The 57,671-nt window shown below is 73.6% G+C and carries 34 protein-coding genes (1 of these 34 running past the window's edge); 17 read left to right on the forward strand and 17 right to left on the reverse strand.

Annotated elements, in window-relative coordinates:
• The coding region (locus IE178_RS32860; protein ID WP_193514785.1) for a type I polyketide synthase at nucleotides 1–6,498 on the forward strand (6,498 nt) is incomplete at its 5' end.
• An 875-nt stretch (nucleotides 6,499–7,373) separates the two neighbouring features.
• Here IE178_RS32860 and IE178_RS32865 read toward each other — a convergent pair.
• The 9 genes from IE178_RS32865 to IE178_RS32905 form a co-directional block, all read right to left on the reverse strand.
• Entirely contained in the window at nucleotides 7,374–8,222 is an 849-nt protein-coding gene (locus tag IE178_RS32865) for an ABC transporter permease (RefSeq protein ID WP_229875912.1), read from the reverse strand.
• Between the two features lie 31 nt (nucleotides 8,223–8,253).
• Nucleotides 8,254–9,276, reverse strand: a complete 1,023-nt coding sequence (locus IE178_RS32870) for an ATP-binding cassette domain-containing protein (RefSeq protein ID WP_438874434.1) — start codon at nucleotides 9,274–9,276, stop codon at nucleotides 8,254–8,256.
• A gap of 113 nt (nucleotides 9,277–9,389) precedes the next feature.
• Complete coding sequence (locus IE178_RS32875; protein WP_193514786.1) at nucleotides 9,390–14,729, reverse strand: type I polyketide synthase; 5,340 nt, start codon at nucleotides 14,727–14,729, stop codon at nucleotides 9,390–9,392.
• Between the two features lie 154 nt (nucleotides 14,730–14,883).
• Nucleotides 14,884–17,067, reverse strand: a complete 2,184-nt coding sequence (pabB, locus tag IE178_RS32880; RefSeq protein ID WP_193514787.1) for an aminodeoxychorismate synthase component I — start codon at nucleotides 17,065–17,067, stop codon at nucleotides 14,884–14,886.
• A gap of 160 nt (nucleotides 17,068–17,227) precedes the next feature.
• Nucleotides 17,228–17,998: a thioesterase II family protein gene (locus IE178_RS32885; protein ID WP_184764884.1), complete on the reverse strand. Its 771-nt coding sequence runs from the start codon at nucleotides 17,996–17,998 to the stop codon at nucleotides 17,228–17,230.
• 300 nt (nucleotides 17,999–18,298) lie between these two features.
• A complete protein-coding gene (locus tag IE178_RS32890) occupies nucleotides 18,299–18,493 on the reverse strand; it encodes a ferredoxin (RefSeq protein WP_193514788.1) in 195 nt (64 codons plus the stop codon).
• Between the two features lie 113 nt (nucleotides 18,494–18,606).
• A complete protein-coding gene (locus tag IE178_RS32895; RefSeq protein WP_193514789.1) occupies nucleotides 18,607–19,788 on the reverse strand; it encodes a cytochrome P450 in 1,182 nt (393 codons plus the stop codon).
• Nucleotides 19,789–19,858: 70 nt separating this feature from the next.
• Nucleotides 19,859–20,917 (reverse strand): DegT/DnrJ/EryC1/StrS family aminotransferase, encoded by a 1,059-nt coding sequence (locus IE178_RS32900; RefSeq protein ID WP_184764881.1) that lies wholly within the window; start codon nucleotides 20,915–20,917, stop codon nucleotides 19,859–19,861.
• 66 nt (nucleotides 20,918–20,983) lie between these two features.
• Nucleotides 20,984–22,360: a glycosyltransferase gene (locus IE178_RS32905; RefSeq protein ID WP_193514790.1), complete on the reverse strand. Its 1,377-nt coding sequence runs from the start codon at nucleotides 22,358–22,360 to the stop codon at nucleotides 20,984–20,986.
• 333 nt (nucleotides 22,361–22,693) lie between these two features.
• Between IE178_RS32905 and IE178_RS32910 the strand changes: the two genes are divergently transcribed.
• From IE178_RS32910 to IE178_RS32935, 6 genes are all read left to right on the forward strand, one after another.
• Entirely contained in the window at nucleotides 22,694–25,774 is a 3,081-nt protein-coding gene (locus IE178_RS32910) for an ATP-binding protein (protein WP_318280378.1), read from the forward strand.
• A 5-nt stretch (nucleotides 25,775–25,779) separates the two neighbouring features.
• Nucleotides 25,780–28,650, forward strand: a complete 2,871-nt coding sequence (locus tag IE178_RS32915; protein ID WP_318280379.1) for an AAA family ATPase — start codon at nucleotides 25,780–25,782, stop codon at nucleotides 28,648–28,650.
• A gap of 4 nt (nucleotides 28,651–28,654) precedes the next feature.
• The gene (locus tag IE178_RS32920; protein WP_184764878.1) at nucleotides 28,655–31,462 is read left to right on the forward strand and encodes an ATP-binding protein; all 2,808 of its coding nucleotides are present in this window, start codon (nucleotides 28,655–28,657) and stop codon (nucleotides 31,460–31,462) included.
• Nucleotides 31,463–31,968: 506 nt separating this feature from the next.
• Nucleotides 31,969–32,640: a PAS domain-containing protein gene (locus tag IE178_RS32925; RefSeq protein ID WP_229875905.1), complete on the forward strand. Its 672-nt coding sequence runs from the start codon at nucleotides 31,969–31,971 to the stop codon at nucleotides 32,638–32,640.
• Between the two features lie 205 nt (nucleotides 32,641–32,845).
• Complete coding sequence (locus tag IE178_RS32930) at nucleotides 32,846–33,619, forward strand: aminotransferase class IV (protein ID WP_193514812.1); 774 nt, start codon at nucleotides 32,846–32,848, stop codon at nucleotides 33,617–33,619.
• A 188-nt stretch (nucleotides 33,620–33,807) separates the two neighbouring features.
• The gene (locus tag IE178_RS32935; protein ID WP_193514792.1) at nucleotides 33,808–35,022 is read left to right on the forward strand and encodes a glycoside hydrolase family 64 protein; all 1,215 of its coding nucleotides are present in this window, start codon (nucleotides 33,808–33,810) and stop codon (nucleotides 35,020–35,022) included.
• A 175-nt stretch (nucleotides 35,023–35,197) separates the two neighbouring features.
• On the opposite strand, the gene IE178_RS32940 is transcribed toward IE178_RS32935, so the two are convergent.
• Nucleotides 35,198–36,151: an endonuclease/exonuclease/phosphatase family protein gene (locus IE178_RS32940; protein ID WP_193514813.1), complete on the reverse strand. Its 954-nt coding sequence runs from the start codon at nucleotides 36,149–36,151 to the stop codon at nucleotides 35,198–35,200.
• Between the two features lie 73 nt (nucleotides 36,152–36,224).
• Entirely contained in the window at nucleotides 36,225–38,855 is a 2,631-nt protein-coding gene (locus IE178_RS32945) for a SpoIIE family protein phosphatase (protein WP_193514793.1), read from the reverse strand.
• Between the two features lie 123 nt (nucleotides 38,856–38,978).
• On the opposite strand from IE178_RS32945, the gene IE178_RS32950 reads away from it, so the two are divergent.
• Nucleotides 38,979–40,076, forward strand: a complete 1,098-nt coding sequence (locus IE178_RS32950; protein ID WP_193514794.1) for an AI-2E family transporter — start codon at nucleotides 38,979–38,981, stop codon at nucleotides 40,074–40,076.
• A 53-nt stretch (nucleotides 40,077–40,129) separates the two neighbouring features.
• Entirely contained in the window at nucleotides 40,130–41,359 is a 1,230-nt protein-coding gene (locus IE178_RS32955) for a cysteine desulfurase-like protein (protein WP_184764873.1), read from the forward strand.
• On the opposite strand, the gene IE178_RS32960 is transcribed toward IE178_RS32955, so the two are convergent.
• From IE178_RS32960 to IE178_RS32970, 3 genes are all read right to left on the reverse strand, one after another.
• Nucleotides 41,340–43,256: an AMP-dependent synthetase/ligase gene (locus IE178_RS32960; RefSeq protein WP_193514795.1), complete on the reverse strand. Its 1,917-nt coding sequence runs from the start codon at nucleotides 43,254–43,256 to the stop codon at nucleotides 41,340–41,342. The two genes, IE178_RS32955 and IE178_RS32960, sit on opposite strands and share 20 nt — an antisense overlap.
• 51 nt (nucleotides 43,257–43,307) lie before the next feature.
• Nucleotides 43,308–43,517, reverse strand: coding sequence for a hypothetical protein (locus IE178_RS32965; protein ID WP_193514796.1), 210 nt, complete (start codon nucleotides 43,515–43,517; stop codon nucleotides 43,308–43,310).
• Between the two features lie 143 nt (nucleotides 43,518–43,660).
• Complete coding sequence (locus IE178_RS32970) at nucleotides 43,661–44,311, reverse strand: FMN-dependent NADH-azoreductase (protein WP_193514797.1); 651 nt, start codon at nucleotides 44,309–44,311, stop codon at nucleotides 43,661–43,663.
• A gap of 129 nt (nucleotides 44,312–44,440) precedes the next feature.
• On the opposite strand from IE178_RS32970, the gene IE178_RS32975 reads away from it, so the two are divergent.
• The gene (locus tag IE178_RS32975; protein WP_184764869.1) at nucleotides 44,441–44,812 is read left to right on the forward strand and encodes a winged helix-turn-helix transcriptional regulator; all 372 of its coding nucleotides are present in this window, start codon (nucleotides 44,441–44,443) and stop codon (nucleotides 44,810–44,812) included.
• A gap of 85 nt (nucleotides 44,813–44,897) precedes the next feature.
• Here IE178_RS32975 and IE178_RS32980 read toward each other — a convergent pair whose 3' ends face one another.
• A complete protein-coding gene (locus IE178_RS32980; RefSeq protein ID WP_184764868.1) occupies nucleotides 44,898–45,260 on the reverse strand; it encodes a MazG-like family protein in 363 nt (120 codons plus the stop codon).
• Between the two features lie 79 nt (nucleotides 45,261–45,339).
• Nucleotides 45,340–45,888 (reverse strand): DoxX family protein, encoded by a 549-nt coding sequence (locus IE178_RS32985; RefSeq protein WP_184764867.1) that lies wholly within the window; start codon nucleotides 45,886–45,888, stop codon nucleotides 45,340–45,342.
• A gap of 127 nt (nucleotides 45,889–46,015) precedes the next feature.
• Between IE178_RS32985 and IE178_RS32990 the strand changes: the two genes are divergently transcribed.
• The 6 genes from IE178_RS32990 to IE178_RS33015 all read left to right on the forward strand — a co-directional run bounded on the left by IE178_RS32990 (nucleotide 46,016) and on the right by IE178_RS33015 (nucleotide 56,733).
• The gene (locus tag IE178_RS32990) at nucleotides 46,016–46,342 is read left to right on the forward strand and encodes a nuclear transport factor 2 family protein (RefSeq protein WP_184764866.1); all 327 of its coding nucleotides are present in this window, start codon (nucleotides 46,016–46,018) and stop codon (nucleotides 46,340–46,342) included.
• A gap of 700 nt (nucleotides 46,343–47,042) precedes the next feature.
• Nucleotides 47,043–48,251 (forward strand): S8 family peptidase, encoded by a 1,209-nt coding sequence (locus IE178_RS32995; protein ID WP_193514798.1) that lies wholly within the window; start codon nucleotides 47,043–47,045, stop codon nucleotides 48,249–48,251.
• Nucleotides 48,252–48,419: 168 nt separating this feature from the next.
• Nucleotides 48,420–51,794: a pyruvate carboxylase gene (locus IE178_RS33000; protein ID WP_193514799.1), complete on the forward strand. Its 3,375-nt coding sequence runs from the start codon at nucleotides 48,420–48,422 to the stop codon at nucleotides 51,792–51,794.
• A 69-nt stretch (nucleotides 51,795–51,863) separates the two neighbouring features.
• Complete coding sequence (locus IE178_RS33005) at nucleotides 51,864–52,550, forward strand: hypothetical protein (RefSeq protein WP_193514800.1); 687 nt, start codon at nucleotides 51,864–51,866, stop codon at nucleotides 52,548–52,550.
• A gap of 115 nt (nucleotides 52,551–52,665) precedes the next feature.
• Entirely contained in the window at nucleotides 52,666–53,421 is a 756-nt protein-coding gene (locus IE178_RS33010; RefSeq protein WP_193514801.1) for a class I SAM-dependent DNA methyltransferase, read from the forward strand.
• Between the two features lie 300 nt (nucleotides 53,422–53,721).
• On the forward strand, nucleotides 53,722–56,733 hold the full coding sequence (locus IE178_RS33015) for a 3-keto-alpha-glucoside-1,2-lyase-like domain-containing protein (protein WP_193514802.1): 3,012 nt from the start codon (nucleotides 53,722–53,724) through the stop codon (nucleotides 56,731–56,733).
• On the opposite strand, the gene IE178_RS33020 is transcribed toward IE178_RS33015, so the two are convergent.
• Nucleotides 56,700–57,158 carry a hypothetical protein gene (locus tag IE178_RS33020; protein WP_193514803.1) on the reverse strand — a complete coding sequence of 153 codons (459 nt, stop codon included), beginning with the start codon at nucleotides 57,156–57,158 and terminating at the stop codon, nucleotides 56,700–56,702. The genes IE178_RS33015 and IE178_RS33020 overlap by 34 nt on opposite strands.
• Before the next feature lie 237 nt (nucleotides 57,159–57,395).
• On the opposite strand from IE178_RS33020, the gene IE178_RS33025 reads away from it, so the two are divergent.
• On the forward strand, nucleotides 57,396–57,671 hold the beginning of the coding sequence (locus tag IE178_RS33025; RefSeq protein ID WP_184764859.1) for a VOC family protein. It continues 522 nt past the right edge of the window; the window shows 276 of its 798 coding nt (coding positions 1–276); its start codon is at nucleotides 57,396–57,398; the stop codon falls past the right edge of the window.

Raw genomic sequence — 57,671 nt, forward strand, 5'->3', positions numbered from 1 at the left:
CTGACGGCTGGTCAGGGCAATTACGCCGCGGCGAATGTGTTCCTGGACGCGTTGGCGGCGCGTCGGCGGGCGGAGGGTCTGCCGGCGACGTCGATGGGGTACGGGTTCTGGGATGTGGGTGCGGGGCTCGGCCAGTACCTGGGCGAGGTGGACCGTCGGCGGATGGCGTCGCAGGGTCTGCCGGTGCTCTCCCACGAGGCCGGGCTGGAGCTGTTCGCGGCCGGACTCGACTGCCGTGAGGCGACGGTCGTTCCGCTGCGGGTCGACACCGCCGCCCTGCGCACCCGCACCGACGAAGTCCCCGCCCTCCTGCGCGCCCTCGCCCCGGCCACACGCCGCGCCGCCGCTGCCGCGACCGCCGGAGCGGCAGGGGAGGAGCCCCCCGCCCAGCGGCTGGCGGCCCTCCCGGCCGCCGAACGGCACCGCACCGTGCTGCGGTTGGTGCGCTCGCAGGTGGCGGCCGTGCTGGGACATGGTTCGGCCGAGGCGATCGGACCCGACCGGGCTTTCCAGGAGCTGGGCTTCGACTCGCTCGCCGCGACCGAACTGCGCAACCAGCTCAACAACCTCACCGGACTCCGACTCCCCGCGACCCTGGTCTTCGACCACCCCAACGCCCTCGCCGTCACCGAGTTCGTGGAGGCCGAACTGGCCGCCGCGTACCCGGCGTCCGGCGATGACGCGGACGGCGACGCCGGAGAGGACGGCATCCGCCGCGCACTGCGGTCGATCCCGACCAGGCGCCTGCGGGACGCCGGTCTGATGGACGTCCTCCTCGAACTCGCCGACGACGACGGAGCGTCGGCGCACGCGGAGGCCGTCGCAGACGGGGAGGAGTACGACACCGACCCGGACGACGACACGGACGGCACCGCCGACGCCGTCCCGGACGCCCAGGACGTCCCCCTCCCCGAGCCCTCCAAGGCCCCCGCGGCCCCCGACGCCCTGCGCGCCGCACGCGCGGAGACCGCGCGGCTGCGCCGGGACAACAGGCGGCTCACCGCCGCCCAGCACGAGCCGATCGCCATCGTCGGCATGGCCTGCCGCTACCCGGGCGGAGTGACCTCCCCCGAGGAGCTGTGGCGGCTGGTCACGGACGGCGCGGACGCCATCACCCCGTTCCCCGAGGACCGGGGATGGGACCTGTCGATGCTGCGTGACCCGGAGGCCAAGCACCCCGACGGCTACTACGCACGCGAGGGCGGCTTCCTCGACGGGGCGGCCGACTTCGACCCCGGGTTCTTCGGCATCTCGCCCCGCGAGGCCCTCGCGATGGACCCGCAGCAGCGGCTCGCGCTGGAGCTGTCCTGGGAGGCGCTGGAGCGCGCGGGCATCGACCCCGCCTCGCTCAAGGGCAGCCGCACCGGTGTCTTCGCCGGCGTGATGTACCACGACTACCCCGGCAGCGACGGCAACGGCAGCGTCGTCACCGGCCGCATCTCCTACAAGCTCGGCCTGGAGGGCCCGGCGGTCTCCGTCGACACCGCCTGCTCGTCCTCCCTGGTCGCGCTGCACCTCGCGGTGCAGGCGCTGCGGCAGGGCGACTGCTCGCTCGCCGTCACCGGCGGTGTCACCGTGCTCGCCACACCCGGTGTGTTCGTCGAGTTCGGCCGGCAGGGCGGGCTCGCACCCGACGGACGGTGCAAGTCGTTCGCCGCGGCGGCCGACGGCACCGGCTTCTCCGAAGGCGCGGGCTTCCTGGTCGTCGAGCGGCTGTCCGACGCACTGCGCAACGGGCACGAGGTGCTGGCCGTGGTCCGGGGCTCCGCCGTCAACCAGGACGGCGCCAGCAACGGGCTCACCGCCCCCAACGGGCCCTCCCAGCGCCGCGTGATCCGGCAGGCCCTCGCCAACGCGCGGCTCGCCGCCGACCAGATCGACGCGGTCGAGGCGCACGGCACGGGCACCACGCTCGGCGACCCGATCGAGGCCCAGGCGCTGCTCGCCACCTACGGCCAGGACCGGCCCGAGGAGCGCCCCCTGTGGCTCGGCTCGGTGAAGTCCAACATCGGCCACACGCAGGCCGCCGCCGGCGTCGCGGGCGTCATCAAAATGGTGATGGCGATGCGGCACGGTGTGCTGCCCGCCACCCTCAACGTGGACGCGCCCAGCGACCAGGTCGACTGGACCACCGGCTCCGTCGCGCTGCTGACCGAGCAGCGGGAATGGACCGGCACCGGCCGCCCGCGCCGCGCCGGTGTCTCCTCCTTCGGCATCAGCGGAACCAACGCCCACGTCATCGTCGAGCAGGCACCCGCCGCCGCGCCCACGGCCCCCGCCGTCCCCGGTGAGGCGCCCGCCGCGGTCGTACCGTGGCTGCTGTCGGCGCGCGACCAGGACGCCCTGCGCGCCCAGGCCGAACGCCTGCTGGCGCACGTCGAGGAGGCCGGTGCGGACGCGCCGCGCCCCCTCGACGTCGCCTACTCGCTGGCGACCACCCGCGCGGCGTTCGAACACCGCGTCGCGGTCGTCGGCGCGGACCGCGACGGGCTGCTGGCCGCCCTGGGCGCGGTCGCACGCGGCGAGGAGCCGGCCACCACGGCCCGCGAGGGACTGCTCGCCGTCCTCTTCCCCGGCCAGGGCTCGCAGCGGCTCGGCATGGGACGCGACCTGTACGAGCGGTTCCCGGTGTTCGCCGAGGCCTTCGACGCGGCCTGCGCCGGGCTGGACGAGCACCTGGAACGGCCCCTGCGCGACGTCGTCTGGGGCGACGACGAGGACGCCCTGAACGGCACCGCCTACACCCAGGCCGCCCTCTTCGCCCTCGGAACGGCGCTGTACCGGCTCGCCGAGTCGTTCGGTGTCGTCCCCGAATACGTGGCGGGACACTCCATCGGAGAGATCACCGCGGCCCATGTCGCCGGGGTCTTCACCCTGGAGGAGGCCTGCGCGCTGGTCGCCGCCCGCGGCAGCCTGATGCAGGCGCTGCCCGCCGGCGGTGCCATGGCGGCGGTCCAGGCCACCGAGGCCGAGGTGCTGCCCCACCTCACCGACGGCGTCGGCGTCGCGGCCGTCAACGGCCCGGCCTCCGTCGTGGTGTCCGGCGCCGGGGCGGACGTCGAGAAGGTGACCGCGGTCTTCCGCGAGCAGGGCCGCCGTACCACCGCCCTGCGGGTGTCGCACGCCTTCCACTCCCCGCTGATGGAACCGATGCTGGAGGACTTCCGCGCCGTGCTGGAGCGTCTGTCGCCCCGGCCGCCCGCCCTGCCCGTGGTCTCCAACCTCACCGGGGCCCTCGCCACCGCGGAGGAACTGTGCTCCGCCGACTACTGGGTACGGCACGTCCGCGAGGCCGTGCGCTTCTCCGACGGGGTGAACACCCTGCACGAGCAGGGCGTCACCACGTTCCTCGAGCTCGGACCCGACGGTGTCGCCTCCGCCATGGCCCGCGAGACCCTGCCCGACACCGCCGTGACCGTCGCCGCCCAGCGGCGCACCACCCCCGGCGAGACCGCCCTGGTCGACGCCCTCGCCCGGCTCCACGGACACGGCGTGCCCGTCGACTGGCCCCGGTTCTTCGCCGGTCTCGGCGCCCGCCGGGTCGCCCTGCCCACGTACGCCTTCCAGCGGCGCCGCTTCTGGCCCACGGAGATGCACATGGGCGCCGGGGCGGAAGCCGCCGGACTGACGCCCGCCGACCACCCGCTGCTCGGCGGGGCCGTGGAACTCGCCGGATCCGACGGCCACCTGTTCACCGGACGGCTGTCGGTCGGCACCCACGGCTGGCTCGCCGACCACGTCGTCATGGGCGCCGTCCTCGTCCCCGGCACCGCCCTGCTGGAGCTGGCGGTGCACGCCGGCACCTCCCTGGGCTGCGCGCTGGTGGAGGAACTCACCCTCGCCGCACCGCTGGTCCTGCCCGCCCGGGGCACGGTCCAGCTCCAGGTCGGCGTCGGCGCCCCCGACGACACGGGCCGCCGCCCGCTCGGCATCCACTCCCGGCCCGCCGACGACCCCGCCGCCACCTGGACGACCCACGCCGAGGGCGTCCTCGCGACCGGTCCCGCGGCCTCGGCCGCCACGGACTTCGACGCGTCCGTCTGGCCGCCCGAGAAGGCCGAACCGCTCGACACGGAAGGCCTGTACGAGCGCTTCGAGGACGCCGGGTTCGTCTACGGACCGGTGTTCCAGGGACTGCGGGCCGCCTGGCGGCGCGACGGCGAGGTATTCGCCGAGGTCGCCCTGCCCGACGGCACCGACGGCGAGGCGTACGGCCTGCACCCGGCGCTGTTCGACGCCGCCCTGCACGCCACCGCGCTGGCCGGCACGGCCGCCGACGGTGACGCGCCGCAGGGCGGCGACTCACCGCAGGGCGGCGGGACGTCACAGGGCGGCGGGGTCCCGTTCGCCTGGAACGGCGTGTCCCTGCACGCCGTCGGCGCGTCCGCCGTCCGCATCCGGCTCTCCCGCGCCGACGACGGCACCCTCGCGATCGCCGTCGCCGACACCGCCGGCGCACCCGTGGCCACCGTCGACTCCCTGGTCACCCGCCCCATCTCGGCGGAACAGCTCGGGGCTGGGACGGGCGCCGAACGGGACTCCCTGTTCGCCCTGGACTGGATCCCGGCACCGGAGCAGGAAGCCACAAGGGCTCCGAACGCCGCCGGCACGCAGGCCGTACGGGTCGCCCTGATCGGCGGCCCGGACGACGGCGCCCTCGACGCGGCCGTCCGCGCCGCCGGAGCCGCCGCCGACCGGTACGCGGACCTGACGGCACTGGCCGACGCGGCGGCCGACGGCCCGGTACCGCCGGTCGTCCTCCTGCCCGTCCACACCGGCACCGGACCGGCCGGCGCCGCCCCGGCCGACATGGCGGGCGCCGCGCACACCGCGACCACCCGGGTCCTCGGAACGCTCGGCACCTGGCTCGCCGACGAGAGGTTCACCGCCTCCCGCCTGGTCGTCGTCACCCGGGGCGCGACCGACGGCACCGACCCGGCCGCCGCCGCCGTATGGGGCCTCACGCGCGCGGCCCAGGCGGAACACCCCGGCCGGTTCACCCTGCTCGACCTGGAGGACACCGACGCGGGCACGGACCTTCCGCCCGCCGTCCTCGCACCCGCCTCCGACGAGCCGCAGCTCGCGGTCCGCGAGGGCCGGGTGCTCGTGCCCCGGCTGGTCCGGGCCACCACGCCCGACCAGCGGGGCACGGCCGACTGGGACCCCGAGGGAACCGTCCTCGTCACCGGAGGGACCGGCGGCCTCGGCGCCGCCGTCGCCCGCCACCTGGTGACCGAGCACGGCGCGCGGAGCCTGCTGCTGGTCAGCCGGCGCGGCCCCGCCGCCGACGGCGCCGCCGAACTCGCCGCCGCGCTCGAGGCGGAGGGAGCCCGCGTCACCGTCGCCGCCTGCGACGTGACCGACCGCGCCGCGGTCGGCCGGCTGCTCGCCGAGGTGCCCGCCGACCGGCCGCTGCGCGCCGTGATCCACGCGGCGGGCGTCCTGGACGACGGCATGATCGACACCCTCACGCCCGAACGGCTCGCCGCCGTCCTGCGGCCCAAGGCGGACGCCGCCTGGCACCTGCACGAGGCCACCCGCGGTCTTCCGCTCGACGCCTTCGTGCTGTTCTCCTCCGTCGCCGGCACGCTCGGCAACGCCGGCCAGGCCAACTACGCGGCCGGCAACGCCTTCCTGGACGCCCTCGCCCGGCACCGCCGCGACCAGGGCCTGCCCGCCCTGTCCCTCGGCTGGGGCCCCTGGACCCGGGGCAGCGGCATGACCGGCGAACTCGGTGAGGCCGACATCGCCCGGATGACCAGGGCGGGCATGCCGCCGATGGAGCCGGAGCAGGGGCTGGCCCTGTTCGACACCCTTCGCACCGCCGACGCCGGGGCCGCGGTCCTGCCCGTACGGCTGGACCTCGGTGCCCTGCGGTCCCTCGGCGAGATCCCGCCGCTGTTCCGCTCGCTGATCCGGGTGGCGTCCCGCCGCGCGGCCCCGGCGGCGGGAACGGCGGCCGCTGGGGACCTCACCCAGCGGCTGTCCGGACTCACGCCGGCGGAAGGCCGCGAGGCACTGCTGGAACTGGTACGAGGTCAGATCGCCACCGTCCTCGGTCACGTGGACCTGGCCGACGTCGAACCGACCCGTCCCTTCCAGGACCTCGGCTTCGACTCGCTGACCTCCGTCGAACTGCGCAACCGGCTCGGCGCGCTCACCGGCACCCGCCTGCCCGCCACCCTCCTGTTCGACTACCCCACGCCCAGCGAACTCGTCGCCCACCTGTACGCGCGCGTCGCACCGGCACCGGCCGACGGGCCGGAGGCGGTCCTGGCCGAACTGGACCGGCTGGAGAAGAGCATCACGGGCATCGAAGTGGGTGCCGAACTCTTCGAACAGGTCGCGGGCCGCCTGGAGGTGCTGCGCAGCAAGTGGCAGTCGCTGCGCACGGAGGCGTCCGCCGCGTCCGCGGAGGAGGACGACGCGTTCGACTTCGACTCCGCGACGGACGAGGAGGTCTTCGACATGCTCGACAACGAACTCGGCCTCTCCTAGCCACGGTGCCGGGCCGGGACGATCCCCGGCCCGGCCCGCCATCCCCAGGGCCCGGACCGGCCTTCACGACGGCCATCACCGTCGTGAAGGCCGGTCCGGGCTTTTTGCCATACGGGCAGTGCGCGTCGTGCCCGGCCGTGCGCGTCGTGCCCGGCCGTGTTAAGTGCGCCGACGGCGGCCGGAGTCGTGGCAGCGGCTACGGCGGCGCCCGGTCGGGGACGGTGAGGACGGACCCGCCGTTGAGTGCGGGCCGGAACCGCGGCGGGGAGGCGGCACCGCTTGCGCCCGATCACCCCGGGACCCGGGCCGGCAGGGGAACGAAAAAAGGGTGGGCGACCCGTTTCCGGGTTCCCGGCTGCCCGCCCTGGAGGCGGTCCGGGCAGGCATCCCATTCGCTGACCAGCGACTCTTCCCCCACCCCGGCACCCGCCACCGCCTGTTTCAAGCCGAGCGGTGACCGAAACAGGCAGCGCACCCGAAGCGTCCAGCCACCCCGGCCACGGACAGGGCGGCGGACACCTCCCACGGGACTCCCGCCGTTCCGGCCCCTCGGAGGCACCCCTCCGCGCCCAGAACGCCGCCCCGGCGCGCCCGTGCGGCCCTCGGACGGCGCCCGCAGCGGTGCTCATGCCCGTTCCCGTGCCGATGCCGGCCCCGTACTCGGGCGGACGCGCGGCGGCGGTGCCCCCATCCGTGCCGATGCCGTGCCCGTACCGGCGCCGGACGACACACGCGCCCGCACCCGTGCCCGTACCGGCGCCGGACGACACACGCGCCCGCCCCGCCCCCGGCTCCGCGCACGAAAAAGGCCCGCAGGTGCCTGTAGGCACCTGCGGGCCGGGTCCCGCGCCCCGGGGGGAGGAAGCGGCGCGGGGTCAGAGGGGCCGGCGGAAGCCGGCCAGGGCGGCGAACACGCCCGCCGCGCTGATGACCCCGCCGATGACCAGCGCCGGAATCGCGTGGTCCAGGCCCGGCACGTCCAGCGCCAGGGCGCGGGTCGCGTCGATGGCGTACGTCAGCGGGTTCACCTGCGCCACGGCCGCCAGCCAGCCGGGCAGGTCGGCGACCGGCACGTACGCGCTCGACGCGAACATCAGCGGGAAGATCACGATCAGGGCGAGGTTCTGCAGGGGCTCCGCGCGCCGCAGCCACGCGCCGGCCGCGATGAAGGCCCAGCCCAGGGCGAAGCTGAGGAAGAGCGTGAGCCCGGCGGACAGGGCGAGTTCGGCGACGCCTCCGTTGGGGGAGTAGCCCAGGACCGTCATCGCCAGCACCATGATCACGAGGATCTGCACGGCGCTGCGCACCAGCCCCACCAGACTGCGCGCCACCAGCAGCGCCCCGGGGTGCACCGGCAGCGAACGCAGCCTGGCGACCACGCCGTTGCGCAGGTCCTCCACCAGGCCCACCCCGGACTGCATCGCCGACTGCGCGGCGTTGTCCACCAGGACGGCGGGGAGCACGAAGTCGAGGTAGCTCACGCCCTCCGGGAAGTGCGGGGGCATGCCCATCTTGCTGAACACCTGGGTCAGCACGAACAGGATGACGACCGGCTGGATCAGACCGAACAGCACGATGCCCGGGTCGGTCACCATCGCCCGCAGCGACCGCCCGGTGAGCACCCGCACCTGGCCGACGAACGAACTCCCGCCGAAGTCGGGCGCCTCGAGTGCGACGGCCACGGGCGCGGCCGGGCGCGGTGCGGGAGTGAGATGCGTGGTCACAAGGTCCTCCACAGAGGGCGTCGGCCGACGGTCACGCCGGGGTCCTGGCGTGCTGCTCGGCGAGGGTCAGGTACACGTCGTCCAGGGTCGGTTCGCCGAACGTCAGCTCGGTGGCCTCGACGCTCGCCTGGTCCAGCGTGCGGATGACGTCCGCGATCTCCCGGGTGGTGTCGATCGGGACGACGAGACTGCGGGTGCCGTCCTCGCCGCCGACCGGCGCGAACCCGGCGCCGCGCAGCGCGGCCCCCGCCCGCGCGGGCGCGTCGTCGCCGTCCAGCGTCAGCGTGACGGTGCGCCGGCCGACGGTGGCCTTGAGCTCGTCGGCGGTGCCCGAGGCGACCACCTTGCCGGCCGAGAGCACCGTGATGGAGTCGGCGAGCCGGTCGGCCTCCTCCAGGTACTGCGTGGTCAGCAGGACCGTGGCCCCCTGCTGGACCAGGCCCTCGACGATCTCCCACAGCTTCAGGCGGCTGGACGGGTCCAGGCCGGTGGTGGGTTCGTCGAGGAAGATCACCCGCGGGCCGCCGACCAGCGACACGGCCAGGTCGAGCCGGCGGCGCAGGCCGCCCGAGTAGCCGCTCGCGCGCCGGTCGGCGACCGTGGTCAGCTCGAACAGCTCCAGCAGGTCGTCGGCCCGGGAACGCGCGGCCCGTCGGCCCGCACCCAGCAGCCGGGCGATCAGCACGAGGTTGTCCCGTCCGCTCAACTGCGTGTCCACCGACGCGAACTGGCCGGTGAGGCCGATGCGGCGGCGGATCTCGAAGGGCTCGCGGGTCACGTCGTACCCGGCGACCCGGGCCCGTCCCGACGACAGCGGCAGCGAGGTGGTCAGGATGTTGACGAGGGTGGTCTTGCCTGCCCCGTTGTGGCCGAGGAGAGCCAGGACCGTGCCCCGGCGGGCGCTGACACTGACCGAGTCCAGGGCGTGGACCGATCCGAACGACTTGCTGACGCCTTCCGCCACGATCATCTGATCGCCGCCGGGGCCGGAGTCCGGGCCGGATCCGGCCCCCGCTCCGGACTGGGTGCTGGGGGGCATGACGAGCCCGCTCATGAGGTGATCTCCCGCTGGTGGGTGTGCGCTGGGTGGAGGGCCGGCCGGGCGGCCGGCCCGTGGAGTCCGCCGGGCGACGGAGGTGGGGACGTGGGAACACGCCGGTCGGGCGCCTACCGGCCGCCGCCCGGGGCGTCCGTGCCGTCCACCCCGTCCATGAGGCCGAACAGGTCCTCGTCGGTGCCGCCGGCCCCGGCCGCGGGACCGGACGGCCCCGCGTGCGAGCTGTCCGGCCCCGCCCCGTCCATGAGGCGGAACAACTCCTCGTCCGTGGCGTCCGCCAGGTCCAGAGGGCCCGCGGCCGGTTCCGCGCCGCCGGCGCGGGCCGGGGCCCAGCGCGTGGCCAGCGTCCGCAGCCGGCCCGCCGTCCCGGAGTCGAGGTCGGCGCCCGAGGTGAGCAGCGCCTCCAACTCGTCGACCAGACAGGACGCGTCACGGACACGGACCGGCCCGGACCGCCGGAGCGTGTCGCACACCAGCCGGGCCACCGCGGCGGCGGAGGGATGGTCGAAGACCAGGGTCGACGGCAGCCGGACCCCGGTGACGGCGGCGAGCCGGTTGCGCAGTTCGACGGCGGTGACGGAGGTGACGCCCAGTTCGGTGAAGGCCCGGCCGTCATCCGCGTCCGGCGGCAGTTCCCCGCCGACCACGGCCGCCAGCTCGCCGCGCACCAGGTCCGTCACCAGCGCCTCGGCCTCCGCGTCCGTCAGGCCGGCCAGCCGCCCGGCCAGCGCGGGCGCCGCGTCCGCGGCCCCGGTCGTCTCCGGGCTCGCCACGGCCACCGTGCCGGCCGGCACCGAGGCCAGCCAGTACGCCTCGTGCTGGAACGCGTACGTGGGCAGGGAAACCGTCCGCGCGTCCGGCAGCACCGCCGGCCAGTCCACCGGCAGACCGTGCGCGTGCAGCCGCACGGCGGCGGCGAGCAGGGCCCCCACCTCGTCGTCCCCGCCCCGCAGCAGCGGCTCCACCACCGGCCCGTTCCCCGGCTCCCGCCGCCCGAGGTGCTCCGCCAGGCACTCGTCCACCATGGGCGTGAGCGCCGCCTCGGGGCCCAGTTCGACGTAGACGCCGGTCCGCGCGTCGGCGAGGTGGACGACCGCGTCCGCGAACCGGACCGCCTCCCGCGCGTGCCGCACCCAGTGGTCCGGGTCGGCGGCCTCCGCGGCGGTGAGCGGGCGGCCGGTGACGCCGGAGACCAGCGGCACCTCCGGCGCGGCGAAGGACAGCGACGCCACGGTCTGCCGGAACTCGGCGAGCACCGGGTCCATCAGGGGCGAGTGGAAGGCGTGACTGACCACCAGACGGCGCGTCTTGTACCCGGCGGCGGTCAGCTCGCCCGTCAGGTCGGCCAGCGCAGCCTCCGCGCCGGACAGCACCACCGAGCGCGGACCGTTCACCGCGGCGACGGCGACGTGCTCCTCGCGCCCGACGAGCCACGGCAGCACCTCGGCCTCGGAACAGCCGACCGCGACCATCGCCCCGCCCGGCGGCAGCGACTGCATCAGCCGGCCGCGCGCCGCGACCAGCGCGCACGCGTCCGGCAGACCCAGTACGCCCGCCACGTGCGCGGCGGCGATCTCGCCCACCGAGTGGCCCACCAGCCGGGCAGGCGTCACACCCCAGGAGCCGAGCAGCCGGTACAGGGCCACCTGGAAGGCGAACAGGGCGGGCTGCGCGCAGCCCGTGCCGTGCAGCAGCCCCGCCTCCGCGCTGTCCGGGGCCGCCCACATCACCGACGTCAACGGCCGCTCGAGCAGCGGGTCGAGCTCCGCGCACACCTCGCGCAGCGCGGCGTCGAACACCGGGAACGCGGCGGCGAGCGCGCGGCCCATGCCGGGACGCTGACTGCCCTGACCGGTGAACACGAACGCGGTCTGGGCCGGACCGCCGCCCGCGCGCCGGCCGGTCACCCCGGCGACGCCGTCCCGGGCGAACCCGGCCGCCGCCGCGGTGAGCGCGTCCCGCCCCGCCCCGGAGAGCACCGCCGTACGGGCGTGCACGGAGCGGGTGGTGAGCAGCGAGTACGCGATGTCGCGGGCCGGCACCTCCGGGTGGGCCTCGGCATACGCGGCCAGCCGGCGCGCCTGGCCCCGCAGAGCCGCCGCGTCCCGGGCCGACACCAGCCACGGCACGGCGGGCCCCTCGGCGTCCTGTTCCCGCGCGGCCGGTGCGGCCCCGGAACCGGCCGGGGCCTCTTCCAGTACGAGATGGGCATTGGTGCCGCTGATGCCGAACGACGAGACGGCCGCCCGCCGCGGCCCGCCCTCCCCGGCCGGCCACGCGCGAGCCTCGTTCAGCAGCCGGACGGTCCCGGCCGACCAGTCCACCCGGGAGTTGGGGGTGTCGGCGTGCAGCGTGCGCGGCAGCACGCCGTGCCGAAGCGCCAGCACCATCTTGATCACCCCGGTCACGCCCGCCGCCGCCTGGGTGTGTCCCAGGTTCGACTTGACCGAGCCCAGCCACAGCGGGCGTCCCTCGGGACGCTCCCGTCCGTAGGTGTCGAGCAGCGCCTGCGCCTCGATCGGGTCGCCCAGCGCCGTACCGGTGCCGTGCCCCTCCACCGCGTCGACGTCCGCCGCCGTGAGCCCCGCGTCGGCCAGCGCGCGGCGGATCACCCTGCGCTGGGCGGGGCCGTTGGGCGCGGTCGGACCGTTGGAGGCGCCGTCCTGGTTGACCGCCGAGCCGCGGATCACCGCGAGCACCGGATGCCCGTTGCGGCGCGCGTCCGACAGCCGCTCCAGGAGCAGCAGACCGGCGCCCTCCGACCAGGCGGCCCCGTCCGCGCCCTCGCCGAAGGACTTGCAGCGGCCGTCCGGGGACAGGCCCCGCAGCCGGGAGAAACCGACGAACGGCGCCGGCGTGGCCATCACCGCCACCCCTCCGGCGAGCGCCAGCTCCGACTCCCCGGACCGCAGCGACCGGCACGCCAGGTGCAGCGCCACCAGCGACGAGGAGCAGGCCGTGTCCACCGTCAGCGCCGGGCCGTCCAAGCCGAGTGTGTACGAGATCCGCCCGGACAGCGCGCCGGCGGAGGTACCCACCGGCAGCAGCCCCTCCAGTTCCCCGGACGGGTCGGTCGCCCCCGTCGCGTAGTCGTGGTACATCGCGCCGGTGAACACGCCGGTACGGCTGCCGCGCAGCGACAGCGGATCGATGTGGGCCCGCTCCACGGCCTCCCAGGCGGTCTCCAGCAGCAGCCGCTGCTGCGGATCGGTGGCGAGCGCCTCCCGCGCCGACATGCCGAAGAACCCCGCGTCGAAGTGGGCGGCGTCGCGCAGGAATCCGCCCTCACGGGCGTAGGTGGTGCCCGGGTGCTCCGGATCGTCGTCGAAGAGGGTGTCCAGGTCCCAGCCGCGGTCGGTGGGGAACCCGCAAACGGCGTCGCCGCCCTCGCTCAGCAGCGCCCACAGCGCCTCCGGGGAGGCGGTGCCGCCGGGCAGCCGGCAGGCCATGCCCACGATCGCCACGGGCTCGTCATGGAGTTCCGGGCCGGAAACCGGCTCCTCCTCCTGGCGGTTCAGCCCGGCCAGCTCCCGGGCCAGCGCCGCCGGGGTCGGGAAGTCGAAGGCCACCGCGGCCGGCAGCGGCAGGCCCGTGGCCTCGGCGAGCGCGTTGCGCAGCCGCACCGACGCCACCGAGTCCAGGCCGTGCGCGCGGAAGGTGACGTCCGGTCCGATGGGACCCGCCTCGTCCGCGCCCCGCGCGCCGAGCACCTCGGCGACCGCCGCCACGACCAGGTCGAGGGCGGTGCCGGGGTCCGGGCGGGGCGCGTCGTCGGGAACCTGCTCCGGCCGCGCGGCGGCGTCGGCCAGGATTTGCTCCAGCGCCCGCCGGTTGATCTTCCCGGCGGGGGTGCGCGGCAGGGCCGACAGCACCACCAGCTCCAGCGGGATCTTGTACTCGGCGACGCCGCGCTCCCGCAGGAACGCCGTCACCTCCGCGAGACCGACCGTGCCCGCAGGCGCGTCCCCGTCCCCCGGGCCCGCCGCGGAACCGGACGGGCGTGCGGTCACCACGAGGCAGGGGTACTCCCCGAGCCGCGGGTCGGGCTTGGCGACCACGGCCAGCGGACCGATGTCCGGCAGGTCCGCCAGCAGCCCCTGGATCTCCACGGCGTTGAACTTGCGACCGCCCACGTTGATGAGTTCGGCGGAGCGGCCGTGGAACACCACGAGGCCGTCCTCGCCGATCGAGGCGAGGTCACCGGTGCGCAGCCAGCCGTCCTCCGACACCACCGACCGGGTCAGCTCCGGCTCCCCGTAGTAGCCGCGGAACATGCTGGGACTGCGGTAGAACAGCTCCCCGGCCTCGCCCGGGGCGCACGGCGTGCCGTCCTCGCCGAGGACGCGCATCCGCGCGCCGCGGACCGGCCGCCCCACGCTGTGCGCGGCGACCTCCGGCGGGTCCCCGGCCAGACTGCTGGTGCCGTTCCCGGCCTCCGACATGCCCCACACCACGACCAGCGCGGTGTCCAGCGTCTCGCGCACGTCCCGCACCAGGGCGGCGGGCAGGGCGGCGCCGGCGGTGAGCACCCGCTCCGGGCGGAATCCGGCGCCCCCTGCCGACTCACGGGCCCGCGCCACCACGTCGTGCAGCTGCGCCGGCACGGCCACCACCACGCTCGGCCGCGCCGAACGCGCCAGCTCCAGGAACCGGTCCACGTCCCAGGAGCGCAGCAGCACCTGCCGTCCGGCACGGAACAGCGCCGAATACAGCGACTGCAGGCCGAAACAGTGGGTCAGCGGGCACGCCGTGATCAGGGTGCCGGCGTACGCCCCGGCGCTGTCCTCGGTGGCGGCACGGGAGTTGGTGAGCAGCGAGTCGTGGGTGTGCAGGCAGATCTTGGGCCGCGCGGACGTCGTACCGGACGAGGGGAACAGCAGGAACGGCGCGTCCGGCCGCACCTCCACCGGCCGGGGCCGCTCACCCGCCCAGCGGTCCAGCAGGCCCCGCACCGACTCGGTGCCCTCGGCCGGTCCGCCGCCGGTCACCAGGACGGTGCGCAGCGACGGCAGCGACTCCCGCAGCGCCGCCGCGGCCAGCGGTCCGTCCGGCTCCTGGGTGTCGGCCGGCAGCGCGAGCACCGCCGGACCGACCCGCTCCAGCAGGGCGCGTACGTCGGCGGGGGCGTTGCCCTGGTGTACGGGCAGGGTGACCGCCCCGACCGACGCCGCCGCCAGGTGCAGTGAGACGTACTCCCAGCAGTTGGGCAGGTGCAGGGCGACCACGTCGCCGGGCCGGACGCCGGACTCCTGGAGCGCGCGGGCCAGCGCGTCCACGTCGTCCCGCATCTCCCGCCAGGTGCGTTCGCGGTCCCCGTCCACCAGGGCCACCGCGTCACCCCCGGCCCGCACGGCGTCGGCGAGAACCGCGGGCAGGGTGAGACCGTCCAGCTCGCCCTCGCGGGCACCGGGCGGCTGGATCACGTAGTCGTCAGCGTGGACGGGCACCATCACTCCCGGGAGGTCGAGCGTTTCCGGCGAACGGGGAACGCTCTCAGGCTGTTGCCCAACGCCCCGGGTTTTCCCTAGACATGGGCCGCCGCAGGCATGCGGGGGCGCGGAAGGGGGGACGGCCGCCCGCCCCGCTCACGGCCGCCCGCCCCGCCTACGGGCCCGCCGGCGTCACGTCGGACACGGACTCGCCGGCCAGCTCCTCGCGCCCCGGGAACGCGGCGCCGAGCAGCCGCAGCAGCGGCGCGGCCTTCACCGCCGTCTCCTCGAACTCCGCCGCCGGGTCGGACAGCGCGATGACGGCGCCGCCGACGCCGTAGCGCAGCCGGTTCCCGCTGAGCACCACCGTGCGGATGACGATGCTCAGATCCACCGCGCCGGTCAGCGAGAAGTAGCCGATGGCGCCGGAGTACACGCCGCGCGGGCCGCCCTCCAGCCGGTCGATGATCTGCATGGTGCGGATCTTCGGGGCGCCGGTCATCGAACCGCCGGGGAACGCGGCGCGCACGGCGGCGACCGGGCTGAGACCGGGGCGCAGCCGCGCCCGCACCGTGCTCACCAGCTGGTGCACCGTCGCGTACGTCTCCACCTGGAACACCGGGTCGGCGACGACCGAGCCGACCTGCGCGCACCGGCCGAGGTCGTGCCGGACCAGGTCGACGATCATCAGGTTCTCGGCGCGGTCCTTCTCGTTGGCCGCGAGGTCCCGGGCGAGCCGCTCGTCCTCCCGCGGATCGGCGCCGCGCGGCCGGGTGCCCTTGATGGGCTTGGACTCCATCACGCCGTGCCGGTCGATGCGCAGGAACCGCTCGGGCGAGGTGCTCAGCACGGCCATCGGCCCGAAGTGCAGGAACGCCGCGAACGGCGCCCGGCTCACCCGGCGCAGACAGCGGTACGCCTGCCAGGGGTCGAGGTCGGTGTCCGCCTCGGCCATGTTGGTCAGGCACACCTCGTACGTCTCGCCGGCCGCGATCTCCTGCTGGCATACGTCGATCAGCTTGAGGTAGGCGTCGCGGTCGTGGCGCAGCACGACCGGGCCGGTACCCCCGGCCGCGGGTGCCTCGTAGGGCTCGGGTTCCCGGCCCGCGAGGGTCTCCAGGGTGCCGGCGGCCGACGCCAGCCAGGACCGGGCCGGCTCCTCGTCGCCGTCCTCGGCCAGCGCCAGCAGATAGGTGGTGTCGGTGCGGTGGTCGAGCACCAGGGCGCGGTCGGCGAAGACCAGGACGGCATCCGGGTCGGGGGAGCGGTGCGCCGCGTCGCCGTCGCACTCGGCCTTCAGCTCGTAGCCCAGGCAGCCGACCCAGCCCAGCGCGAAGTCGAAGGGGAGGTCCGGGACCTCGGTGCTCAGCCCGGCGAGGTCCCGCTCCAGCCAGGCGAGGAAGGGCGACTGCTCGACGCGCGTGGTGCCGCCCTCGGTGACGGTCACGGTGCCGGCCTCCACGTCCGCCGAGGCGACGCGGGCCAGCGGGCCGGACGCGTCCCCCATCACGGACAGCTGCCCCAGACGTCCGCCCGGGCGGCTGCTGTCCAGCCAGTACGGGTGGTCGCCGGTGCGGAACAGCCGGTCGAAGGCGACCTCCGCGTCCCAGCGGGTGCGCAGCCGCTCGGCGACCACCCGCAGCCGGCGCGGTGATCCGCCGCCCGCCGCACCGGCGGCCGTGGCGGGGTCCGGTGCCACCGCCGCGGCGGTGTCGGCCTCCGGGGACCGCCGCCGCGCGGGGACGCCCGCCGTGACGGCCGGCCGGGGCCCGCCGGCCCGGCCGTGCTCCTCGGTGAGCCGGCGGAAGTTCTCCAGCAGCCGGTGCCCCTCCTGGGTGCCGATGGACTCCGGGTGGAACTGCACGCCCCACAGCGGGAGCGTCCGGTGACGCAGGCCCATCAGCACCCCGTCCGCCGACCACGCCGTGGCCTCCAGCTCCGGCGGCAGGTCCGTCACGGCCAGGGAGTGGTAGCGCACCACCTCCAGCGGCCGCGGCAGCCCCTCGAACAGTCCGGTGCCGTCGTGCCGCACGGCGGAGACCCTGCCGTGTCGCGGCTCGGGGGCCCGGCCCACCGACGCCCCGTGGGCCAGCGCCATGCCCTGGTGGCCCAGGCACACCCCGAGCACGGGCAGCCGGCCCTCCTCGGCGATGCCCGCGCACAGCCCGAAGTCGGCGGGCCGGTGCGGTGTGCCCGGACCGGGGGAGAGCACCACGTTGTCGAAGGAGTCGAGGAGGCCCGGCCGCCACGCCGGGTCGTCGTTGCGGATCACCTCCGGTTCGCGCCCGTTGACCCGGGACAGGTAGTGGAACAGGTTGTAGGTGAACGAGTCGTAGTTGTCGACGAGCAGTGTGCGCATGAGCGTTTCCTTGTCCAGGAGGCGCGTGAGCGGAAAGTGACGGGGAACGTGACGGACGCGGGTGGCGGTCCGGCCGTGTGCGGGCTCTCCGGTGGTGGGTCGACCACGACTCCTGCGCCTGCCCGGGCGGCGCCGTCCGGCGGCACCGCCCGGGCGGACGTCAGGACGCCGGAGCGGACCGTGCCAGGTCGAGGGTGTCGGCGATCTCGCCGTTGACCGCCGTCAGGTGCTGGGTGAGGAAGAAGTGGCCGCCGGTGAACACCCGCAGCCGGAACGGGCCTTCGGTGTGGTCCTGCCAGCGCTCGGCCTCCTCGACCGTGGTGAGCGGGTCGCCGTCGCCGGTGAGCACGGTGACCCCGCAGCGCACCTTGCGGTCCGGCGGGCAGGAGTACGTCTCGATGGCGCGGTAGTCGCCGCGCAGCGCCGGCAGGGCCATGCGCAGGATCTCCTCGTCGCCGAGGACGCCCGCCGCGGTGCCGTTCAGCCGCTTCATCTCGGCGACGATGCCGTCGTCGTCGCGCAGGTGCACCTCCTCGGCCCGCGTGGTCGACGGGCCGCGCCGGCCGGAGGCGATGACGGTGAGCGGTCCGGCGTCCTTCTGCTCCAGCCGCCACGCCGTCTCGAACGCCAGCGCCGCGCCCATGCTGTGCCCGAAGAACACGCTGGGCCGGTCGTCCAGCGCCAGCAGCTGCTCGGTGACCAGGTCGGCGAGCCGGCCGAGGTCCTCCACGCAGGGTTCCCTGCGCCGGTCCTGGCGGCCGGGGTACTGCAGCGACAGGACCTCGGCGGCCGGGGCGAACCGAGCCGAGACCGGGTGGTAGAAGCTGGCCGAACCGCCCGCGTGCGGGAAGCAGACCAGCCGTACCGCGTCGGCGTCGGCCGGGTGGTAGCGCCGCAGCCACAGGGCCCCGGTGTCGTCAGCGGTGGTCACGGTGTGAGTCCCTTCGGTGATGCTGCGGCCGGCGGTGCTCCGCCGGCCGGGCGGGTCCGCGAAGGTCCGGGACGGGCGCGCCTCCCGCGCCGGACCGCCACGGGCCCCTGTGTCCCCGGCGGGGTGTCCGGCCCCTCTGGGATCCGGACGCCGCGCCGCGGAATCCGCGGCCGGGCCGGCGCTGACGCCCCGTCCCGCCGCGGAAGTCCTTTCCGTCCACCGTCCCGGGAAGCCCGTCCGGCCGTACCGGGACGGCGCGGGCGGCCTTCGTGGGACGGCGCGGGCGGCCTTCGTGGACGGTCAGTCCTCGTGGACGGTGACCGAGCCCGACGGGCACAGGTCGCCCGCGGCCCGGACGCCCTCCGCGTCCGCCTCCCGCGGCTCCCGTGCCAGCAGGACGACGATCCCGTCCTCGTCCTGGTCGAAGACCTCCGGCGCGTTCAGTGCGCACTGGCCCGCTCCGACGCACCGCTCGCTGTCGACGGTGACGCGCATGCTCGTTGCTCCTTGGGGGATGGTGACTGGAACGTGGGTGTCCGGGCGGGGGCCGGGCCGGCGGGGTGCCGGGTGCCGCCGGGACCGTCCGGCGGCACCCGGGTGCCGGTGGCCTACCAGCGCACCGGCAGCTCGTGGAGTCCGAACAGGATCCCGTCGTACTTGAAGGCCAGCTCGTCCGTCGGGACGGCCAGCTCCAGCGTCGGGATGCGCTCGAACAGCTTGCGGTAGGCGATCTCCATCTCGACCCGCACCAGGTTCTGGCCGAGGCACTGGTGGACGCCGTACCCGAACGCCACGTGGCGGCGCTCGGAACGCTCCGGGTTGAAGGCGTGCGGGCAGCCGAACACCTCGGTGTCGTGGTTGGCGGCGGCCAGCAGCGGCACGATGCCCTCGCCCTTGCGGATGAGCTGACCGGCGATCTCCACGTCCTCCACCGCGACCCGCAGCGCCACCATGTCGGCCACCGAGTGCAGCCGCAGCAGCTCCTCCACCAGCCGCTCGTTGCCGATCCACTGCGGGTTGCCGAGCAGGGTCACCACACCGAGGCCGATGTTGTTGGCGGTGGTCTCGTGGCCCGCGATCAGCAGGAGCAGCAGCACCCCCGACAGTTCGACGGCGGTGAGCTGCCCGGTGGCCAGCAGGCGGCTGATCAGGTCGTCGCCGGGCCACTTCTCCTTGATGGCGATCAGCCGGTTGATGTAGCGCAGCAACTCCCGGGTGGCGGTGGCCCGTTCCTCGTCGGTGGAGGTGCGGATGGCGACCAGGGTGCGGGTGCGCGACTCGAAGAAGTCACGGTCCGCCGGCGGCACACCCAGCAGCGAGGAGATCACCAGGGACGGCACCGGCAGCGCGAAGTCGCTGATGAGGTCGGCGTGGTCGCCCGCGGCGAGCATCGCGTCGATGCGCTCGTCCACGGTGCGCTCGATCGCCGGCCGCAGCTCCCGGACGCGCCGCACGGTGAACTCCGGGATGAGCACCTTGCGGAACCGGTCGTGCTCGGGCGAGTCCAGGCCGACGAACCAGCCCGGGATCTGGTCCTGCTTGGGCACGCCCATCGTCTCGCCGACGTTGGGGAAGCCCTCGTTGTCCGGGTTGGCGCTGATCTTGGGATGGGTGAGCACCGCGCGCACGTCCTCGTGCCGGGTCACCAGCCAGATCGGCACCCCGTTCGGCAGGTGGGACAGCACCAGACCGTTCTGCTCGCGGTGGCTCGCGTACTGGGACAGGGGCAGCGGTTCCTCCGGCGTGCGCCGGGGGAAGCCGACCACCGTGGGGTCGGTGCTGGTCGTCATGTCCGTTCCTTCTTCCTCTTCCTGAGGTTTCCAGGGGCGCCGCGCGAAACCGCGGTCGGGTCCCGGCGGTTCAGCCCGCGGAGTAGAACTCCCGGACGGCGCCGGTGATGTACTCCTGGTCGGCGGCGGTCAGTCCGGTGTGGGTGGGCAGGTACAGGCCGTCCTCGCTGAAGCGGTGCGCGTTCAGGGACGGCCACACCGGGTCGAGGTAACCGGGCTGCCTGCTCATCGGTTTGAAGAACAACCGCGTCTCGACGCCCCGTTCGGCGAGATGGGCGCGGAGTTCCTCGCGGCGCTCCGCGCGGATGTCGTACATCCACAGCACGTCCCGCGGCGGCATGAGGGTCACACCGGGGACGTCCCCCAGTCCCGCGTCGTAGCGGGCCTCGATCTCGCGGCGGGCGGCCAGGATCTCGTCCAGCCGCTCCACCTGCGCCAGCGCCACGGCCGCCTGCATGGCCGTCATACGGAAGTTGTAGGCCAGCTTCTTGTGCAGGAAACTGTGGTCACGGGTGAACGCCATGGCCCGCAGATGCGCGAGCTGCTCGGCCAGCCGCGGGTCGTCGGTGAGGCAGATGCCGCCCTCGCCCGCCGTGATGATCTTGTTGGCGAAGAGCGAGAAGCACGCGATGTCCCCGACCGGCCGCACCCCGTGCGCCTCCGCCGAGTCCTCGACCACCCGCAGGTTGTACTGGTGCGCGAGATCCATCACCGCGTCCATGTCGCAGCGGCGCCCGTAGACGTGCACCGGCATCAGCGCCTTGGTACGCGCAGTGATCTTCTCCTCGATCAGGGAGACATCGATGTTCAGGTCGTCGCCGCAGTCCACGAAGACGGGCGTCGCCCCGGTGTACGTGACCGCCCACGCGGAGGCCACCATGGTGAACTCCGGCACGATCACCTCGTCGCCCGGCCCGATGCCCAGCGCGCGCAGCGCCAGGGTCAGCGCGGCCGTGCCGGAGGAGCAGGCGACGCCGTGCGCCACACCGTTCCACTCGGCGAACGCCTCCTCGAAGCGCCGCACATAGGGGCCCTGCGAGGAGATCCAGCCGCCGCTGACGGCGTCGGTGACGTACTCCAGTTCACGCCCGCCCAGAGTGGGCCGGGAAACGGGTTGGGTGAAAGACATGCGTCCTCGCTGCGATGGTGCGTGCGATAACCGGAAGGGAAAGGCGGGCCGGCGGACGGCCGGGCGTCATGGCCGCGGCAGCAGGCCCAGGATCAGGTCGGCCGCCGTCTTGCGCCCGCCGGCCGCCCGCTGCAGCGCGCCGAGGCGCTCCGCCCGCTCGCGGAAGGAGGGGTCCTCGACGACCCGGGTGAGCTTGTCGACGACGTCGTCCGGGTCGACGGTCTCCGGCCGGTCCAGCGTCAGGCTGAAGCCGAAGTCACGGCCGCGCACCGCCTGGTCGAAGCAGTCCACCCACAGGGGCCGCACCACCTGCGGCTTACCGAAGTACACGCCCTCGTGGTAGGCGTTGCCGCCGCCGTGCGAGAAGAACACCGACACCTTCGGGTGGGCCAGCACGTCCAGCTGGGACGGCACCCAGCTCTCCACCCGCAGGTTGTCCGGCAGCGAGGCGGCCGGCGGCAGCAGGTGCTGCTGCTCCTTCGGCAGCTTCCACAGGAACTGGTGCCGGTCCTGCATCCGGCGGGCCACCTCCACCAGCGCCGCGACCTCCTCACGGGTCAGCCGGGTGATGGTGCCGAAGCCCATGTAGATCACCGACGACTGCCGGTCCAGCCAGCCGCCGAGGTCCTCGTCGTCCGGGCACTCCGGCAGCGGCGGCAGCAGGGCGCCCACCAGCCGCAGCTTCTCCGGCACGTCGAAGGGGTAGTCCAGCTCCGGGATCGAGGAGCACAGCACCATCTCGGCCGCGTCCACCCGGGTCAGGGCGTTCGGCGGGGCGATGCCCAGCTCCTTGCGGATCGCGGCGTCCTCCTTGAGCACCTTGCCCATCGACGGATGCAGGAACATGAAAAGCGTCCGCCACTTGAACAGCGTGTTGGTGAGCCGTTGCCGGAACGTCATCTCCAGCGGCAGGCCGGAGTTGGGGACGGGGAAGTCCTTCGGGGTGTACGACGCGCCGAACGGGTTGTGCGAGGTCAGCACGTTGCTCGGGACGAAGGGCACCGACAGCACGTAGGGGATCCCGTGCGTGAGCGCCAGGTCGACGCCGAAGCCGCTCACGCAGTCGATCACCATCAGCGCCGGCCGGACCTCCTCGACCACCTTCGCCAGGGCACGGTACTTGCGCGCCTGGAGCGCCGGCTTGTACGACTGCCGGACCACGGCGCGGTGCGCCTTGAACCGGGACGACTGGGTGACCTCCCGGTACACGGCGTCGTCCCAGGTGACCGCCGACAGCTCGGACACCACCTCGCCCAGCGAGGCGAACGACACCGGGGAGCCGGCGGACAGCGCCTCGACGTCCTCGCGCCGGTGCTCGTCGGTGGCGAACCACAGGTCGGGCACACCACGCCGGGCCAGTTCGCCGGCCAGCACCAGCAGCGGGTTGAGCAGCCCGCTCTCGGGGAGACCGACGAAGAGGATCGGCCGTGCGGCGGATTCCATGAGGGCCCTTTCACCTTCACCAAATGACTGCCGAAGTCACCGGCCGCCCGCGGGCACGGCCGGCGGGCAGGACGGAGTTGTCCGTGTGCGGCCCGTCGGCCGGGCCCGATTCGGGCGGAGCCGACCGCACCACACCTTGATCTCACGGGCGGAACCGGGAAATCCTTAGACTTCGCCCGCGGAGGGGGACCGGGCGGGAAAGCGCCGGTGCGGCACCGTACGGGGAACTGATGTTCCCTGTACGGTGGGCGCACCGTGCGGTCCCGTATACAGCGACGACGGAGGATGCCAACGGCATTCCGTCCGGCCCCAGCACGACGCAAGGGAGATCACGTGACCAACCGGGAACGGGCCGCAGGCCCGTCCCTTCCCCTGGTCGGCCGTTCGGCCCACCTCGGGACGCTCGCCGCCCGGGCCGCAGCGGCCCGGGCCGGGCAGCACCAGATGATCGTCCTCGACGGGCCGGCGGGGGTCGGCAAGACCTCGCTGCTCAGGGCCGCGCTCGAGCACGGCGGTCCCTTCGACGGAATGACCGTGCTGTACGGAGCCTGCCGCGCGGTCGACTCGGGCATCGGCTACAGCGGTGTCCGCGGCCTGTTCGGACAGCTCAACCTCACCTCGCGCAGGGGACGTTCCGCCGCCCTGCTGCGCGGCAGCGCCCGCCACGCCCTGCCCGCGCTCGCCCCCGATCCGGCCGGCGCGGACAGCACCCCCACAGCCACCTACCCGGTCCTCAACGGCCTGTACTGGCTCGCCGCCAACCTCATGGCGGAACGCCCCCTGGTGCTGGCCCTCGACGACGCACACCGGTGCGACGAACGCTCCCTGCGCTGGCTGGACTTCCTCCTGCGCCGCGCCGACGGCATGCCACTGCTCGTCGTCCTCGCCCAGCGCACCGACTCCGGCGCCGGGCCCGCCCTGAGCGACCTGGTGGCCCACCACCGGCCCCACAGCCTGCCGCTGGCCGCCCTGCCGGCCGAGGACGTCGGGGAACTCGCCCGTCGTGCCTTCCCCGGCCACACGCCGCGGCCCTCCTTCGTCGACGCCCTCACCGACGTGACCGGCGGCAACCCCCTGGAACTGCACCGGCTCCTGCACCGACTGCGCCTCGCCGGAGTCGACCCCGACGACCACGGCGCCCGGCGGGTCACCGAACTCGGCGGACGGGTCGTCGCCTCCACCGTGCACGAGATCCTGGACGGCCGGCCCGAGCAGGTCCGTGAGATGGCCCGGGCCCTCGCCGTGCTCGGTCCGGAGCGGACCGAACACCTCGCCGCCCTCGCCGGGGTGTCCGTGGTACAGGCCGAGGAGGCCGTCGACATCCTGCGGCGGGCAGCCCTCGTCCAGCCCGACCGGAACGAGCTGGTGCACGACATGGTGCGCGCGGCGGTCCTGTCCACGGTCGCCCCCGCGGCCCTCGCCGCACTGCGCACCCGGGCCGCCCAGCTGCTCAGCGACGTCGGACGGTCCCCCGAGCAGATCGCCGGCCAGCTGCTGCTCCTGCCCCGGGCGAACCAGCCGTGGATGACCGCCGTACTCCTGGACGCCGCCGCGCAGGCGGAGCAGCGGGGCGCCCCCGAGGCCGCCGTCCGCTACCTGGAACGCGTCGTGCGGGCCCGGCCGAACGCGCCGGAGGTCCGGACGCGGCTCGCCGCGGTCCTCTCCGAGACCGATCCCGCCCGCTCCCTGACCCTGCTGCGCGAGGCCATGGACCTCGCGGGTGACGTGCGCACCCGGGCGACGGTCGCGGTCCGCTTCGGACTGACCTGCCTGCGCGTCCAGCGGTCCCCCGAGGGCGCCCGCGTGCTCACCGAGGTGCTGGACGCCCTCACCGACGAGCTCGGCACCGACCCCGAACCCGCCGACCGCGAACTCCTCACCCTGGTCGAATCGGCCCTGCTGATCGTCGGCGCCGACGAGAAGTCCACCCTGCCCGCGGTGCGCGAGCGGGCCGCCCGGCTCACCACGCCGCCGGGGGACACGCCCGCCCAGCGCCAGCAGCTCGCCATGCTCACCGTGCTCACCGCCATGGACGGCCGCTCCGCCGCCGAGTCGGTCCGCCAGGCCCGGCGCGCCCTGCGCTCACCGGACGTACCGCTCGGCGCGTGGTCCCTGCTGCCCGCGTCCCTCGCGCTCTCCCTCGCCGACGAGACCGATGAGGCGCTCGACGCCCTGGACACCGTGCTGCGCGACAGCCGGCGCACCGCGGCCGTGTGGACCTGCGTTCTCGCGCTCGCCACCCGCGCCTTCGTCCACCTCGACCAGGGCGGCATCCCCCAGGCGATGGCGGACGCCCAGACCGCCGTCGACCTCTGCGAGGGGGAGGAGTGGGGAGAGGGCGCCGCCACGCCGCAGACCGCCCTGGCGCTCGCCCTGACCGAACGAGGCGAGCCCGGGCGCGCCGAAGCGGTGCTCGACACCGTCAAGAGGCCGCGCATCGAGGAGTTCGCCTGGGAGTACCACTGGTACCTCATGGCCAGGGCGCGGGCCCGCCGCGCGCTCGGCGACACCGAGAGCGCTCTCGACATCCTGCGCGCCTGCGGTGACTCCCTCGCCGGGGCCGGACTGGCCAACCCGGTCCTCGCCCCCTGGTGGCTGGACGCGGCCTGCCTCCTGGCGGAGTCCGGCCGCTTCGACGAGGCCCGGCGGGCGGCGGACCACGGCGCCGTGCTGGCCGAACGCTGGGGCACCGCCCGCGCGTTGGGCTACGCCGCCCTCGCCCGCGGCGCCGCCACGCCCGGCCCGGCCGGAACCGCCCTGCTCAAGGAGGCGGTGTCCCGGCTGGCGGACTCGCCGGCCCGAGCCGACCACGCCCGAGCGCTGCTGATGCTGGGCCGGGCGGTGCTGGCCGGCGGCGCGGCGCGCGAGGCCCGCGAACACCTGCGTGACGCGGTGGCCGTCGCCCTGCGCTGCGGCTGCGTGGCGCTCGCCCGGCAGGCCCGGGAGGAGCTGGTCGGGGCCGGCGGACGCATGCGCGAGATCACCGTGTCACCGCTGGACATGCTGACCGGCACGGAACGCACGGTGGCCGCCCTCGTCGCCTCGGGGGTGAGCAACCGGGAGGCCGCGGAGGCGCTGTTCGTCACCGTGCGCACGGTCGAACTCCACCTCACGAGCGTCTACCGCAAGCTCGGTGTCACCCGCCGGGCCGACCTGGCGGGCGCCCTGGACGCCGGCACCGCCCAGCCCGGCCCCGACGTCCCGCCCGGCCCGGGCGCCTCGTCCGGACCCGGCCCCTCGTCCGCTACGGCCGGACTGCCGGGCATCGGTTCCTCCGGTACGACGACTCCACCCGGCCAGGAGGCTCCTTTGGGGCCCGGCTCGCCACCCGGCCCCGCCGCCCCGCCCGGATACGGTTCACCGCCCGGACCCGGTTCACCGGGCCGGCCCGCCGGATCCGAACCGGCCGGGTGAGCGCCATGGGGGAACATGGCGACCGGGACGACACCGCACGGCATGACCACCGGCGGTCCGACCACCGCCCCGGCGACAGTGTCCTGTCGCCCGGCGGGCTCCTGCTCCTGGAACGCGACCGCGAGCAGGCACTGCTGTCCACCGTGATCGCGGAACTGGGCGCGGGCCGCCCGGCCGTGGTCAGCGTCACGGGCGAGCCCGGGGCGGGACAGAACGAACTGCTGCGATGGGCGGTCCGGCACGCCACCGACCGGGGTGTCCGCGTCCTCACCGCCCGGGCCACGCCCGCCGAACAGGACCTGCGCTTCGGCGTGGTCGGCCAACTCCTCGCCTCTCACCAGGCGTTCGCCTCCCACCTGCCCCATCTCTTCCTCGACCAGGACGGGCCCGGCCGGTTCCCCGGGCTGTCCCGCCTGCTCACCGTGGCCCGCGAGCGGCCCGCCCTGCTGGTGGTGGAGGACGTCCACCGGCTCGACCCGGACTCGCGGCGCTGGCTCGAGGCCCTGGTGCGCCGGCTGCCGCACGCGCCGCTGGCACTGCTCACCGGCAGCATCTGCACCACCGACACCGACACCGGCCCGGGCTGGTGCACCGGCAGCCCCCTCACCGGCTCGGTCACCACCGTGCGGATGGCGCTGCCCGGCCTCACCCGGACCGGCACGGGCACCGCCGTGCGCGCCGTCTGCGGCACCGTCGGCGACCGCTCCTTCGTCGACGCCGTCGTCGGCGCCACCGGGGGCAACCCCACCGTCGTACGCGACACCCTGCGCCGCTTCACCGGGGAGGGTCACACCCCCGACGCCGATCACGTGCACCACGTCCGCGTCATCGCGGCCGAGGTGACCGGCGAGCACGCCGCCGCGGCGCTCGGCGGGCTGCGCGACCCCGCCGTCCTCGACGTCCTGCGCGCCCTCGCGGTCTGCGGCGACCTCCTCGACTTCCCGCTGGTGGTCGCCCTCGCCGGATCGGGGGCCGTGTCGGAGGACCGGCTCCGCGCCGCCCTCCTGGACAGCGGCCTCGTCACCGTGTCCGAGGGCCGGCTGCGGGTGACCGGCCCCGTCGTACGGGACCGGATCGTCGAGGAGATGCCCACCGCCGAGCGTTCCGGCCTCCACGCGCGCGCCGCCGAACTGGCCCACCGGGCCGCCGCCGACGACCAGGGCATCGGCGAACTGCTGCTGCGGGCCCGCCCCGGCGGTGCCGCGTGGGCGGTGGACACCTTGTGCCGTGCCGCCGCCGCGGCGTCGCGCGGCGGCCACCGCGAGCGTGCCGCCGCCTACCTCGTCCGTGCCCTGGACGAACCCCTGGCCCCGGAGACCCGGGTCCGCGTCCTGCTCCGGCTGGCGCACACGGAAATGGTGTTCGCGCCGGTCGCCGCCGGCCGTCGCCTGCACGGCCTCATCCGGGAACCGGGGGAGGCGGCCGCCGCCCACCGGTCCCATGCCGCCGATCTGTGTCTCCTCGGCGGCGACACGGACACCGCCTGGCAGGCCCTCACCGATGCCCTCGCCGACGGCGGGCCGGACGGCAGCGGGCCGACACCGCCCGACCCCGCCGACGCCCGGGAGGCCGCGGCCCGGCGCGAGGAACTGACCGCCCTGCTGCTGGTGGCCCAGCCGCTGCGCCGCACCCCGGTCGAGATCGCCGCCCCGCCCGCGCCCGAACCGCCCGGCGTGCCGCGCACCCCCGCCATGAGCGGTGTGCGCGCGTGGGGGACGGCCGTGCGGGGCACCGGCCGCGAGGAGGCCCGCCGGCTGGCCCGCGCCGCCCTGGAAACCGGCGGCGCCGGACGGCCGCCGCTCACCGTGCCCCGGCTGCTGGCCTGCCGCACACTGCTGCTCACCGGGGACGTGGACGAGGCCGAGACCCACCTGTGCGCCCTGTTCACCGAGGCCCACCGCGAACGCCGCCCCGTGGCCGCCGCCCGGGTGCTCGCCCTCCGCGCCCGACTGTGGTTGCGGCAGGGCCGCCCCGACCTGGCCGCCCGCGACGTGGCCGCCGCGGATCTGGAGCTCCCCCCGGACAGCCGGCATCCCCTGTCCTACCCGTACTGGACGGCGCTCGGCATCGCCACCGACCTCGCCAACGGCCGGGTGGAGCGAGCCCGGGCAGCCGCCGAGCGTCCCGTGCCGCAGCGGGCCGACGAGTTCGTGGGCGGTACCCATCTGCTGTACGTCCGCGGTCTGCTGGCCGAGACCGACGGCGATCCGCGCCGCGCCGCCGCCCTCTTCCGGGCGGCCGGACGCTGGCTCCTGCAGTACGGCTGCGTCAACCCGGCCCTGCTGCCCTGGCGTTCCCGGGCCGCCGAGGCCGCCCACGCCCTCGGTGACACCGGCCAGGCGCTGCGGCTGGCGCACGAGGAGCTGCGACTCGCCGAACGCTGGGGGGCACCCGGCACGATCGGTGCGGCCCAGCTCTGCCTCGCCACGATGAAGGGCGAGGACCGCGTCGAGCGGCTCCGGTCGGCCGTCGACCACCTCGGCCGGGCCTCCGACCGGACCGCCTACACCCGCGCGGTCGTCGCGCTGGCCTCCGCGGAGAGCACCGAGCGGTCCGAGCACGCGGTCGCCGCCGTCCCGCCGGCCGACGGCGCCGCCGGTCCGCACGCCGTCGCCGCACGGCACCCGTCCGCACCGGTGTCCCCGGCCGCGGGGGTCCGGTCCGACGCGCTGCCGCCCCTCTGGCCGTCCCTCTCACCGGGGGAACGGGCAGCCGCCGTGCTCGCCGCGCGGGGGCTCGCCAACCGGGAGATCGCCACCACGCTGTCGGTCACCACCCGCACCGTGGAACTGCGGCTGAGCAGTGTCTACCGGAAGCTGCGTATCAGAGGACGCCACGAACTGCGCGTTCTGGCCCGAGGCACGAAGGACGACTGACCGCATGCTGCTGGAACGCACCACCGAAACGTCCCTCGTCGAGGCGGCGCTGGCCGCCGCCGACCGGGGAACATCGTCCCTGATACTGGTCACCGGACCGCTCGGCATCGGCCGGTCCGCCCTGCTGCGGTCGCTGCCCGCGCTCGCCGACGGTCACGACGACGTCCGGGTGCTGCGCGCCAACGCGGCCCCCATGGAGCAGGACTTCGCCTTCGGCGTCGTACGGCAGCTCTTCGAGGGCCTGCTGTCCGTCTCGCCCGAGGACACCCGCGCCCGCTGGATGGACGCCCACGCGTCGTTCGCCCGGCACGTCTTCGCCGACGACACCGCCTCACCCGGGGCCGACCAGGCCGCCGCGGCCACCGAGGCGGTGCTGCACGGCCTGCTGTCCCTCCTCGCCAACGTCAGTGCCGACGGCAGGCTCCTCATCCTCGTCGACGACCTGCAGTGGTCCGACGTGCCCTCCCTGCGCTGGCTCACCTACCTGGCGAAACGGCTGCACGGACTGCGCGCGGTGGTCGTGTGCGCCCTGCGGGACGGGGACCCGCGCACCCACCACACCCTGGTGCGGGAGGTGCGGGAGGCCGCGACCCAGTCCCTGCGGCCCGCCTCCCTCAGCCTCGACGCCACCCGTCTGCTGGTGGCAGAACGGTTCGGCGAGCCCGGCGACGACGTCTTCGTCCGCGCCTGCCACGAGACCTCCGTCGGCAATCCCCTGTTCCTGATGTCGATCCTGCTCGGCATGGAACGCGACGGTCTGCGGCCCCTCGCCGAACACGCCGACTGGGCACGGTCGTTGCGTCCCTCCCTGCTGCGGGAGAGGCTCGCCGTCATCCTGCGCACCCAGGCACAGCCGGTCCGCGACCTCGCGGCCGCCATCGCGGTCCTCGGTGACCACGCCGACCCGGACAACGCCGCCGGCCTGGCCCGCCTCGACCCCGTCGGCTACGCAGCCGCGCTGCGCACCCTCGCCGCCCTCGGGCTCGTCACCTCGGACCGCCGGCCGCGCTTCGTCCACCGCGTCGTGCGGGACGCCGCCGAGTCGACCCTGACCATGGTCCAGCGCGAACAGCTCCACGATGACGCGGCCGCCCTGTTGTACCGCGCGGGCCGTCCCGCCGAGCAGGTCGCCGCCCAGCTCATGGCCGCCGTCACCCGCCACCAGCCCTGGGTCGTGGACGTCCTGCGGTCCGCCGCCGACACCGCCCTGCGCCGCGGGGCCCCCGACGCGGCGGCCCGCTACCTGCGCCGCGCCCTGCTCGACAGCGCCGCCCAGGGGGTCGACCGCGCCCGGCTGCTCGTCGAACTCGGCAGCGCCGAACGGTCCTTCGACCTGCTCGCCTGCGAACGCCACATCGCGCAGGCCACGGCCCTGCTGCCGGAGCCCCGGGACCGCGCCGCGGCGGTGCTGCGCATCGCGCCCACACCGCTCGGGCCCGCCTCGTCCGGCGTCGTCGACCTGCTGCACCAGGCCGCGGACGACCTCGGACCCGCCGCCGCGCTCTCCGGGACCGAACGCGACCTCGCCCTGCGCCTGGAAGCCCGGCTGCGCCACTGCGCCTACGAGGACCCGCGCGAACTCGCCGACGCCACCGAGCGCTTGAGGAGACTCGGCGCCGAACCGCCGCTGGAGACCGGGGGCGAGCGGGAACTGACCATCGCCCTGCTCGTCGCCGCCACCTTCGGCGGCGGCCTGCCGGCCGCGGAGGTGGTGCGCCACGCCGAACGGGTCCTCGACCGCGAACCCGCGACCTCCGCCCGCGTCCAGTCCACCCTTCCCCTGGTGGTCATCACCATGGTCGCCGCCGACTCCGTGGAGGCTCTCGACTCCTGGCTCGCCGTCGAGTACCGGGCCAGGGAACGGCACGCCACGCCCGCCGACGCGCTGGTGCACATCGAGCGGGCCCTGATCCACATCGGCCGCGGCCGGCTCGCCCAGGCCCTCGAACAGTCCGAGACCGCCCTCGGCATGACCGAATCCGACCGGCACAGCCTCGGCACCATCGCCACCCTCGCCCACGCCATGGTGGCGTTGGAGAGCAGGGACCCCCTGCCGGCCCGGCGGGTGCTCCGGCGCACCGAGCACATCCGCCCCCAGGGCCTGACGGTCACCGCGATGCTGCGTCTGCTGCAGGCCGCCGGTGACCTGGCCGCCGGCGACCTCACCGGGGCCCTGGACTCCCTGCGCTCCTGCGGCCGCCGTCTCGAGGCCGCGGGCTGGCACAACCCCGTGCTGTTCCCCTGGCGCCCCTGGGCCATCGGGGTGCACCGCCGCCTCGGTGACCTGCGCGCGGCGCGTGCCCTCGCGGAGGAGGAGCACGCCCGGGCCGAACAGTGGGGCGCCCCGGTGGGCCTCGGCCGGGCGCTGCGGCTGCTCGGCCGTCTGGAGGAGGGCGGCAGGGGAACGGCCCTGCTGCGTCAGGCGGTCGCCGTGCTGCGCGGCTCCGCCAACCAGCTCGAACTCGCCCGTGCCCTGCTCGCGCTCGCCGAACGGCTGGGCGGGGGAGCCGAGTCGGAGGCGCTGGCCCGCGAGGCCGCCACCCTCGCCACCGCGTGCGGCGCCCCGTGGCTGGCGGAACGCGCCGCCGTGGGCGGGGGGCAGTCCCTGTCCGCCGTCCCCGTGCCGGACGCCGTCCTCACCCGGACCGAACGCCGGGTGGCCGCCTTCGCCTGCAAAGGGCTGACGAACCAGGAGATCGCGGAGACCCTCGGGGTCAGCTCCCGGGCCGTGGAGAAGCACCTCACCCATTCCTACCGGAAACTCGGGATCGCCGGGCGACGAGAACTCATCGCCCTCATTTCCGGCGCCTAAAAAGCCGTCCGGTCCGGGGGAATGAGCAGCCCCCGAACGCCCGGGAACGGTTCGTTCAATTCAACGACCGTGCCCGGGTGTTTCCGTATGCGGGGCCCTCGATGTGGCAGGAGCACCGGTCGTGCGACGCCCCGCCCGTCGGGGACGGGCGACGGCGCCGCACCGGGCCTGAAGGGTCGACCCAGCGTGCCCGGTCCCTTCCCCTGCGTGCTCCACCGGCCGTTTCGCCCGGTTGGGGGAGGTGTGCCTGCCCGGGGCCGCACGGTCACACCGAACCCCCGCACACCGAACCCCTTCGGTACGGGACCGTACCTACCGAAGGGGCCACCACAGTATTGGCGGGGCTACCCCGGTTTACGTTGACCGGCCGATACCCGTCTCCGTAATCTCCGAGCCATTCCACTCCCAGCACGGTGATTCAGCGGGATCAAGCGCATCCATGCCCCCACTGAATGACCACCGTGTATCGGTTCGCCTTGCCGCACAACGCAGAAGGGCTGAGTTCCTTGATGCTTTCCCCCCACGACCTCGTCATGGACCGTTCGCATGCCGTTGACGCACACCGCGGTCCGCTCGACGCCGACGGCGCCCACACCTCCGTGGCCTGTCTGGACCCCAGCCTGACGATCCAGCAGGTCAACCAGGAGTTCGACCGCCGGTTCGGCAGCCCCGTGGAGGACCTCTGCGGCCGGCCCTTCTGCGACCTGGTGCACCCCAGCGTCCAACAGCCCCTGAAGCAGCAGTTCTCCCGCATGCTGGAGGGCAAGCGGCACCGGTTCGCCACCGAGGTCATCACCGTCGGCCAGGACACCGCCCACACCCTTCCGCTCACCGCGGTGGCCGTGCGCGGCAGCCACATCCCCGATGTCGCGGCGATCCTCGTGATGCTGCCCCCGGCGGACGGCGGAAGCGCGGATGCCGGAGTCGTGATGCCCCGCAAGAAGCTGCTCAGCGAGGTCGACGCCCGCATCCTCGAAGGCATAGCCGCCGGTGTCTCCACCGTGCCGCTCGCCTCGCGTCTCTACCTGAGCCGGCAGGGCGTGGAGTACCACGTCTCCGGCCTGCTCCGTAAGCTCAAGGTGCCGAACCGGGCCGCCCTGGTGTCCCGGGCCTACTCCATGGGCGTCCTCAAGGTCGGCACCTGGCCGCCGAAGGTCGTCGAGGACTACATCAAGTGAGCCCGGTCCCGGCCGGCCGGCCCGCGCCCTGCCCGGGCGGCGGCCGGTGCACGAAACCCTCCCCGCACCTGGCACGGTGGGTCCCATGACCGAACCGAACGGCAGGGTGGGTCCCACGGCCGAACCGAACGGCAGGGTGGGTCCCACGGCCGAACCGAACGGCAGGGTGGGTGCCACGGCCGAACCGACCGGCACGGTGGGCACCTTGACCGAACTGAACGGATCGCCCGCCGGGCCGGAGGCGCTGAGGGCACTGGCCCTGACCAACTACGGCCACTTCACCACCCTGACGGCCGAGGACGGCGCGGTCCGCGGACTGGACCTGCACCTCGCGCGTCTGGCCCGCGATTGCCGTGTGCTCTTCGACGCGCCGCTCGACCTCGGACGGGTCCGCGCCTGGGCCCGGCGGGCGGTTCCGGCGACCGGCCGGTGCACCGTGCGGATCACCGTCTTCGACCCGTCGCTGCACCTCGGCACCATCGGCGCGGACGCGGACCCGGGGGTCCTGGTGACGTCCAGGCCCGCGCCCGCCGCCGTGCCGGAGCCCCTGCGGGTGCGCTCCGCCGTGTACCTGAGGGACCTGCCGGAGGTGAAGGGAGTCGGTCTGTTCGGTGTCCTGCGGCTGCGGCGCCGGGCCCGCAGGTCCGGCTTCGACGACGTCCTGTTCACGGACGGCGACGCGACGGTGCTGGAGGGCGGCACCTGGAACGTCGGCGTGGTCCGTGACGGCCGGGTCGTCTGGCCCGCCGGCCCGGCGCTGGCGGGCACCGCCAGGGAACTCCTGCGCCGCGCCGGGGCCGGCACGGACGCCCGTGTCACCCTGCCGCAACTCGCCGCGTGCGAGGCGGTGTTCGCCACCAACGCAGCCGTCGGCGTGGTCCCCGTCACCCGGGTGGACGACCTGGAGTTCCCCGCCGATCACCCGGTGGTGACCGCACTCGCCGAACGCTACGCCTCACTCCCGGCCGAACGTCTGTAGCTCACGCCCGTCCCGCCCGACCCGCCCGGGTCGGGCGGGACGGGCGGGACGGGCGTGGCGGACGGTGACCGGCCCTGTACGGACGGCGCACGTCCGCCCCATGCCGTTGACAGGTGTACATCAAACGCGGAACGCTGAGAGCGCTCTCACACTCTTCCCCCACCGACGAAGTCGAATGGAGACAGAGCATGTTCCGCTTGCTCAGACGCAGCATCCTCACCGTGGGCACCGCCGTCGCCACGGTGCTCGCCGGCTCATTGCTCACCGCGGGGACGGCCGCGCCGGCCGGGGCCGCCGAGGCAGCCGTCCCGGCCACCATCCCCCTGCAGATCACCAACAACTCGGGCCGCGGCGAGCAGCTCTACGTCTACAACCTCGGCACCGAGCTGTCGACGGGCCGCCAGGGCTGGGCCGACGCGAGCGGCACCTTCCACCCCTGGCCGGCGGGCGGCAACCCCCCCACTCCCGCCCCCGACGCGTCGATAACGGGCCCGGCCGCAGGGCAGTCCACGACCATCCGCATGCCGAAGTTCTCCGGCCGCGTCTACTTCTCCTACGGCCAGAAACTCGTGTTCAAGCTGACCACGGGCGGCCTGGTGCAGCCCGCGGTGCAGAACCCCAGCGACCCCAACCGCAACATCCTGTTCAACTGGACGGAGTACACGCTCAACGACTCGGGGCTGTGGCTCAACAGCACCCAGGTCGACATGTTCTCCGCGCCCTACTCGGTGGGAGTGCAGCGCGCCGACGGCAGCACGACGACCACCGGCCGGCTGAAGGCGGGCGGCTACAACGGGGTCTTCAACGCCCTGAGAGGACAGTCCGGAGGCTGGGGCAACCTGATCCACACACGGCCCGACGGCACCGTGCTGCGCGCACTGTCCCCGCTGTACGGAGTCGAGACGGGCGCCCTGCCGGCGTCGGTCATGGACGACTACGTCAACCGCGTCTGGCAGAAGTACGCCACCTCGACCCTGACGGTCACCCCCTTCGGCGACCGGCCCGACATCAAGTACTTCGGCCGGGTCTCGGGTGACGTCATGAACTTCACCAACACGTCGGGCGCCGTCGTCACCAGCTTCCAGAAGCCGGACGCCTCGTCCATCTTCGGCTGCCACAGGCGGCTCGACGCGCCCAACGACCAGGTACGCGGCCCCATCTCGCGCACCCTGTGCGCGGGATTCAACCGCTCCACCCTCCTGAGCAACCCCAACCAGCCCGACTCCGGGGCGGCCGGCTTCTACCGGGACTCCGTCACCAACCACTACGCCCGCGCGATCCACGCGCAGATGGCCGACGGCAAGGCCTACGCCTTCGCCTTCGACGACGTGGGCAACCACGAGTCGCTCGTCCACGACGGCAACCCGCGCCAGGCCTCCATCACGCTCGACCCGTTCAACTGACCGCCCTCGTACGGTAGATGTCGCACCGGTGGCGGCGCACAGCCGGACGCTGCCACCGGTGACGACTGCCGGGCCCTCATCCGGCGAGTTCCTTCCTGATCCGGTCGAGCATGTACGACGACGACTCGCGGCCCGCTCCTCCCGGGCGTCCCCGGCCGCCGTCGGGGGAGGCAGGTCAGCCGATGCCGATCCGGGCGACGACCGGCAGATGGTCGCTGCCCGTGGCCGGCAGGGTGCCGAGGTGGTCGACGGTCGCCGAGCGGGCCATGACCTGGTCGATCCGGGCCAGCGGGAAACCGGCGGGGAAACTGAGGGCGAAGCCCCGCTCGGCCACGTTCATCCGGGTGGTCAACGGGGCCAGGCCGCGGTCGTCGACGGTGCCGTTGAGGTCACCGAGCAGCACGACCGTGTCCAGCTTCTCGGCGGCGACGGCACGGCCCAGCAGGCCGGCGCTCTCGTCACGCCAGGCGGACGCGAATCCGCTCGCCCGCAGGCGCACCGAGGGCAGATGGGCGACGTACGCCGCGACGTCACCGTGCGGCGTGTGCACCACGGCCCGCAGCCCACGGCTCCAGCTCTCCGTGATCGCACGGGGTTTGATGTCCAGCAGCCGGGCATCGGTGAGCGGATGCCTCGACCAGAGCCCGACGGTCCCCCTGACCGAGTGGTACGGGTAGTCCGCGGCGAGAGTCCGCTCGTAGACGGGCAGCGCCCGGGGCACCAGCTCCTGCAGCGCGATGAGATCGGCCCCGGCATCGGCCAGGACGCGGGCCGTGCCCGCGGGGTCGGTGTTCTCGTCGCTGACGTTGTGCTGCACCACGACCAGGTCGCGCGGGCCGGCCCCGGAACCGGGCAGCAGCAGCCCGCCGAAGAGGTACGTCCAGGCCGCCACCGGCAGCAGCAGCGCCACCAGCGCGACGGCGGAACGGCGCAGCAGCGCCGGCACCAGGAGCACGACGACCGCCGCACCGAGCCACGGCAGGAACGACTCCAGCAGACTGCCCGCGCCCACCGCGAAGTCGGGCACCGCCCGGTGGAACATCAGCAGCGCGGCGGTCAGCACCGCCGACGCGGCGGTCACCCGCCCCCGCGTCCGGTCCGCCCACCGCTTCGGTGTCACCGTCACCATGTTCACCAGGACGATCACCCGGCCGCATCAGTTGCGGACCGCGCACGTCCGTGACCGGCGGCACACCTTTCGCTCAGTGCGGTGGGGTGGGCCGCAGGGCGAGTACGGCGATGTCGTCCTGGCTGTCGGCGCCGAGGCCGATGAGCAACTCGTCGCAGAACACGTCCAGGGGCTCGCGGGCGAGCGCGGCGGCGTGCCGGCGGAGCCGGTCCAGGGACGCGTCCAGGGACTCGCCGCGGCGTTCGATGAGGCCGTCCGTGTACAGCAGCACCGTGGTGTGCGCCGGGATCGGGTGCTGTGCCCGAGGGCGCGACAGGTGGGGGTCCACCCCGAGCAGCAGCCCCGAAGCGTCCTCCAGATACCGGGTGCCGCCGTCCGCGCCGATGAGCAGCGGCGGCAGATGCCCGGCGGAGGAGTGCACCAGTTCCCAGGGGCCGTCCGCGGTGCCCTTGACCAGAGCGTAGATGCAGGTGGCGGTGGCCTCGGGGTAGAAGGTGTGGTTGGCCATGTCCAGTCGGCGCAGCACGATCTCCGGCGGCTCCTGACGGTCCACGGCGATGCCGCGCAGCATGCTGCGCAGCTGGCTCATGGCGATGGCGGCGTCGAGATTGTGCCCCGTGACGTCGCCGATGACGAGCGCCGTGTCCCCGTTGGGCAGGGTGAAGCTGTCGTACCAGTCACCGCCCACCTGGGCGGTGGCCGAGGACGACGCGTAGCGGGCGGCCAGCCGCAGCGGCCCGACCGACGGCAGCACCGGCAGCAGCGAACGCTGGAGGCGTTCGGCGATGTTGCGGGTCTCCTGGTGGAGAAGGACGTTGTCCACGCCCAGGGCGAGACCGCGCACCAGGTCGTGGACCAGGGGCAGGTCCTCCTCCGTGAACGGCCGGCCCCCTCCGTGACGGGCGATGGTGAGGGCGCCGATGATCTGCCGGCGTGCCCGGAGCGGGGCGACGACCGCGCTGTCCGCGCCCATGATCCGGAACAGCCCCAGGTAGTGGGCGTCCAGAGGGCTCACCACCTCGCTGGGCGAGGGTGGCCCGGCGAGCAGCAGCGGGCCCGCCCCGCGCAGCGCGCGGGCCAGCGGACCCCGGGCGGTGTCGGACACCGCCGGAAGCCGGCCCTCGTACTCCTCGGGCCGTGGGCCGCGCGGCAGGCGGTGGACGACGGCGACGCGTTCCACCTGGGCGTTGTCCACGATCAGATCCACGGCGCACCAGTCGGCCAGGCGCTGGGTGAGGATCCGGCCCACAGCCCGCAGACCCAGGTACAGGTTCGGGGCGTTGCTCAGCGCGGTCGCGGTGTCGGCCAGCAGGGTCAGTCGTTCCAGCGCGGACCAGCCCGGCCGGCCGGGTTCCCGGCCGCCTTCGTCGGCGCTCGGGGACGGCCGTCGGTCCGGCTCCCGATGCGCCGCGGACCGGACCCGGCCGGGCGGGTGCGCGGAGGCCCCGGGGGTGGCCGCCCGCGGGGCGAGCTGGGCGACGAAGACGGTGCGCCCGTCGGTCGTCTCCTGCTGCAGGATGACCAGACGTACGGGAACCAGCCGGCCGTCTCGGTGCAGAGCGGGGAGCGGCACCGAGCGGCCCAGGATCCGGGGCCGGCCGCTGAGCAACAGCGAGGTGAACGCCGCGAGGTGCCGTCTGCGGAGGTGTTCCGGGATCAGCGTGGTGAGCGGCCGGCCGACGAGTTCGTCCGCGGGCCAGCCGAGCATCTCGGCCGCCGGCCCGTTGGCCGCGATGATCCGGTTCCGCTCGTCGGCGGCGACCGTCGGCACCCTGCTCGCCTCCATCTGCCCGGCATCCCACGGCACCTGCTCCGAGGGACTGGCACCGGGCTCCCCGCGCACCACCGTCCACGCCGTGGGGTCCGCTCCGGCGAGCTGACCGACGATCTGATCGAACAGCCACCGGTCGAAGAGGCGCTGCCGGGGCAGCGCCGGGAGGGTCAGCAGACGCTCCGCACGGGCGCCCTCCTCGGCCAGGTCGAGAACCGCGCGCAGCGTCCGCACCGACGGCCCGGCGTCCGGCGGCAGCGACAGGGGCACCGACCGGACGGCCTGCCCGGCGGGCCACCGGCGCAGCGCGCCCGTCACCGCCGCGGTGACCACGTTGCTCATGTCCTGGGCGACGGCGAGGTCCTCCGGCGGCACTCCGAGATCGTGTCCCGCGGCCACGGCCAGGACGGCCTCGCGCAGCAGGTTGTGCCGGTGCTGCTGCGACGCCGCGTAGAGCGCCGCCGGCACGTCGAGCAGTGTCACCGTCGTACCGGAGCCGGAGGGTGGCACGACGGGCTCCCAGCCGTCCGGGTGCCGGGGCGGTCCTTCGGGCCGCAGCTCGAACCACACCGTCTTGCCCTCCTCGCCCGTCTCGACACCACGCCGGGAGGACAGCCGGGCGACCAGCGGCAGACCCTGCCCCGTACCGGAGTGCGGGGGGCAGCCGTACGGCACGAGCCCACGGTCCGGCCGACGGTCGCTCACCCGCACATGGACGGTGCCCGCGTCGACGCGTGCCGCCACCTCGATCTCCGTGCGGGCGTGCAGCACCGCGTTGGTCACCAGCTCACTGACCAGCAGCTGAGCGGTGTCCATCAGGTCCGGCGCGACATGGCCAAGGGCGGCCCGCACGAACCGCCGGGCCTCCGCCGCACTCTCCGGCGCCTGAGGGAACCGACGGGACGGTGTCCCGCGGGCATCGACGTCGCCCATGACCTCAGTCTGCCTCACCGGGCCCGGCCCCTCCTCGGCCGACACGGTGCAACATCGCCGGACGGCCTCCGGGGCGCGGATCCCGGGCGATCACCTCACCGGCGGGCACCATAAGGTGCCTCCATGTCTGCCACGTTGAACGCGGGAAGAACCCGCGCCGCGCTGCGCGCTTCGGCGCGTATCTCCGGTGAGTTGCTGCTGGTCCTGGTGATGGCCGCGGTGGTTGTCTGGGTACTGGGCCGGATGTGGTCGGTGGTGTGGCCGCTCATAGTCGGTCTGCTCCTCACCACGCTCACCTGGCCCCCGGCCCGCTACCTGCGCCGGCGCGGCCTGCCCCCCGCGCTCACCGCTTCCCTGGTGACCGTCCTGTTCCTGCTGGTGGCGACGGGCACCGTGGCGTTGATCGCGGTACCCGTGGCGTCGCAGTCCGGGGAGCTGACCGACGGCGTCGTGGAGGGCATCCAGCGGCTGCGGGAGTGGGCCGCCGGGCCGCCGCTGAACATCGGCGAGGAACGCATCGCCGGTGCCTTCGACACCGCGACCGCCCGCGTCCAGGACAGTGCCGGAACCATCGTCAGCACGGTCGTCACGGGAGTGAGCACCGTCTTCAACGGTGTGGTGACCGCCGTGCTGGGGCTCTTCCTGATGTTCTTCTTCCTCAAGGACGGCCCGCGCTTCCTGCCGTGGCTCGGCCGGCAGCTCCCCGGCCGGCTCGCCACCGACATCCCGGTGGTGGCCGAGCGCTGCTGGAGCACCCTGGGAGCGTTCGTGCGTTCGCAGGCGCTCGTCGGCCTGATCGACGCCGTACTGATCGGTCTCGGCCTGTGGATCCTGGGCGTACCGCTGGTGCTCCCGCTGGCGGTGCTGACCTTCGTGACCGCGTTCGTGCCCATCATCGGCGCCCTGTTCGCCGGTCTGGTCGCGGTGCTGATCGCGCTGGTGTCCAACGGACTGACGGACGCGCTGATCGTGCTGGCCATCATCATCGGGGTGCAGCAACTCGAGGGCAACGTGCTCCAGCCCATGATCCAGAGCCGCGGTCTCGGTCTGCACGCGGCGGTCGTCCTGCTCGCGGTGACACTGGGCGGCAGCCTGGCCGGCATCGTCGGCAGCCTGCTCGCCGTACCGGTCGCCGCGCTGGTCGCGGTCGTCTGGAACTATCTGCGCGAGCAACTCGTCGACCCGCCGACGGAACCGGAGACCGGCGGGTCGCCCACCTGACCGGCCATGCCGGCACCCCGCACCTCCAGGCCGCGACCGACAGGAAGACCCACATGACGTACGACCTCACCGCCCTGCGCGCCCGGATTCCGGCGCTGGCCGCCGGCACCGCGCACTTCGACGGCCCCGGCGGCACTCAGATGCCGCAGCCCGTCATCGAGGCGATCGGCGCCGCGCTGTCCCGGCCCCTCTCGATCCGGGGCGACGGCCTGCCCGGCGAGCGCAACGCGGAGACCGTCGTCGTCGAGACCCGCCGTGCCATGGCCGATCTCCTGGGCGCCGACCCGGCGGGCATCGTCTTCGGGCGCAGCGCCACCCAGCTCACCTACGACTTCTCCCGCACGCTGGCCCGGACCTGGGCACCGGGCGATGAGGTGGTCGTCACGCGGCTGGACCACGACGCCAACATCCGCCCCTGGGTGCAGGCGGCAGAGCGGGCCGGGGCCACCGTCCGCCGGGCGGACTTCGACCCGGCCACCGGTGAACTGACCGCCGACCACATCCGGGCCGTGCTCAGCGAACGCACCCGGCTGGTGGCGGTCACCGCCGCCTCGAACCTGATCGGAACGATCCCCCCGATCGCCGAGATCGCCGAGATCGCGCACGAGGCGGGTGCCCTGCTGTACGTCGACGGCGTGCACTACGCCGCGCACGCCCTGGCCGACATCGAGGCGCTCGGCGCGGACTTCTTCGTCTGCTCCCCGTACAAGTTCCTCGGCCCTCACCACGGGGTCCTGGCCGCTCGCCCCGAACTGCTGGAAACACTGCGCCCGGACAAACTGCTGCCCTCCACGGACGTGGTCCCCGAGCGTTTCGAACTGGGCACGCTGCCCTACGAGTTCCTCGCGGGCACCCGTGCGGCCGTGGACTTCCTGGCCGGCCTGGCCGGGCGGCGGGGCGGCAGCCGCCGCGAACGGCTCGGCTCGGCGTTCGCGATGATCGAGGAGCACGAGGGCACGCTGCGGGGCCGGCTCGAGCAGGGCCTGGCGGCCTTCGGCGAGGTCACGATCCGGTCCCGCGCGGCCCGGCGCACCCCGACCCTGCTGGTCACCCTCGACGGCCACCGCACCGAGGACGCCTACCGCTTCCTCGCCGACCGCGGCGTCCACGCGCCCTCCGGCACGTTCTACGCCCTGGAGGCGTCCCGCCACCTCGGCCTGGGAGACACCGGCGGCCTCCGCCTCGGCCTGGCCTCCTACACCAGCGACGAGGACGTCGACCGCCTCCTGACGGGCCTGGCCGCCTTCCTGGGCCACGGCGGGGTCAGGAGTACAGCTCCGTGATCTCCCGCGCGTAGGCCTCCTGCGCCGCCCGCCGTTTGACCTTGAGCGAGGGGGTCAGCAGTCCGTTCTCCTCGGTGAACTCGCCCTCGATCAGGGTGAAGGCGCGGATGGATTCCGCGCGGGAGACGGCCTCGTTGGCGTAGTCGACGGCCCGCTGCACGTCGGCGCGCATCCGCGGGTCGCGGACCACCTCGGACATCGGGGTGTCGGCGGGCAGCTTGCGGACCGACAGCCAGTGGGCGACCGTCTCGGGGTCGAGGGTGATCAGCGCGCCCACGAAGGGACGGTTGTCGCCGACGACGAGGCACTGGCCGACGGGCGGGCGGCTGCGCAGGCGGTCCTCCAGGACGGCGGGGGAGACGTTCTTGCCGCCGGAGGTGACGAGGATGTCCTTCTTGCGGCCGGTGATGGTGAGGTAGCCGTCCTCGTCCAGGGAGCCGAGGTCGCCGGTGGTGAACCAGCCGTCGTCGAGCACCTCGTCCGTGGCGGCCGGATCGTTCCAGTAGGCGCCGAAGACGATACCGCCCTTGATGCGCACCTCGCCGTCGTCGGCGATCCGGACCGCCGTGCCGGGGACCGGGAGGCCGACCGTGCCGGGGCGGGGGCTGAGCGGCGGGACGATGGTGGCGGCGGCGGTGGTCTCGGTCAGGCCGTAGCCCTCGTACACCATGATTCCGGCCGCGTAGAAGAAGAGGTTGAGGTCGCGCTCCAGCGGGGAGCCGCCGCTGATGGCGTACCGCAGGCGCCCGCCGAGTTCCTTGCGGACACGGCGGTAGACCAGCAGGTCGTACAGCGCCCACGCGGCGTACAGACCGGGGCCGGGGCCCTTGCCGCGGCCCAGGAACCGGTTCAGGTGGGCCTCGGCGAAGCGTACGGCGATGCGGTGGGCGCGCTCGAAGGAGGCGCCGCGGCCGATCTTCTCGGCGGTGGCCCTGCCGGTGTCGTGGATCTTCTCGAAGAGGTAGGGGACACCGACCAGGAACGTCGGACGGAACGTTTTGAGCGCGGGTCGCAGTTCGTCCGGCTTGATGCTCGGGCAGTGACCGATCTCGATACGGGCGAGCAGGCAGGCGATCTGGATGGTGCGGCCGAGGATGTGGGCGAGCGGGAGGAAGAGCAGGGTCGAGGCGGCCTGGTCGGTGACCTCCTTGAAGACGGGATGCAGCAGCTCGACGGTGTTCGCGGCCTCGGCGTGCAGGTTGGCGTGCGTGAGGACGCAGCCCTTGGGGCGTCCGGTGGTGCCGGAGGTGTAGCAGACGGTGGCGATGGTGTCGGGGGTCAGGGCCGAGCGGCGTTTGGTGACCTCCTCGTCGAGGACGCCTTCGCCGAGCGCCGTGAGGTCGGCGAGTGCGTCGGCCTCCATCTCCCACACGCGAGGAGGTGAGGGGTGGGCGGCGGTGCCGGTGGTGACCGTGGCGGTGTTCTCCGCGGTCTCCGTGACGACGTACCGGGCGCCGGAGTCGCGCACGATCCACTCCACCTGCTCCGCGGACGAGGTGGCGTAGACCGGCACCGTCCGGCCCCCGGCGGACCAGATCGCGAAGTCCAGGACCGTCCACTCGTAGCGGGTGCGGGACATCACGGCGACCCGGTCGCCCGGTTCGAGGCCGGCCGCGATCAGCCCCTTGGCCACGGCGGTGACCTCTCGGGCGAAGGCCGCCGCCGTGACCGGGCGCCAGGTGCCGTGCTCCTCGCGCCGCAGGACCACCGCGTCGGGCGCCTCGGCCGCGTTGGTGTACGGGATGTCGGCGGTGGTGCCGGTGGTCTGCCGCGGGGCGAGGGCCGCCGTACGGGCCTCACGCACGACGCCCCGCTCGTCCCTGACGGTCTCGACTCTGGTGCGGCCCGCCAGATCGGTGCGTCGTTTCGCCCGTTTCAGATCCTTGCGTACGCCCATGACGGCTCCCGGTCGCGGCTGATGCTCTCGTGCTGGTGCTGCCGTGCTTACTTACTCCGGAGTCAACTTACCCGCGCGTAAGGAAGAGTCAATGGGCCGGGGTCGGTCGAGACGGTCCGCCGTGCGGATCGCCTCGGCCGGCTCGCGGAGGTCCTGGTCCGTCCCCGTCTCCACACCGGCACCGAGGTCGGTGGAGTCGGTCGGCTCCAGGCTGCCGACCGCGTCGTGGATCTCGCCCCGGTCGCCGCCGAGCCGGGTCACCGGCAGGACGGTCCGCGCCGCGTCGCTGAAGGCCTGGCGCCCACCGACCGCACGGACCTTCGCCGGCCTGCACTATCCGGAGGACGCCCGGCGCCGGTCCTGACCCGGCGCCGGACGTCCGTGCCCGGTACCGGGCCGAGACCCTAGGCCGCCAGCTGCTCGGCGAGGGTCTTGGCCCTGGCGGCCGCGTCCTCGTGGGCGCGCTCCCGGGAGCTCTCGAAGAGCGGGACCAGCTCGGTCATCGCCGGGTTGTGCGGAGCCATGGTCAGCTCCGGGACGATGAAGTCGAGGTCGAGGCCGAGGAAGTCGACCAGCACCGCCCGCAGGTAGTTCTGGACGTACTCGTACCCCTCGCGCGGGCTGCCCGGCGCGTAGGAGCCGCCGCGACTGGCGATCACGGTGACCGGGGTGCCCTTGGCGGAGGGGTTCTCACCCGCGGTGCGGCCCATCAGGATCACGTTGTCCAGCCACGCCTTGAGCGTCGAGGGGATCGTGAAGTTGTACATCGGGGCGCCGATCAGCAGCGCGTCCGCCTGCTCGAACTCCTCGATCAGCCTCAGGCGCCCGGCGAAGGCGGCGGCCTGCTCGGAAGTGTGCGCCGACGGGTCCGCGAAGCCCGCCGTGTGGGCGTCGGCGGTGATGTGCGGAACGGGGTCCGTGGCGAGATCGCGGTAGATCACCGTGCCCTCGGGGTGCTGCTCCTCCCAGGCCTTGCGGAAGGTCTCCGCCACGGCGCGGGACGCGGAGGCGGATGCGGGGAGCACGGACGAGTCGATGTGCAGAAGGGTGGCCATCGGGGTTTTCTCCATGGACGCAGGGGGCGGAGGCGGGTCACGCCACCGCTGAGAATTCGTACTCGACTATGAATAACACAGGTGCTTACTTTTTTTCATCCCCTGGCGTCGGGGTAGTACCCTGGGGGCATGGCGGTCGAGCAGGTTCACGAGGCATCGGCATGCAAGCGGGTGGACAGTGGCATCACCCGCGTCTTCCAGCTGCTCGGAAAGCGGTGGACGGGGCCGATCGTGGCGGTGCTGGTGGAACAGCCCGCGTACTTCGCCGATCTGCGCCGGGCCATCCCCGGCATCAGCGAGCGCATGCTCTCCGACCGGCTGACGGAGCTGGGCGCCGCCGGGCTGCTCGTGCGCGAGGTCGACGAGGGACCGCCGCTGCGCGTCACCTACCGCCTGACCGAGTCGGGGGCGGCGCTGGAACCCGCGCTCGCGGAACTGCGCACGTGGGCCGAGACGCATCTGCCCGAAACCGGGCCCTGCGTGGAGTCGACGGGCTGCTGAGGCCCTCCGCCCGTGGAGCACGCGGCTTCCGCCCCATCGGGGCGCACCCCGCGAGCGGCGAGGACGGCAGGGGCGGTTGGTGCCTTCAGCCGGCCTGGGCGCCGAGGGAGCGCCGGGTGACCTGGGCCAGGTGACGGGTGAAGACCTCGCGGGCGTCGGGGGTGAGCGTGCGCAGCGCCACCAGCGCCGTGACGGCGACGTCGCACAGCTCGGACTGGACGTCGTCCCACGTGTGGGTGGTGCCCTTGCGCGGATTCTGTCCGGTCGCGCCGATCACGGCCTCGGCGACTTCGCCGACCTCCTCGGACAGCTTCAGGATGCGTAGCAGGAGGCCGTCCGGGCCGTCGACGGGACGCTTGGCGTCCAGCCAGCCGCACAGGTCGTCGATGGACTCCCACGGATCGGCGACGGGGGCTGAGGGCCGGGGAGGGGGCAGGTGATCGCTCATGGGGGAGAGCCTGGCACAGGCAACCGACAGCGCCCGCTGCCACGGCCCCACGGCAGGGCACGCGCCCTCTGTTCCTGCCCTACTCCTCCTCGAACAACGCCTCCTGCTCCCCCTCCTTGGCCTTCCGCAGCCGCCGGCTGCGCGCCCCCACCGTCACCACCGTGGCCGCCGCGGTCACCGCGAAGGCCGCCGGAATCATCCAGCTCCGGTTGACCGCATGGCCGAGGGCGTGGTCCAGGGAGAGCCGGCCGGGACCGGTGACGGCGAGGCCGGCGGCCGTCAGGCCCAGGGACGCGGCGTACTCGAAGCCGCCCTCCTGGTTGAAGAAGCCGTTGGGCGCGTGCACGGCGGACGCGCCCGCCATCGCACCGGCCGCCGCCGCGCCCGCCGCCGGGGTGGCGAGGCCGAGCGCCAGCAGCGTGCCGCCGCCGGCCTCCGCGAGCCCCGCCGCCATCGCGTTGGCCCGGCCGGGAACGTAGCCGATGGACTCCATGAACTGGCCGGTGCCCTCGATGCCGCCCCCGCCGAACCAGCCGAACAGTTTCTGCGCGCCGTGCGCCGCGAGCACCCCGCCCGCTCCCAGCCGGAGCAGCAGCAGTCCCAGATCGCGTCGGTCGTAACAGGTCACGTCGTCTCCCGGGGGCAGTGGCTTGCCCCACCACCGTCCCACCCCCACCGCCGGCCCGGCCCGCCGCGGGTCGCCGTTCGGGTGACGCGGGTGGCGGGGTACGGCGGCCGGTACGACGCTGACGGACATGACGATTCAGATCACCCGCCTCAGCGACCCTGCCGTCCGCGCCTTCGTCTCGGCCGTCAACAACCACGACCGGGAGGGTTTCATGGCCCTCCTGGCGCCCGGCGCCACCATGGCGGACGACGGTTCGGAACGTGACCTCGCCGAGTGGACCGACCGTGAGATCTTCTCCTCCCACGGCCATCTGGAGGTCGACAACGAATCCGGCGGCGGTCGCCGACTCCTCGCCCGCTACCGCAACGACACCTGGGGCGAGATGCGCACCCGCTGGACCTTCACCGTCGACGACGACGGCCGTATCTCCCGCTTCGAGACCGGTCAGGCCTGAACGGCCCGACGGCCCCGCGCCATCGGGCCGGGTCCGCGTCGTACGCGTTCCGGGCCCGATCCACGGCCGGAGGTGTGCAGGGTCCGCAGCACCGGCTGAACACGATCCACCACCGGTCCGACGGGGCAGGCGAGTTCGGGGCCGGTCCCGGCGGCCGCCGTCCGCAGCACCGGCTGAACTCGATCCACCACCGGTCCGACGGGGCAGGCGAGTTCCGGGCCGGTCCCGTCGGCGCCGCCGTCCGCGTCGCGCCCCCGCCCCCGCGCACGCCTGCGGGACCGTCGGGGAGCCGTCCGGCAGTCAGGCCTGGACTGCGCGATCCTGCGCCCCGGCGGCCTCCATGCCGACGCCCTCGCCCGGGCCGCGTCGGTGCACGGCCTGCCGGACCGTCGCCCCGGTCCGGCAGGACCCGAGAGCGCGCGGGCGTGAAACGTCCGGTGCGGTGAGGGTTGGGTGAGGAGATGGTCACAGATCTTGCCCAGTCGCCGGCCGGGGCATTCGAGCAACGCGTTCAGCTCGGCTTTTGCCCGTCGGTTGGCTCCGACATGGGCGGACGTTGTGGAGATGCGCCGCCACGCCGCGTCGGATGCGAAAAACCACCATTGAACTGACCGCGACAAGTAGTCACTCTTCTCGTCAGCCTCCGCGTCACACCGCGCCGGAGGTCAACCCCCCACACCTGACGAGGAGATCCCTCTTCATGACGCATCAGATGCGCATCGTCGCGCTGAAGGTCACCGCAGCTGCCTGCGCGATGACGGCCGCGACCGCGACAGCCCTGCTCGGGGCGTCGTCCGCCCATGCCGCCGAGCCTGCCCAGGGCACCGTGTACGGCATGAACGCCGAAGGAGCCGTCGCGGGCAGCTACATCGTCCTGCTCGACGAGAAGACCACGTCCGCCGACAAGAAGGACCTGGCCCAGGAGTACGGCGGCAAGCTCAGCCGGTCCTACGGCGCCGCCCTCGACGGCTTCGCCGCGGCCGGCCTGAGCGAGTCCGAGGCCAAGCGCCTCGCGGCCGACCCGGCGGTCGGCGCCGTCGTGGCCAACCGCACGGTGCACACCACGGCCACCCAGGACAACCCGCCCTCCTGGGGCCTCGACCGGGTCGACCAGGAGGACACCGCGGGCGACAGCAAGTACACCTACCCCGACCAGGCCGGGGAGGGCGTCACCGCCTACGTCATCGACACCGGCGTACGCGTCACCCACCAGGACTTCGAGGGCCGGGCGAGTCACGGCTACGACGCCGTCGACAACGACGACAGCGCCGACGACGGCAACGGCCACGGCACCCATGTCGCCGCCACCATCGCCGGCGCCGCACACGGCATCGCCAAGAAGGCGGACGTGGTTGCCGTCAGAGTGCTGGACGACAACGGCTCCGGCACGACCGAGCAGGTCATCGCCGGTATCGACTGGGTCACCGAGAACCACCAAGGTCCCTCCGTGGCCAACATGAGCCTCGGCGGCGGCGCCGATCCCGCCCTGGACGCGGCCGTCAGCAAGGCCATCGCCTCCGGGGTCACCTTCGCCGTCGCGGCCGGCAACGAGTCCGCCGACGCCGGACAGGGCTCGCCCGCACGCGTACCGGAGGCCATCACCGTCGCCTCCAGCACCAAGGACGACGCCCAGTCCGACTTCTCCAACTTCGGCTCGGTCGTGGACGTGTACGCGCCGGGCTCCGACATCACCTCGGCGTGGAACGACAGCGACGAGGGCACCAGGACGATATCCGGCACCTCGATGGCCTCCCCCCACGTGGCCGGCGCGGCCGCCGTGTACCTGGCCGGCCACCCCGACGCCGACCCGGCCGCCGTGGCGAAGGCACTGACCGACGGGGCCACCGCCGACAGGATCAGCGCCCCCGGCACCGGCACACCGAACAAACTGCTCAAGATCACGGAGTAGTACGCCGTCCGGCTGCGGGCAGCCGACACCCGAGAGGGGGCACAGGGGGACCGTCCTCTGTGGCCCCTCTCGGCCTCGGCGGTGCGGTGAGTGGCCGGGCTCACATGGCGTACCTGACCTGCCACCGACACGATGGTCTTCGTCACCGGCAGGCTGAAGGGATCGAGAATGTTCCGCAAGGTGCTGGTCGCCAACCGCGGTGAGATCGCGATTCGGGCGTTCCGCGCGGGCTTCGAGCTCGGCGCCCGAACCGTCGCCGTCTTTCCGCACGAGGACCGCAACTCGCTGCACCGCTTGAAGGCCGACGAGGCGTACGAGATCGGTGAGCCGGGCCATCCCGTGCGGGCCTACCTCTCCGTCGAGGAGATCGTCCGCGCGGCACGACGGGCGGACGCCGACGCCGTCTACCCGGGCTACGGATTCCTGTCCGAGAATCCCGAGCTGGCCAGGGCCTGCGAGGAGGCGGGCATCACCTTCGTCGGGCCGAGCGCCCGGATCCTGGAACTGACGGGGAACAAGGCGCGCGCCGTGGCCGCCGCCCGCGAGGCGGGCGTGCCGGTCCTGGGCTCCTCGGCGCCCTCCACCGACGTCGACGAACTCGTCCGCGCGGCCGACGGCATCGGCTTCCCCGTCTTCGTCAAGGCGGTCGCGGGCGGCGGTGGGCGCGGAATGCGCCGCGTCGAGGAACCCGCCCAGCTCAGGGAGGCCATCGAGGCGGCGTCCCGGGAGGCGGCGTCCGCGTTCGGCGACCCCACCGTGTTCCTGGAGAAGGCCGTCGTCGAGCCACGCCACATCGAGGTGCAGATCCTCGCCGACGGGCAGGGCAACGTCATCCACCTGTTCGAGCGGGACTGCTCGGTGCAGCGCCGTCACCAGAAGGTGATCGAACTCGCGCCCGCCCCCAACCTCGACCCCGCGTTGCGCGACCGCATCTGCGCCGACGCCGTGCGGTTCGCCCGGCAGATCGGCTACCGCAACGCCGGCACGGTGGAATTCCTGCTCGACCGCGACGGCAACCACGTCTTCATCGAGATGAACCCCCGCATCCAGGTCGAGCACACGGTGACCGAGGAGGTCACCGACGTCGACCTGGTGCAGTCACAGCTGCGCATCGCCGCCGGTGAGACGCTCGCCGACCTCGGCCTCGCCCAGGAGACGGTCACCCTGCGGGGTGCCGCGCTGCAGTGCCGTATCACCACCGAGGACCCCGCCAACGGCTTCCGTCCGGACACCGGGCGGATCAGCGCCTACCGCTCGCCCGGCGGCTCCGGCATCCGCCTGGACGGCGGCACCACCCACGCCGGTACGGAGATCAGCGCCCACTTCGACTCGATGCTGGTGAAACTGACCTGCCGGGGCCGGGACTTCGCCACCGCGGTGGGACGTGCCCGGCGGGCGGTGGCCGAGTTCCGCATCCGCGGCGTCGCCACCAACATCCCCTTCCTCCAGGCGGTCCTCGACGATCCGGACTTCCAGGCCGGACAGGTCACCACGTCGTTCATCGAGCGCCGCCCGCAACTGCTCACCGCCCGCCACTCCGCCGACCGGGGCACGAAGCTGCTGACGTATCTCGCCGACGTCACGGTGAACAGGCCGCACGGCGAACGGCCCGAGCTCATCGACCCGCTGACCAAGCTGCCGCCACTGCCCGCCGGTGAACCACCGGCCGGCTCCCGGCAGCGGCTCGCCGAACTCGGACCCGAAGGCTTCGCCCGATGGCTGCGCGCGTCGCCGACCACTGGCGTCACCGACACCACGTTCCGCGACGCCCACCAGTCACTGCTCGCCACCCGGGTCCGCACCAAGGACCTGCTCGCCGTCGCCCCCGTGGTGGCGCACACCCTGCCCGACCTGCTCTCCCTGGAATGCTGGGGCGGCGCCACCTACGACGTCGCCCTGCGCTTCCTCGCCGAGGACCCGTGGGAGCGCCTGGCCGCCCTGCGGGAAGCCGTACCGAACATCTGCCTGCAGATGTTGCTGCGCGGCCGCAACACCGTGGGCTACACCCCGTACCCGACCGAGGTCACCGACGCCTTCGTCCAGGAGGCGGCGGCCACCGGCATCGACGTGTTCCGCATCTTCGACGCGCTGAACGACGTCTCCCAGATGCGGCCGGCCATCGACGCCGTACGCGAGACCGGCACGGCCGTCGCCGAGGTCGCCCTGTGCTACACCGCCGACCTGTCCGACCCGTCCGAGCGGCTCTACACCCTGGACTACTACCTGCGCCTGGCCGAGGAGATCGTGGCCGCGGGCGCCCACGTCCTGGCCGTCAAGGACATGGCCGGCCTGCTGCGGGCACCCGCGGCGGCGACGCTGGTGTCGGCGCTGCGCCGGGAGTTCGACCTGCCTGTGCACCTGCACACCCACGACACCGCCGGCGGTCAGCTCGCCACCTACCTCGCCGCGATCCAGGCGGGCGCGGACGCGGTCGACGGAGCGGTGGCGTCCATGGCGGGCACCACCTCGCAGCCGTCCCTGTCGGCGATCGTCGCCGCCACCGACCACTCGGAGCGGCCCACCGGCCTGGACCTCCAGGCCGTGGGGGACCTGGAGCCCTACTGGGAGAGCGTCCGCAAGGTGTACGCGCCCTTCGAAGCGGGGCTCGCCTCGCCGACCGGCCGCGTCTACCACCACGAGATCCCCGGCGGGCAGCTGTCCAACCTGCGCACCCAGGCGATCGCGCTCGGCCTCGGCGACCGCTTCGAGGACATCGAGGCGATGTACGCCGCCGCCGACCGGATGCTCGGCCGCCTGGTGAAGGTCACCCCCTCCTCGAAGGTGGTCGGCGACCTGGCACTCCACCTGGTCGGCGCGGGCGTCTCCCCGGCGGATTTCGAGGCGGAGCCCGACCGTTTCGACATCCCCGACTCCGTCATCGGCTTCCTGCGCGGCGAGTTGGGCACCCCTCCCGGCGGCTGGCCGGAGCCGTTCCGCAGCAAGGCCCTGCGGGGCCGCGCCGAGCCCAAGGCCGTCCAGGAACTGACCGCCGACGACCGCGCAGGCCTGGCGAAGGACCGCCGGCCGACGCTCAACCGCCTGCTCTTCCCCGCTCCCACCAGGGAGTTCGAGACGCACCGGCAGTCCTTCGGTGACACCAGCGTGCTGGACAGCAAGGACTTCTTCTACGGACTGCGCCCCGGTAAGGAGTACAGCGTCGACCTCGATCCCGGAGTGCGGCTGCTCATCGGGCTCCAGGCCGTGGGCGAGGCCGACGAGCGCGGCATGCGTACCGTGATGGCCACCCTGAACGGCCAGTTGCGGCCGATCCAGGTCCGCGACCGGGCGGCTGCCTCCGACATCCCGGTCACCGAGAAGGCCGACCGTGCCAACCCCGGCCACGTCGCGGCCCCCTTCGCCGGTGTGGTGACCCTCGCGGTCACCGAGGGCGACGAGGTGGCGGCCGGTGCCACGGTGGCCACCATCGAGGCCATGAAGATGGAGGCCGCGATCACCGCCCCGAAGGCGGGCAAGGTGACGCGGCTGGCCATCACCCGCATCCAGCAGGTGGAGGGCGGCGACCTCCTCGCGGAACTCACCTGAGCCCGTCGGCGTCAGGGACGCCGGACCCGGTCCGTCAGGTCAGTGGCAGGACGGATAGGGTCCGGCTCCATGCCGGAGAAACAGGGGCCGCTCGGATCGGCGAACGGGCTGTGGGCCGCTTTCGGGCTGGCCGGGTGCGCGGGAGCGCTGACATGGATGCTCGGGTGGCTGGTCGTCGGGGTGTCGGAGCTGGACGAGCGGTGTGCTCACGGGCTGGTGGGCCCCGGGGGAGACTTCCGGGTGGAGCGAAGCGGCTTCCCACCGGGCGTGCGCTGCGTGTTCGCCGACGGCTCCACGGTCTCGGCCGGTGACTTCCTGGGCTGGGTGCTGTGGGCTTGTGTCGTGGTCGCGGCCGCCTGCGCCGTCCTGGCGGCCGTGGTCGAGTTCGCCGGGCTGGGACGGGCGCGGGCCGTCGTGCGGTTCGGCGTCCTCGCCATCGTCTCCTGTGTCGTGCTCGCGGTCCTGTGCGCGTTCGTGCCCCTGTACATGGCCCCGCCCGGCCGTGAACCGCTGTCCACCTGCTCGGCGTTCGTCACGGGCGTCTACGAGCGAGCCTCCGAAGTGCGGCGGGCGGTGTTCCCTCCGCAGGCGACGTGCGTCTATCCGAGCGGCGTCACCCACGAACTGGTGCCCGCGTGGTGGGGCGTCATGGCCCGGTCCTCTCTCGGCGCGGTGCTGATCACCCTCTTCGGGCTGGTGCTGGCCCTACGACGGCACGGCTGGAGGCCGCCGATCCCGGAGCCGCGCGGAGCCTGAGTGACCGCGCCGGCTCCCCCGCCCCGGACCCCATCGGCGAGCACGGGGGCCTGGCCCGTGAGCCTTGACCATAATCGGCTGGACATCACCTGGGCTGACGGCGAGCGTTGGCGGAATGGAACAGAACAGGCTTCAGGAGAAGATCTGGGACGCGGACGCCGCCCGACGCTATGACACGCCCGGTACCGGCATGTTCGCCGCCGAGGTCCTGGGGCCGGCCGTGGACCGCCTCGCCCGGCTCGCCGGGGACGGGCCGGCACTCGAGTTCGCGATCGGGACGGGCCGGGTGGCCGTTCCGCTCGCCGCGCGTGGCGTTCGCGTCACCGGCATCGAGTTGTCCCGGCCGATGATCGAGCAACTGCGGACCAAGGCCGACGAGGCCACGATCCCCGTGATCGTCGGCGACATGGCCACCACTGCCGCCCCTGGGGAGTACACCCTCGTCTACCTCGTCTACAACACCATCTCCAACCTGCTCACCCAGGCCGAGCAGGTCGAGTGCTTTCGCAACGCCGCTCGCCATCTCGCGCCCGGCGGGCGCTTCGTGATCGAACTCTGGGTGCCCGAGCTGCGCAAGCTGCCACCGGGCCAGACGGCCATGGTGTGGCAGTCCGAGCCCGGGTACATCGGCCTGGACACGTACGACGTCCTGCGCCAGCACGTCGTGTCGCATCACTTCCGCTTCGACGACACCCAGCAGGCGGAGCTGTTCCGCAGCCCCCACCGCTACATCTGGCCGGCCGAACTCGACCTCATGGCCCAACTCGCCGGATTCGGCCTGGAATCCAGGCACGCGGACTGGAACGGCACCGCGTTCACCGCCGAATCCCGCTCCCACGTCTCCGTCTACCGACTCCCCACCGTCCCGTAGCGACTGCGTTCTACCGACCGGCTCCCACCGTCCCGTAGCGACTTCGTTGTACCGACCGGCTCCCACCGCCCGTAGCGACGCGGCTGCCGCGCACGCCACAGGCGTGTCGCACGCGTAAACGTCCATGGGCGCGCCAAACCGGCGCGTCCATGGGATTGTTCGGCTCGGCCCCGACTTTGAACTCATTGATGACAAAGTATGGACGCGCTGAGCAGAAGTCTCCTAGCGTGTCGGCCGCAACCGTTGGCATTTTTCGGTACCGGAGTCTTCCGGCCCTCCGGTCGACCCTCAGGAGGAAGCATGAGCGCACGGCTGCCCCAGCGCGCCCGAAGATGCCTGACAGGGCTGCTCGTCGGCGCGTTCGTCGCGGGTGGGCTCTGGGGCTCTCCCCTGGCCGCGGCCCAGCCCGGCACCGCGGCGCAAGCCGACGTGCCGCCGCAGGAGCCCGGCGTCACCTTGCGCGTCTTCGACGTCCAGGTCCCGCTCGACAAGATCTGCACCCTCAAGCCCGGTCAGACCCCCAACGTCGACCGGTTGATGCCGACCGTCGACTGGAAGACGACCGCCGACTTCGGAGGGTTCAACGACAACTTCGTCACCCAGGTCACCGGCAACATCCACGCGCCGGCCGACGGTTCGTACACCTTCCGGCTGACCAGTGACGACGGCTCACGGCTGCTGATCGACGACAAGGTGGTCGTCGACCACGACGGACTGCACGGCGCCGAACCCAAGGACGGCACCGTCGAACTCAGCGAGGGCATGCACTCGCTGCGCATCGACCACTTCGAGCGCGGTGGCGACCAGGTGCTCACCCTCGGCTGGCAGCCCCCGGGCGCCGCCGGCTTCGAGACCGTACCTCGGACGGCACTGAGCACCGACGCCGGCGTGGTCCGGGTCACCGCACCGGGCCGCAAGGAGTGCGAGGGCTTCCGGGACTCACCGGGCGACGGCCTCCCGCTCAACTCCGTACGCCCCGACCACACCCTCACCGACCTCCGGCCCGAGGGCTTCGAACCGCAGGTCACCGGCATGGACTGGCTGCCGGACGGCCGTCTGGTCGTGAGCACCTGGGGCGGCACCGACAACACGGCCGGCGAGGTCTACGTCCTCGACGACACCAGCGGCACCACGGGCCCCGACAAGGTGAAGGCGACGAAGATCGCCGAGGGCCTCAAGGAGCCGATGGGCCTCAAGGTCGTGGACGGCACCATCTTCGTCTCCCAGAAGCACGAGCTGACGGAGCTGGGGGACAGCGACGGCGACGGCGTCATGGACAAGTTCAAGACGATCGCCACCTGGCCGTACGGCGGCAACTTCCACGAGTTCGCCTTCGGACTGCTGTACAGCAAGGGCTACTTCTACCTGAACCTGTCCGTGGCCATCGACTACGGCGGCGCCACCACGAATCCGCAGCCGGCACCCGGCCGCGGCGCGACCATCAAGGTGAACCACAAGACCGGCAAGGTCAGTTACATCGCCGGAGGACTCCGCACGCCGAACGGCATCGGCTGGGGCCCGGGCGGTGACATCTTCACGACCGACAACCAGGGCGGCTGGCTCCCCGCGTCGAAGCTGGTCCACATCAAGCAGGACCGCTTCTTCAACCACTACACCAACCCCGCGGGTCCCTTCGACGCTAAGCCGGTGACCCAGCCGGTGCTCTGGCTCCCGCAGAACGAGATCGCCAACTCGCCCAGCACCCCTCTCTACCTGACCAAGGGCAGGTTCAAGGGGCAGATGCTGTTCGGTGACGTCACCTACGGCGGCCTCCAGCGCGCCTACCTGGAGAAGGTCAAGGGCGAGTACCAGGGCGCCGTCTTCCGCTTCACCCAGGGTCTCGAGGCCGGTGTGAACCGCATCGCCATGGGTCCCGACGGCGCGATCTACGCGGGCGGCCTGGGCGCGGACGGCAACTGGGGCCAGGAGGGCAAGCTCAAGTACGGCCTCCAGAAGCTGTCGCCCAACGGCGGCAACGCCTTCGACATCCAGGCCATGCGGGCGAAGAAGGGCGGCTTCGAGCTGGAGTACACCCAGCCCCTGTCGCAGGAGACCGCTGACAACCTTGTCAGCCACTACGAGGCCCAGCAGTGGCGTTACACCCCGACGAGGGACTACGGCGGACCCAAGATCGCCGAGGAGACCCTGAAGGTGACGTCGGCCGTGCTGTCGGACGACCGCAAGAAGGTGACCCTCAAGATCGAGGGACTCCAGCCGGGCCGCGTCGTGCACGTACGGTCCCCGCGCCCGTTCAGCTCGGCATCGGGCGAGTCCCTGTGGAGCACGGAGGCCTGGTACACGCTCAACGCCATGCCGGGCAAGCAGCCGGCACCGTCGCCGCTGTACGAGGCCGAGGAAGCGACGATCACCGGAGAGGCCGGCATCAACACCGACCACCCGGGCTACTCCGGCAGCGGCTTCGTCGACCGGTACGCCACCCGGGGGGCCACGACGACCTTCGACGTCGACGTGCCCAAGCGCGGTACCTACGACGTGGGGCTGCGCTACGCCAACGGCCCGGACCCGTTCCGGGGCACCAAGTCCCTCTCCCTGTACGTCAACGGGAAGAAGGTGAAGCAGACACAGCTGCGCGACACCGGCAACTGGGACACCTGGTCGACGCAGCGGGAGGCACTGCCCCTGCGGGCCGGGCACAACACCATCGCCTACCGGTACGACGAGGGCGACACGGGCCACGTCAACCTCGACCTCATCACCGTCGACCCGCACGGCAGCCCCATCACGCTGTTCGGCGGCGGCGGCCTCGACCGGTGGCAGCACACCGACGGGCGGCCGGTGGAGTGGCCCGTGGCCGACGGCGCGATGGAGGTCTGCTGCGGGGACATCCGCACCAAGGACACCTTCGACGACTTCAAGCTGCACGTGGAGTTCCGGCTCCCCAAGCTCCCGCCGGACGTGACGGGACAGGACCGTGCCAACAGCGGCGTCTATCTCCAGGACCGCTACGAACTCCAGATCCTGGATTCCTTCGGTGACACCACACTCGACAACAACGAAGCGGGAGCGATCTATCTGAAGAAGGCCCCCGACGTGAACGCCGCGACCGCACCCGAGACCTGGCAGTCGTACGACATCGTCTTCCACGCGGCGCGCTACGACGCCGAGGGCAAGAAGACGGCCGACGCGCGGATCACCGTGGTCTGGAACGGCAAGACGATTCACGACAACGTCGCGATCGACAGCCCGACGGGAGGCGGAGCCGCCGAGGGCCCGGCCGCCGGAGCCATCCGGCTGCAGGACCACGGGAACGCGGTGCGCTACCGCAACATCCGTATCGAGCCGCTGAGCTGACGCGAGGTGACCGGGGCCGGAGCCCTGCCGTCCGAACCGGACGGCAGGGCTCCGGCTGTCTCGTTCTCGTTGCGGCGCAGACGCCGCGCCTGGTGCCGCCCGCCGAGCAGGGCCGCGGCCGGTGGGACACCGGCGCGATCGCCGAGGGCGTCGAGCCCCTGCGGGCCGCCGCCCTCGCCCGGGACCGGCTCGGCGAGTCCCGGGCGGGGACCGCCCTCGCGGGACTCCACGCCGACGCGCCCACCGCCGAGGAGACCGACCGGGTGCGGATCGTCGAGCGGTACGACGAACTGACGCGCCTGACGGACAACCCGGTCGTCCGGCTCGACCGCGCGGTCGCCGTCGGTGAGGCCGACGGACCACGGACCGGCCTGGCGGCGCTCGAGACCGCAGCCGGCCACCGCCCGGTGGTGGAACGGTCCCACGACGAGATCCTGGCCGACGCGCACGCGCGCTGCTGCCGCCGGACGCCTTCCACCGGCCGGTGGGCTGCCCCGTCACCCACAGGATCTACCGCGACGCCGCCCACCGGTCCGGTTCGTGCCGCCGTTCACGAGGCGCGGGACGCCGGGGGAGGAGTAGCCGGACGGCGGGGCCGAAGGGCGAGTGTCCATGCCCGGTGGCACGCTGAGGCCAAAGGGAATCTGCGAAAGGACATAGCGGTGATCACCACTGACTTCGCCCCCGGCTCTCCCTGCTGGCTCGACCTGGGCGCGCCCGACGTCCGGGCCGCCGCCGCCTTCTACGGCGCGGTCCTCGGCTGGGACTACGAGTCCATGGGGGAGGGGGAGGACATGGAAGGCGGGATGTTCCGCAAGGACGGCAAGATCGTCGCCGGTCTCGGCAGACTCACCGAGGAAGGCGCGCGCCCCGCCTGGATGATCTACTACAGCGTCGCCGACGCGGACGCCACGACCCAGGCCGTGGAGCGCGCGGGC

The organism is Streptomyces griseoloalbus, from assembly GCA_014650015.1.
In the GTDB taxonomy this organism is placed as follows: domain Bacteria; phylum Actinomycetota; class Actinomycetes; order Streptomycetales; family Streptomycetaceae; genus Streptomyces; species Streptomyces griseoloalbus.

Excerpts from the sequence above, each read along its gene's own strand:
- IE178_RS32890 (WP_193514788.1), bottom strand. The coding sequence starts at position 18,493 with ATGCGCGTCACCGTCGACAGCGAGCGGTGCGTCGGAGCGGGCCAGTGC.
- IE178_RS32935 (WP_193514792.1), top strand. The coding sequence starts at position 33,808 with ATGTTCCGCTTGCTCAGACGCAGCATCCTCACCGTGGGCACCGCCGTC.
- IE178_RS32920 (WP_184764878.1), top strand. The coding sequence starts at position 28,655 with ATGCTGCTGGAACGCACCACCGAAACGTCCCTCGTCGAGGCGGCGCTG.
- IE178_RS32905 (WP_193514790.1), bottom strand. The coding sequence starts at position 22,360 with ATGGAATCCGCCGCACGGCCGATCCTCTTCGTCGGTCTCCCCGAGAGC.
- IE178_RS32945 (WP_193514793.1), bottom strand. The coding sequence starts at position 38,855 with ATGGGCGACGTCGATGCCCGCGGGACACCGTCCCGTCGGTTCCCTCAG.
- IE178_RS33000 (WP_193514799.1), top strand. The coding sequence starts at position 48,420 with ATGTTCCGCAAGGTGCTGGTCGCCAACCGCGGTGAGATCGCGATTCGG.
- IE178_RS33010 (WP_193514801.1), top strand. The coding sequence starts at position 52,666 with ATGGAACAGAACAGGCTTCAGGAGAAGATCTGGGACGCGGACGCCGCC.
- IE178_RS32990 (WP_184764866.1), top strand. The coding sequence starts at position 46,016 with ATGACGATTCAGATCACCCGCCTCAGCGACCCTGCCGTCCGCGCCTTC.
- IE178_RS32960 (WP_193514795.1), bottom strand. The coding sequence starts at position 43,256 with ATGGGCGTACGCAAGGATCTGAAACGGGCGAAACGACGCACCGATCTG.
- pabB (WP_193514787.1), bottom strand. The coding sequence starts at position 17,067 with ATGCGCACACTGCTCGTCGACAACTACGACTCGTTCACCTACAACCTG.
- IE178_RS33005 (WP_193514800.1), top strand. The coding sequence starts at position 51,864 with ATGCCGGAGAAACAGGGGCCGCTCGGATCGGCGAACGGGCTGTGGGCC.
- IE178_RS32870 (WP_438874434.1), bottom strand. The coding sequence starts at position 9,276 with ATGAGCGGGCTCGTCATGCCCCCCAGCACCCAGTCCGGAGCGGGGGCC.
- IE178_RS32940 (WP_193514813.1), bottom strand. The coding sequence starts at position 36,151 with ATGGTGACGGTGACACCGAAGCGGTGGGCGGACCGGACGCGGGGGCGG.
- IE178_RS32900 (WP_184764881.1), bottom strand. The coding sequence starts at position 20,917 with ATGTCTTTCACCCAACCCGTTTCCCGGCCCACTCTGGGCGGGCGTGAA.
- IE178_RS33015 (WP_193514802.1), top strand. The coding sequence starts at position 53,722 with ATGAGCGCACGGCTGCCCCAGCGCGCCCGAAGATGCCTGACAGGGCTG.
- IE178_RS32895 (WP_193514789.1), bottom strand. The coding sequence starts at position 19,788 with ATGACGACCAGCACCGACCCCACGGTGGTCGGCTTCCCCCGGCGCACG.
- IE178_RS32980 (WP_184764868.1), bottom strand. The coding sequence starts at position 45,260 with ATGAGCGATCACCTGCCCCCTCCCCGGCCCTCAGCCCCCGTCGCCGAT.
- IE178_RS32975 (WP_184764869.1), top strand. The coding sequence starts at position 44,441 with ATGGCGGTCGAGCAGGTTCACGAGGCATCGGCATGCAAGCGGGTGGAC.
- IE178_RS32875 (WP_193514786.1), bottom strand. The coding sequence starts at position 14,729 with ATGGTGCCCGTCCACGCTGACGACTACGTGATCCAGCCGCCCGGTGCC.
- IE178_RS32915 (WP_318280379.1), top strand. The coding sequence starts at position 25,780 with ATGGGGGAACATGGCGACCGGGACGACACCGCACGGCATGACCACCGG.
- IE178_RS32970 (WP_193514797.1), bottom strand. The coding sequence starts at position 44,311 with ATGGCCACCCTTCTGCACATCGACTCGTCCGTGCTCCCCGCATCCGCC.
- IE178_RS32995 (WP_193514798.1), top strand. The coding sequence starts at position 47,043 with ATGACGCATCAGATGCGCATCGTCGCGCTGAAGGTCACCGCAGCTGCC.
- IE178_RS32950 (WP_193514794.1), top strand. The coding sequence starts at position 38,979 with ATGTCTGCCACGTTGAACGCGGGAAGAACCCGCGCCGCGCTGCGCGCT.
- IE178_RS32955 (WP_184764873.1), top strand. The coding sequence starts at position 40,130 with ATGACGTACGACCTCACCGCCCTGCGCGCCCGGATTCCGGCGCTGGCC.